General features: G+C 70.8%; 48 protein-coding genes, 1 tRNA gene and 1 pseudogene. 36 read left to right on the forward strand and 14 right to left on the reverse strand.

The features are described from left to right. Positions 1–154: 154 nt before the first annotated feature. From ACFVX6_RS15405 to ACFVX6_RS15485, 17 genes and pseudogenes are all read left to right on the forward strand, one after another. Entirely contained in the window at positions 155–625 is a 471-nt protein-coding gene (locus ACFVX6_RS15405) for a transcriptional regulator (RefSeq protein WP_389691592.1), read from the forward strand. An 80-nt stretch (positions 626–705) separates the two neighbouring features. Next, positions 706–1,002 carry a hypothetical protein gene (locus ACFVX6_RS15410; RefSeq protein ID WP_389691594.1) on the forward strand — a complete coding sequence of 99 codons (297 nt, stop codon included), beginning with the start codon at positions 706–708 and terminating at the stop codon, positions 1,000–1,002. Further along, positions 999–1,598 carry a hypothetical protein gene (locus ACFVX6_RS15415; protein ID WP_389691596.1) on the forward strand — a complete coding sequence of 200 codons (600 nt, stop codon included), beginning with the start codon at positions 999–1,001 and terminating at the stop codon, positions 1,596–1,598. Before ACFVX6_RS15410 ends, ACFVX6_RS15415 begins: the two co-directional genes overlap by 4 nt. Positions 1,599–1,624: 26 nt before the next feature. Then, positions 1,625–2,473 carry a DUF2637 domain-containing protein gene (locus ACFVX6_RS15420; RefSeq protein WP_389691671.1) on the forward strand — a complete coding sequence of 283 codons (849 nt, stop codon included), beginning with the start codon at positions 1,625–1,627 and terminating at the stop codon, positions 2,471–2,473. Continuing rightward, entirely contained in the window at positions 2,470–2,850 is a 381-nt protein-coding gene (locus ACFVX6_RS15425) for an RRQRL motif-containing zinc-binding protein (RefSeq protein WP_389691598.1), read from the forward strand. The genes ACFVX6_RS15420 and ACFVX6_RS15425 overlap by 4 nt, the downstream gene beginning before the upstream one ends. Beyond that, positions 2,847–5,057, forward strand: coding sequence for a cell division protein FtsK (locus ACFVX6_RS15430; protein WP_389691600.1), 2,211 nt, complete (start codon positions 2,847–2,849; stop codon positions 5,055–5,057). The genes ACFVX6_RS15425 and ACFVX6_RS15430 overlap by 4 nt, the downstream gene beginning before the upstream one ends. 139 nt (positions 5,058–5,196) lie before the next feature. Continuing rightward, positions 5,197–5,448, forward strand: coding sequence for a hypothetical protein (locus tag ACFVX6_RS15435; protein ID WP_389691602.1), 252 nt, complete (start codon positions 5,197–5,199; stop codon positions 5,446–5,448). A gap of 19 nt (positions 5,449–5,467) precedes the next feature. Beyond that, complete coding sequence (locus ACFVX6_RS15440) at positions 5,468–5,665, forward strand: hypothetical protein (protein ID WP_389691604.1); 198 nt, start codon at positions 5,468–5,470, stop codon at positions 5,663–5,665. A 30-nt stretch (positions 5,666–5,695) separates the two neighbouring features. After that, positions 5,696–5,884 carry a hypothetical protein gene (locus ACFVX6_RS15445; RefSeq protein WP_271244202.1) on the forward strand — a complete coding sequence of 63 codons (189 nt, stop codon included), beginning with the start codon at positions 5,696–5,698 and terminating at the stop codon, positions 5,882–5,884. A gap of 10 nt (positions 5,885–5,894) precedes the next feature. Further along, a complete protein-coding gene (locus ACFVX6_RS15450) occupies positions 5,895–6,344 on the forward strand; it encodes a hypothetical protein (protein WP_389691606.1) in 450 nt (149 codons plus the stop codon). A gap of 11 nt (positions 6,345–6,355) precedes the next feature. Further along, positions 6,356–6,640, forward strand: coding sequence for a hypothetical protein (locus tag ACFVX6_RS15455; protein ID WP_389691608.1), 285 nt, complete (start codon positions 6,356–6,358; stop codon positions 6,638–6,640). 82 nt (positions 6,641–6,722) lie between these two features. Beyond that, positions 6,723–7,418: pseudogene (locus tag ACFVX6_RS15460) on the forward strand (DNA cytosine methyltransferase); the annotation flags it as partial. A 171-nt stretch (positions 7,419–7,589) separates the two neighbouring features. Then, positions 7,590–7,748 carry a hypothetical protein gene (locus tag ACFVX6_RS15465; RefSeq protein WP_389691675.1) on the forward strand — a complete coding sequence of 53 codons (159 nt, stop codon included), beginning with the start codon at positions 7,590–7,592 and terminating at the stop codon, positions 7,746–7,748. A 179-nt stretch (positions 7,749–7,927) separates the two neighbouring features. Next, positions 7,928–8,779, forward strand: coding sequence for a bifunctional DNA primase/polymerase (locus ACFVX6_RS15470; RefSeq protein WP_389691610.1), 852 nt, complete (start codon positions 7,928–7,930; stop codon positions 8,777–8,779). Positions 8,780–8,781: 2 nt separating this feature from the next. Further along, positions 8,782–10,257: an ATP-binding protein gene (locus ACFVX6_RS15475; RefSeq protein ID WP_389691612.1), complete on the forward strand. Its 1,476-nt coding sequence runs from the start codon at positions 8,782–8,784 to the stop codon at positions 10,255–10,257. Positions 10,258–10,715: 458 nt separating this feature from the next. Further along, positions 10,716–10,952: an excisionase family DNA-binding protein gene (locus ACFVX6_RS15480; protein WP_389691614.1), complete on the forward strand. Its 237-nt coding sequence runs from the start codon at positions 10,716–10,718 to the stop codon at positions 10,950–10,952. Positions 10,953–10,963: 11 nt separating this feature from the next. Next, positions 10,964–12,238 carry a tyrosine-type recombinase/integrase gene (locus tag ACFVX6_RS15485; protein ID WP_389691616.1) on the forward strand — a complete coding sequence of 425 codons (1,275 nt, stop codon included), beginning with the start codon at positions 10,964–10,966 and terminating at the stop codon, positions 12,236–12,238. 82 nt (positions 12,239–12,320) lie between these two features. Here ACFVX6_RS15485 and ACFVX6_RS15490 read toward each other — a convergent pair. Continuing rightward, positions 12,321–12,392 (reverse strand) — tRNA-Cys (locus ACFVX6_RS15490). A 202-nt stretch (positions 12,393–12,594) separates the two neighbouring features. Here ACFVX6_RS15490 and ACFVX6_RS15495 point away from each other — a divergent pair. The 6 genes from ACFVX6_RS15495 to ACFVX6_RS15520 all read left to right on the forward strand — a co-directional run bounded on the left by ACFVX6_RS15495 (position 12,595) and on the right by ACFVX6_RS15520 (position 18,220). After that, positions 12,595–14,049, forward strand: coding sequence for an MFS transporter (locus ACFVX6_RS15495; RefSeq protein WP_389691618.1), 1,455 nt, complete (start codon positions 12,595–12,597; stop codon positions 14,047–14,049). A 79-nt stretch (positions 14,050–14,128) separates the two neighbouring features. Beyond that, positions 14,129–14,314, forward strand: a complete 186-nt coding sequence (locus tag ACFVX6_RS15500) for a hypothetical protein (protein ID WP_389691620.1) — start codon at positions 14,129–14,131, stop codon at positions 14,312–14,314. Beyond that, entirely contained in the window at positions 14,311–14,493 is a 183-nt protein-coding gene (locus ACFVX6_RS15505) for a hypothetical protein (RefSeq protein WP_389691622.1), read from the forward strand. The genes ACFVX6_RS15500 and ACFVX6_RS15505 overlap by 4 nt, the downstream gene beginning before the upstream one ends. Further along, the gene (locus tag ACFVX6_RS15510) at positions 14,490–16,274 is read left to right on the forward strand and encodes a DEAD/DEAH box helicase (protein WP_266877913.1); all 1,785 of its coding nucleotides are present in this window, start codon (positions 14,490–14,492) and stop codon (positions 16,272–16,274) included. The genes ACFVX6_RS15505 and ACFVX6_RS15510 overlap by 4 nt, the downstream gene beginning before the upstream one ends. Before the next feature lie 403 nt (positions 16,275–16,677). Continuing rightward, positions 16,678–17,319: an IclR family transcriptional regulator gene (locus ACFVX6_RS15515; RefSeq protein ID WP_054222485.1), complete on the forward strand. Its 642-nt coding sequence runs from the start codon at positions 16,678–16,680 to the stop codon at positions 17,317–17,319. 103 nt (positions 17,320–17,422) lie between these two features. Further along, complete coding sequence (locus tag ACFVX6_RS15520) at positions 17,423–18,220, forward strand: S16 family serine protease (protein WP_389691624.1); 798 nt, start codon at positions 17,423–17,425, stop codon at positions 18,218–18,220. Here the strand turns inward: ACFVX6_RS15520 and ACFVX6_RS15525 are convergent. The 8 genes from ACFVX6_RS15525 to ACFVX6_RS15560 form a co-directional block, all read right to left on the reverse strand. Further along, on the reverse strand, positions 18,150–19,445 hold the full coding sequence (locus ACFVX6_RS15525; protein WP_389691626.1) for an MFS transporter: 1,296 nt from the start codon (positions 19,443–19,445) through the stop codon (positions 18,150–18,152). The two genes, ACFVX6_RS15520 and ACFVX6_RS15525, sit on opposite strands and share 71 nt — an antisense overlap. After that, positions 19,442–19,696, reverse strand: a complete 255-nt coding sequence (locus ACFVX6_RS15530) for a hypothetical protein (protein WP_389691628.1) — start codon at positions 19,694–19,696, stop codon at positions 19,442–19,444. Before ACFVX6_RS15530 ends, ACFVX6_RS15525 begins: the two co-directional genes overlap by 4 nt. A gap of 47 nt (positions 19,697–19,743) precedes the next feature. Next, positions 19,744–20,340: an ArsR/SmtB family transcription factor gene (locus ACFVX6_RS15535; RefSeq protein WP_389691629.1), complete on the reverse strand. Its 597-nt coding sequence runs from the start codon at positions 20,338–20,340 to the stop codon at positions 19,744–19,746. 84 nt (positions 20,341–20,424) lie between these two features. Beyond that, a complete protein-coding gene (locus ACFVX6_RS15540) occupies positions 20,425–21,417 on the reverse strand; it encodes a glycine betaine ABC transporter substrate-binding protein (RefSeq protein WP_389691631.1) in 993 nt (330 codons plus the stop codon). Further along, positions 21,418–22,284, reverse strand: coding sequence for an ABC transporter permease (locus ACFVX6_RS15545; RefSeq protein WP_389691633.1), 867 nt, complete (start codon positions 22,282–22,284; stop codon positions 21,418–21,420). Further along, on the reverse strand, positions 22,281–23,492 hold the full coding sequence (locus ACFVX6_RS15550) for a betaine/proline/choline family ABC transporter ATP-binding protein (RefSeq protein ID WP_389691673.1): 1,212 nt from the start codon (positions 23,490–23,492) through the stop codon (positions 22,281–22,283). Before ACFVX6_RS15550 ends, ACFVX6_RS15545 begins: the two co-directional genes overlap by 4 nt. A gap of 73 nt (positions 23,493–23,565) precedes the next feature. Then, complete coding sequence (locus ACFVX6_RS15555) at positions 23,566–24,213, reverse strand: ABC transporter permease (protein WP_250741110.1); 648 nt, start codon at positions 24,211–24,213, stop codon at positions 23,566–23,568. 40 nt (positions 24,214–24,253) lie between these two features. Continuing rightward, a complete protein-coding gene (locus ACFVX6_RS15560; protein WP_112448141.1) occupies positions 24,254–24,724 on the reverse strand; it encodes an Lrp/AsnC family transcriptional regulator in 471 nt (156 codons plus the stop codon). 133 nt (positions 24,725–24,857) lie between these two features. Between ACFVX6_RS15560 and hppD the strand changes: the two genes are divergently transcribed. Further along, positions 24,858–26,009, forward strand: a complete 1,152-nt coding sequence (hppD, locus tag ACFVX6_RS15565; RefSeq protein ID WP_389691635.1) for a 4-hydroxyphenylpyruvate dioxygenase — start codon at positions 24,858–24,860, stop codon at positions 26,007–26,009. A 121-nt stretch (positions 26,010–26,130) separates the two neighbouring features. Here hppD and ACFVX6_RS15570 read toward each other — a convergent pair whose 3' ends face one another. Continuing rightward, positions 26,131–27,624: a tetratricopeptide repeat protein gene (locus ACFVX6_RS15570; protein ID WP_389691637.1), complete on the reverse strand. Its 1,494-nt coding sequence runs from the start codon at positions 27,622–27,624 to the stop codon at positions 26,131–26,133. A 96-nt stretch (positions 27,625–27,720) separates the two neighbouring features. Here ACFVX6_RS15570 and ACFVX6_RS15575 point away from each other — a divergent pair, with 96 nt between their 5' ends. Continuing rightward, positions 27,721–29,121 (forward strand): FAD-binding oxidoreductase, encoded by a 1,401-nt coding sequence (locus ACFVX6_RS15575; protein WP_389691639.1) that lies wholly within the window; start codon positions 27,721–27,723, stop codon positions 29,119–29,121. Between the two features lie 40 nt (positions 29,122–29,161). Here ACFVX6_RS15575 and ACFVX6_RS15580 read toward each other — a convergent pair whose 3' ends face one another. Continuing rightward, positions 29,162–29,641 (reverse strand): SsgA family sporulation/cell division regulator, encoded by a 480-nt coding sequence (locus ACFVX6_RS15580; RefSeq protein ID WP_389691641.1) that lies wholly within the window; start codon positions 29,639–29,641, stop codon positions 29,162–29,164. Positions 29,642–29,927: 286 nt separating this feature from the next. On the opposite strand from ACFVX6_RS15580, the gene ACFVX6_RS15585 reads away from it, so the two are divergent. After that, on the forward strand, positions 29,928–31,412 hold the full coding sequence (locus ACFVX6_RS15585) for an RDD family protein (RefSeq protein ID WP_389691643.1): 1,485 nt from the start codon (positions 29,928–29,930) through the stop codon (positions 31,410–31,412). Between the two features lie 135 nt (positions 31,413–31,547). Continuing rightward, complete coding sequence (locus ACFVX6_RS15590; protein WP_389691645.1) at positions 31,548–32,318, forward strand: RDD family protein; 771 nt, start codon at positions 31,548–31,550, stop codon at positions 32,316–32,318. A 95-nt stretch (positions 32,319–32,413) separates the two neighbouring features. On the opposite strand, the gene ACFVX6_RS15595 is transcribed toward ACFVX6_RS15590, so the two are convergent. After that, positions 32,414–32,713 carry a hypothetical protein gene (locus ACFVX6_RS15595; RefSeq protein ID WP_389691647.1) on the reverse strand — a complete coding sequence of 100 codons (300 nt, stop codon included), beginning with the start codon at positions 32,711–32,713 and terminating at the stop codon, positions 32,414–32,416. Positions 32,714–33,208: 495 nt separating this feature from the next. Between ACFVX6_RS15595 and ACFVX6_RS15600 the strand changes: the two genes are divergently transcribed. Further along, complete coding sequence (locus tag ACFVX6_RS15600) at positions 33,209–35,614, forward strand: immune inhibitor A domain-containing protein (RefSeq protein WP_389691649.1); 2,406 nt, start codon at positions 33,209–33,211, stop codon at positions 35,612–35,614. 111 nt (positions 35,615–35,725) lie between these two features. Then, on the forward strand, positions 35,726–36,061 hold the full coding sequence (locus tag ACFVX6_RS15605; RefSeq protein WP_389691651.1) for a hypothetical protein: 336 nt from the start codon (positions 35,726–35,728) through the stop codon (positions 36,059–36,061). A gap of 48 nt (positions 36,062–36,109) precedes the next feature. On the opposite strand, the gene ACFVX6_RS15610 is transcribed toward ACFVX6_RS15605, so the two are convergent. Next, entirely contained in the window at positions 36,110–36,709 is a 600-nt protein-coding gene (locus ACFVX6_RS15610) for an isochorismatase family protein (protein WP_389691653.1), read from the reverse strand. Between the two features lie 196 nt (positions 36,710–36,905). After that, positions 36,906–38,234: a nicotinate phosphoribosyltransferase gene (locus ACFVX6_RS15615; protein WP_389691655.1), complete on the reverse strand. Its 1,329-nt coding sequence runs from the start codon at positions 38,232–38,234 to the stop codon at positions 36,906–36,908. A gap of 81 nt (positions 38,235–38,315) precedes the next feature. On the opposite strand from ACFVX6_RS15615, the gene clpS reads away from it, so the two are divergent. From clpS to ACFVX6_RS15650, 7 genes are all read left to right on the forward strand, one after another. After that, positions 38,316–38,630 carry an ATP-dependent Clp protease adapter ClpS gene (gene clpS / locus ACFVX6_RS15620; RefSeq protein WP_243337276.1) on the forward strand — a complete coding sequence of 105 codons (315 nt, stop codon included), beginning with the start codon at positions 38,316–38,318 and terminating at the stop codon, positions 38,628–38,630. Next, positions 38,630–39,244 (forward strand): DUF2017 domain-containing protein, encoded by a 615-nt coding sequence (locus tag ACFVX6_RS15625; RefSeq protein ID WP_389691657.1) that lies wholly within the window; start codon positions 38,630–38,632, stop codon positions 39,242–39,244. Before clpS ends, ACFVX6_RS15625 begins: the two co-directional genes overlap by 1 nt. Positions 39,245–39,596: 352 nt before the next feature. Next, positions 39,597–41,018 carry an amino acid permease gene (locus ACFVX6_RS15630; RefSeq protein ID WP_389691659.1) on the forward strand — a complete coding sequence of 474 codons (1,422 nt, stop codon included), beginning with the start codon at positions 39,597–39,599 and terminating at the stop codon, positions 41,016–41,018. Between the two features lie 85 nt (positions 41,019–41,103). After that, positions 41,104–41,526: a Mov34/MPN/PAD-1 family protein gene (locus ACFVX6_RS15635; protein ID WP_389691661.1), complete on the forward strand. Its 423-nt coding sequence runs from the start codon at positions 41,104–41,106 to the stop codon at positions 41,524–41,526. Positions 41,527–41,624: 98 nt separating this feature from the next. Beyond that, entirely contained in the window at positions 41,625–41,732 is a 108-nt protein-coding gene (locus ACFVX6_RS15640; protein ID WP_323182362.1) for a putative leader peptide, read from the forward strand. Positions 41,733–41,823: 91 nt separating this feature from the next. Beyond that, a complete protein-coding gene (locus ACFVX6_RS15645; protein WP_250741130.1) occupies positions 41,824–42,111 on the forward strand; it encodes a MoaD/ThiS family protein in 288 nt (95 codons plus the stop codon). Next, on the forward strand, positions 42,111–43,061 hold the full coding sequence (locus tag ACFVX6_RS15650) for a PLP-dependent cysteine synthase family protein (RefSeq protein ID WP_389691664.1): 951 nt from the start codon (positions 42,111–42,113) through the stop codon (positions 43,059–43,061). Before ACFVX6_RS15645 ends, ACFVX6_RS15650 begins: the two co-directional genes overlap by 1 nt. The last annotated feature ends 117 nt before the right edge of the window (positions 43,062–43,178 follow it).

Below are 43,178 nucleotides of genomic sequence, written 5' to 3' on the forward strand. Positions count from 1 at the left end.
TGTCACCGACCCCCCCCCCCCCGAGCGCCACCCCCCCGCCCGCCGCCGGCGCGCCGCCCCCCCCCCCCCAGCCCCGGCCGCGGCCCGGCCGCCGACGGTCGTCTCTCGCCAAGGACCACGACCGCCCCGTCTTCCCTTCGACCAAGGAGTTCTTGTGGATGCTGCAACGTTCGCCGCTGTGTTCGTCGCTCTGTACGTCGCTCACAGCGTGGGCGACCACTGGGTGCAGACCTCCCGGCAGTCGGCCGACAAAGGCAAGTCCGGTTGGACCGGTCGCCTAGCCGACGCCCGCCACGTCGCAACCCTGACCGCCACCAAGCTCGCGTTGCTCCTCCCCGTCGCACTGTTGCTGGGTCTGGACCTCTCGGCCCTCGGCCTGGCGATCGGGCTGGGTGTGGATGCGGCAACGCACTGGTGGGCGGACCGCCGAACCACCCTGGCTCGCCTCGCCAAGGCCCTCGGCCTCGCGGACTTCTACGCGCTGGGCACCGGGGCGCACCCGGTTCACCCGGTCACCGCCGAGGGCAAGCCCGCGGCACACCTCGGCACCGGCGCCTACGCCCTGGATCAGTCCTTCCACCACCTGTGGCTGCTGGTCGCCGCGCTCCTCATCACCACCGTCTGACCCGCTCCACTCCGGGCGGTCGCCTCTCGCCAAAAGACCGCGACCGCCCCACCGTCCCTTCGACTTCAGGAGAGAGCACCATGCGTACCTACATCGGAACCCGTGAAGCCCTCAGCACCGACGAGTTCATCGAACTCGCCCTCGGCACCCCCATCGAGCTGTGGCTCGGCGTGGAGGGCGAGAGTGCCGAGGAGCGTGCGGCCCGCCTGGATGCGGCCCGCGACATCCTCGCCGACTACCCGAACCTCCCGGACGACATCAGCCAGGTCGCCGCCCAGGTGATCGAGGCCCACGCCCCCGAGCTGTTCAACGTCGTCCCGCTCGCACCCCGCCCCGCCAGCCGCCGGCGCACCGGCAAGGGCCGGGTAGCGGCATGAACTCGACCGCACCTCAGCCGGAGCACCTGCTCGACCACAAGGGCGAGCCGCTGGCGACCGTATCCATGCACTCCCTGCCCTACGAGCAGGTGCGCTTGGGCCTGGCCTTCCACGAGGCGGGCCACGCGGCTCTGTCCATGGCCTACGGCATGCAGATCATCGACACTCAGGTCGTCGCATGGCAGTCCGCCGACGGAACTATCTCGGTCACGGGGAACACCCGGCACGTCGCCGTTGACGTTTCGCCCTGGCGGTACGCGGCCCAGTGTGCCGCAGGGGAACTGGCCCACGTCCGCTACCTGAAGCAGACCGGGCTGTGGACACCGGAGCTGGAAGCGGGCTGCGAGGCACGCCACGACCGCGAGCTGGCCATCGACGCCCTGGCCCAGTTCGGCTACCGACTCGGCCGCGGCCACACCCCGCCGGGCGGGAAGTCCTGGTCCCACATCCGGCGCGTGGCCGATCGCACGGTGGCGCTGCTGTGGCCGCACATCACCACCGTCGCCCACGCCATGGACCGGCAGGCGCTGCTGACCGGCGACGAGATCGCGCAACTGACCGGCCTGACCAACCCCGACCTCGGGGGGGCCCAGTGACCGCCCCGGCCACGGCGCCGGCGCGGATGAAGCGGTGGCCGCGAGTCCTCCTCGTGGCAGCCCTGGTCGGCGTGGTCGCCATGGCCTTCCGCGTCTCCTGGAACGCTCAGCACGACGTCGCCAAGGCCGTCGGCGCCGACGGCACGGCCGCCCTGCTCTACCCGTTCGTGGTCGACGGCCTGATGGCCCTGGCCCTGGTCGCCACCCTCGTACTCACCGGCAAGGACAAGACGTTCGCCCTGCGGGTGCTGGCTGGGTACACGATCGCCTCACTGGTCCTCAACTATGTGCACGGACTCGTTCCTGAGCTGCACGGCGGTGGACGGGTGCAGTTGGCCGACTGGGACCCCGCCAACTGGGTCCTCGTGCTGCTGGCGACCTCGCTCCCGGTCGGGTCCATCTTCTTCGGCTCCGACCTCGTTGCGAAAGTCTTGCACCACCGATTGGCCCGGATCGCAGATCAGGATGAATCAGATCAGCCCACCGTAAATCGGTTGGGGTCTGACCTGCACGAGTCGACCCCCGCAGCCCCGAGTGCGGTGACCGAACTCCCCGCCATCGAGGCGGCCGACCCAGTGCCGGTCGAGCTGTCACAGTCGGCCCCGGCCCTGGCCGTCGCCGCCGTGCAGCACGCCCCGCGTCGGGCGACCGGCCGGGTCCCGGAGTCGGCCCGCACACCCCGACCGACCCGCACCCCGGACCAACTCCTCAGCGAGGCCCGGTCGGCTACAGCCGACTGGCCGGACGCCGAGCTGACAGCGGAGGCGATCCGCAAGGCCGTCCGCACCTCGTCGGCCAACGGCCGCACCCTGCGCGACACCCTCAAGGCCGAGCGCGCCGATCAGGCGACTGCCGTCGCGGCGGTGGCCGGATGAGCCTGACGTTCGCCCGCTGCTTCGACCCGACCGGGGCCGCCCACGGGATACCCACATTCCCCTGGCGCCTGGCCCCGGACGGTCTCGCAACCCGCCGCCAGCTCCGAGCCCTCGGGCTCCGTCCCGGCGGCCAGGACATCGCCGGTCAGGTGCTCCGCCCGCGCTTCCGGCGCGGCCCGCTGACCGCGTTCCTCTACCGCGTCGACCGGGCCAAGCCCGTACGGCCGATGACCCCGGCCAAGACCGCCGCGCTGGCCAAGGCCAACACCGCCCGCCGTACCTGCCCCGAATGCCGGCGCGATGCCGGATACGTCATCCCCGCCCAGCTCGGCGTGTGCATCCCCTGCGCCTACCCCGAAGGAGTCGAACCGTCGTGACCGAGACCACCCCGTTCCCGCACGCCGAGGGCCCGGACGAGCACACGGCCAAGGTGATGCCCTTCCCCAAGAAGACCCCCCCCGGACCCGACGCCCCCGGCGTGGGCGAGGTCCTGCCCGGTGAGTGGCAGGCCGAACTCCCCGACACCGACGACTCGCACGACATCGCCGACGGAGCCCCGGTCGACCCGCCCCGCCAGGTGTACCCGCCGTCGGTCGCGGAGTGGATGCAGGCCCACGACAAGACCCGTCAGCCGGTCCTGCCCGACTGGGTCAAACTCCCCGACCAGCGGACCGCCGTCCGCCGCTGGGCCGTCCGCCACTACTCCACCCTCGTCGGCTACCACGCACTCCGACTCCCGGTCGTCTACACGCCGAAGATCCTGGCCTACGCCCCCCGCGGGGCCTGGCGCTGGTCGGCCGCGGCCGGCCGCTGGGTGTTCGACGCCGAGGGCAAGAACCTCCGCCTCGCCGCCGTGCGCGCCGAGGACGCGGGGGAGTACCTGAGCCTGTCCCGGCAGCGCAACGACCGCGTCCGCCTGCGCGGCATCGTCGCCGCGGTCGCCGGGTTCGTCGGCCTGGCCGCCGCCCTGACCGTCTACGTCATGGCCCCGTCGTGGATGCTCATGCTCTCCATCGCCGCACTGACCACCACGCTCGGAGTGGTCGGGGCCCCGGCGGACAAGCCGCTCATCGACCGGGCCAAGGTCACCTTCCGCAAGCGCCGCCTGTCCTCCGACATCATCACCCGCGCCTTCGCCGCCGCCGGCCTTACCGTCAAGGACCAGGGCATCGCCTTCCCCCGCCCGATCGGCCGCGACGGCGACGGATGGCGGGTCGTCGTCGACCTCCCCTACGGCAAGACGTTCGAGGACGCGCTCAAGAAGCACGTGCCGCTCGCCTCGGGCATCGACATCTCACCCACCCAGCTCTTCCTGGACCGCGACGAGACCAGCGCCCGCCGGGTCTCGATGTGGATCGCCGACCGCGACCCGCTCGCCGTCCCCGCCGGCCGCACCCCGCTCCTCGGTGCAACGAGGGTGGACTTCTGGAAGCCGTTCCCATGGGGCGTGGACGAGCGCGGCAACCCGGTCATGGCCAGCATGCTGTGGCTGTCCCTCCTGGTCGGAGCCGTCCCCCGCCAGGGCAAGACGTTCTCCGCCCGCTCCATCGTCCTGGCCGCCGCCTTGGACCCGTACGTGCGGATCATCCTGTTCGACGGGAAGGCCTCCCCGGACTGGCGGTCCTTCTCCAAGGTCGCGCACCGGATCGGGTTCGGCATCGTGCCCCGCAACGGCTTCGACCCCGTAGAACACCTCATCAACGCGCTGATGGAGCTGAAAGCGGACGTCGAGGACCGTTACCACCGCCTCTCCGAACTGCCGCTGCACATCTGCCCTGAGGGCAAGCTCACCCCGGAACTGTCCCGGGACAAGAAGCTGAACATGCCGCTCACCCTCGTGGTGCTGGATGAGGTGCAGGAGTACCTGCAGCACCCCGTCCACGGCAGGACGATCCTTGACCTGCTGGTCTACCTCGCCCGTGTCGCGCCGGCCGTCGGGGTCTCGGTCATGAACTCCACCCAGAAGCCCGACGACCAGGCCTGCCCGTCCGTGCTCCGTGACCAGCACCAGGCCCGGTTCTCGCTGCGGGTCGGCTCCTGGCAGGTGTCCGACGTCGTCCTCGGCGCAGGTTCCTACTCGGAGGGTTTGGACGCCTCCCGCCTCCTGAAGTCCCACAAGGGCGTCGGCCTCCTCAAGGGCATGAGCGACGACTCCGGAATCGTGCGCACCTACCTCGCCGACGGCCGCGACGCCGACAGCATCCTCGTCCGCGCCCGCGCCCTGCGCGAGGAGGAAGGCACCCTGACCGGCGACGCGATCGGCGAGGTCCCCGCGGCTCGCAGCGCGGACGCGATCCTGGACGACATCGCCACCGTCCTTGGCCGTTCCGAGGACAAGGTGTGGTCCGAGGTCATCGTGGACCGCCTCGCCGAACTCGACCCCGGCGCCTACGGGCCGTGGGCCGAGCTGGAGGGCCGCGCGAAGGCCGACCAGCTCGGCACCGTCCTCAAGCCGTTCGGCATCAAGACCGACCAGGTATGGGGCAAGACCGAGACCGGCAAGGGCGCCAACCGGCGCGGCATCGAGCGCCAGCACATCATCGACGCCATCACCAAACGTGACAAGAACCGGGCCGCGAAGTAGCCCCGAAGGCCGCTAGGTCTAGCAACCCACGTCGCTAGACCTAGCAACCTCGCTAGCGACCAAAGCCGCACCTGATCAGGTCGCTAGCGTCTAGCGGCCCACCTGCGAAAACCCCGAAAATCCGCCCAGGAGGGCCTCGATGAGCCTTGCCCTGCTCGCTAGCGCCTGCCTACTCGCCGTCACTCTTGGTTACGGCGTCCGGTGCTGGCTCTCCCCGTTCGGCACCTGCCGCAAGTGCGACGGCGTCGGCCAACTCCTCAAGTTCGACCGCAAGGGACGACCCAAGCGCGGCAAGGTCTGCCGCCGCTGCCACGGCCACGGCATACGCGTCCGCGTCGGCCGCCGCCTCCACAACCGCGCCGCCCGCATCCACCGCGCCGGCACCCGCTAACCCCAAGGGAGGACCCGTCATGGCCCGTGAAAAGTTCGCGCTCACCGACAAGGACCCGCACAGCCTCGGAGAACTCGCCCGCGTCGTCTACCTCGGCGCCAAGGCCGTCCGCCGCCAGCAGCGCGGCAAGTCCACCAAGCGCATCGAGAACGAGATCGACCGCATCCGCGAGGTCGCCCAGGCCCGCGAAGACGCCCGCGCCAACCGCCGCAAGTAGAACCCCTCAACCCCGAGCAAGGAGGCCTCCTTGGCCGTCACCATCACCCTCGTCGCCCTCTTCGGGCTCCTCCTCGCGCTCCTCCTGCGCTCCAAGACCCTCGGCGTCGGCTCCGCCTTCGTCGCCGTGATGTTCGGCTTCTACCTCGCCTCCACCGGCGCCGCCCCCGCCGTCACCGAAGTCATCAACTCCCTCATCAACGCCATACCCGACCTGTAGGAGGCACCCCTTGAACCACCACGACCCGACCCGCTGGGAGACCGCCACCAAGGTTCACCGGCCGGTCCCCATGGCCCCGGCGCCGCTGGTGGTCCAGCAGCCGCACCCGCTGCCGGACGTGCAGACGATCCAGCTTCCGGACGGCCGCATCATCACCGGCTACGCCATCGCCCCCACGAAGGCCCCCGAGCCCGTCGCGGAGCGGCCGGCCGTCAACCCGCTCGCCGTCAACATCGCCCTCGGCGGCATCGGCTTCGCGGCGGCCTGCGGCGGGCTGATGCTCCTGACCACCTTCATCGCCGCCGTCGCCGCGCTGATCCAGCAGCTCGTCATCCTGGCCGCCGTCATCTTCGGCGGATGGATCGCCACCCAGGTCCTCGGCAACAACCACGGCCGCACCGGCGGGACGGTCGTCAACATCCGCCGGGCCGTCTTCAAGCGCAACCACTTCCACGGCTGAAGGAGCCCTCCATGAGCCCCACCCTGAGCGCGACCCAGCACCCCACGCTCTACACGCAGGTGGACGGCGTGCGGTACCGGCCCGAGCCCATGAGCGTGATCGGGGTCCTGTCCCACATCAGCGGCGCACGCGAGAGCGTCCAGAACGTGGACGCCGTGAACGTCTACGCCTTCACCAGCCGTGACGGCATCCCGCTCCACGTCGTCTACATCCACCACACCGCGGGCCGCTGGCACGGCGTGAAGGACGTCATCGACGTCTACGAGATCCCCACGGCCGCGCTCACCGACCTGTAGCTGTGCCCGGGGCGGTCGCCTCTCGCCAAAGACCGCGACCGCCCCGGCTCTCCGTCCCTTCGACAGAAACAGGAGAACCCGCATGAGCCCTCCCTCTGGGCTGCGGCTCGGGTCGCTGTGCACCGGATACGGCGGCTTGGACATGGCAGTACAGCAGGTGTTCGGCGGATCGCTCGCGTGGGTTGCGGACAACGATCCCGGAGCCGCCCGCATCCTTGCTCACCACCACCCGAGGGTGCCCAACCTGGGCGACATCACGGCCACGGACTGGACGGCGGTGCCGCCGGTCGACGTCGTCCTCGGCGGCTACCCATGCCAGCCGTTCAGCACCGCCGGCAAGCGGAAGGGAACCGAAGATGCCCGGCACATCTGGCCCCACATCGCCCACGCCCTTGGCGTTCTACGACCCCGACTCGCGGTCTTTGAGAACGTCGCAGGGCACCTTCGACTGGGATTCGACACCGTCCTCGCCGACCTTGCCCGCCTCGGGTTCGATGCGGAGTGGTGCCTTGTACGCGCATCGGAGGCCGGCGCTCCCCACGCCCGACAACGGCTTTTCATCCTCGCCGCTGCTGCCGACTCCGCGGACCTCGGACACGAACGGAGCTGGGGCACACGGCGACGGGGGGCTGGACCTGCGGACCACGGTGAACCTGCTGCCGACACCCAACGCCTCGTTTCCCGGAACCACGGCGAATTACCGGCCCGACGGAACGCCTTACGGGACCGGGTACGGCATGACGCTCCTCGATGCAGCACGCCTCCTCCTGCCGACACCAACGGCATCGGACGGGGAGCGAACCAGCCCGACCTACGGGCGGGGCAACCCGACGCTGACTGGGATCGTTTCGCACCCGCCATACATCGATGGGAAAGCATCCTCGGACGACGTGCCCCCTGGGCAACTGACGATCGCCATCGACTAAGCCCCGCCTTCGTCGAATGGCTCATGGGGCTGCCCACCGGCCACGTCACCGACGTACCGGGGCTGTCCCGCACCGCCCAGCTCAAGGCACTCGGCAACGGGGTGGTCCCGCAACAGGCCGCCCAAGCCCTCCACGCCCTACTCCGGCAGACCGGGGCGACAGAGCACGCCACCGCCGCCTAGATATGCCCGAGGCGGTCGCCTCTCGCCAAAGACCGCGACCGCCCCGGCTCTCCGTCCCTTCGACAGAAACAGGAGAACCCCAGCATGACCCACCCCATCGACATTCCGCGAGAGACCACCGTCCGGCCCCCTCACCTGCCGGCGCCGTGCGCCGGGTACGGCGGCGTCAGGAGCGCGACATGAGCGTGCCGACGAACGCACGAGGACACCTGCGTACGGCGCTCTGGCTCGCGGAGATCGGCCTGCCCGTGCTGCCGCTGCGGAAGGGGAAGGAGCCGTTCGGGAACTGCCCGGCCTGCACCCGCTCGGCGTGCGGGGACCGACCCCACATGAAGGCTGCCGGGCCCTGCCGGTGCCCGGCTCCCTGCCACGCCTGGGGCGCCGCCACCACCTACCCGGACATCCTCACCGGCCCGGCCTGGGCCCGCGCCTGGCGTCAGGCCGAGGCCGTCGCCTACCACCCCGGCGGTGCCGATCTGACCGTCGTGGACCTAGACGACACTCAAGCCGTCGCCTGGGCGCGCCAGACCCTTCCCGCCACCACGGTCGTGCCGACGACGCGGGGCGAGCACTGGATCTACCGGGGCGCCATGCAGTCGAAGAACGGGGTCCGCCCCGGGGTCGACGTGAAGTCCACGATGTCCTACGTCCGCTGGCGCGGCCCCGGCGCCGGAGCGATGGCCGCGCTGGCGGACGTCGTGCGTGCGCTCGTGGTCAAGGACCCCTCCGCAAGGCAGGCCCGCCACGTCATCGTGGCCGTGCCGGCCGGGGGCGGGCAGTGCCCGCACCGCTCGCCCGTCTACCTGGAACGGGGCATCGCCATGGCAGAGCAACGCATCACCGCGGCGACCGAAGCCATCCACACGACCGTGTACCGGACGTTCCTCGCCGTGCTGTCCGCCCACGGCCGGTGCGGATGCCTGACCGAAGCCCACACCGGACGGCTGTTCACCGCCGCGCAAGGCAAGGGCGAATCCGTCCGGCACTGCGAGGACGCCTGGACCAACGCCCGCACCGCATTGGGGATGTGACCGTGCCCGAGGACGAGAAGAACCCGGCACGGCAGATCATCACCGACTACGCGCAGGACCACTTCCGGTACTTCCGCACCACCGAAGGCACCGTGTACGCGCAGAGAAACGGCCACCCCGTCGCACGGCCGATCCGCTCCCAGGGCACGACCGGCAGCCACCGCCAGGAACTCATGGTCGGCCTCTACAACGACGGGATCGGCTCCTTCAACGGCACCGCACTCAAGGAGGCATTGGATTTGATCGAAGCACTGGCCCTCAGCCAGGACGTCCAGGCCACCCACATCCGGGTCGCCCCGGGATTCGACGGCGCGACCTGGCTTGACCTGGGCCGAGACGACGGCCAGTCCGTCCGCATCCACCCCACCGGCTGGGACATCCGCGTCCCCGACCCGCGCGAGGTGTGCTGGCGCCGCACCCAACTCACCGGCGAACTGCCCCTTCCCGAGCGGGACACCGACGGGAAGGGGATCGATGCTCTGCTGCGGCTGTGCAACTTCGCCGGGGCGGAGAGCGAGTGCCTGGCCGTCGCCTGGGTGATCGGCTGCCTGGAGCCGTCCGTGCCCGTCCCCGCGCCGTTCCTCACCGGCCCCCAGGGCGCGGGGAAGTCCACCGCGGCTCGCATGCTGATGCGGATCGTGGAGGGCATGACCAGCGACCTGCGCCGGGCCCCGAAGGACGAGGAGAACCTGATCACGGCCGTGGCCGCAGGATGGATCACGGCCCTGGACAACCTCTCGCACCTGCCGCCGGACCTGTCCGACCTGATGTGCTGCATCGTGACCGGGGCCGAGAGCATCAAGCGGGCGCTGTTCAGCGACGGCGACGTCTACCGCTCCCGCTACCGCCGGCCCCTGCTGCTGACCGGCATCGACGTGGGCGTTATCCGTCCCGACCTCGCCGAACGCCTCTTGCCCCTGCGCTTGGTGCGGCCCCGCGTTCGGCGGACCGAGGCGGAGCTGTGGGCGGAGTACGCGCAGGTACTGCCGGTCATCCTCGGCTCCCTCCTGGACCTCACCGTCAAAGTCCGGGCCGCCGACGCCGACATCCCCACCGACCTGCGCATGGCCGACTTCGCCCACCTGTGCGCGCAGCTCGACGCCGCGAGCGGCTTCGGGTCCCTCAACGCCTACCGGGCGGGCCTGGACGAACTCAACGACGACGTGATCGAGGGTGACCTCATGGCGCAGGCCGTTCTCAAGCAAGCCGCCGGCGCCGAGCCGGGCGAGGAGGTCCGGATGACGTCGGCGGAGTGGCTGCACGCCGTCACCCAGCTCTACGCGGGCGAGGACTTCCGGCCCCTGCCCAAGGGGTGGCCCACCACCGGCAAGGTCTTCTCCGACCGCCTCAAGCGCCTCCAGCCCACCCTCGCCGCACGCGGTGTGCTGGTCGACTGGGGGCGCACCAAAGCGGCCCGCTACATCGCGATGACCCGACCCGCCCCCGAGCCTCCGGGCCACCAGCAAGAGGCGTTCTGACCCGCGCCCTGTGGGCCGCACCCGTACAAGCAAGAGGAGCACGCCTCGCCGGGTGGGGTGCTCCTCTTGCCTGTCCGGCGGCTTGCCGCCGCCGCAAGGGTCGCGCCGCGAAGCGGCCCCTCCTTCGTCTTGAGCAGAGCGCACCACAACAGAAACCACCCCCCTCTTTTTCCTAAGAGAAGAGATCCTGCGTCACCCGCGTCACCAGAAGCCCCTAAACGACCTGTGATCTGCGAATACGCGGGTGACGCAGACGGCCAACGGCTGCGTCATCCTGCGTCACCTGCGTCACCTCCTCCGACACCCAAAGACGCACGGTGACGCAGCCGGTGACACACGAGCCCTCACTGCGTCACCACAAAACCGCAGGTCAGAGCGGTAAATGACGCAGATGACGCGGTGACGCAGAAATCCCGGGCTCGGACACCACGCCACGACCCCTGCCAAGGAGCGTGCTCATGCACGAGGTTCATGTCGCCCCGACTCACTCCGCAGACCTATCGCTCGTTCTTCTGACCGTCGAAGAGGCAGCCCGCCGACTCTCCATCGGCCGGACCACGTGCTTTCACCTCATCGGCTCCGGACAGCTGGAGTCCGTGCCCATCGGTCGGCTTCGCCGCGTGCCGGCGGAAGCCGTGACCGACTTCCTCGCACGGCTCCGTGAAGCGCACCGCCCTACCTCCACCGCTGCCTGAAGGGGCTGCCCATGACAGAGAACAAGCGGACCCGCCAGCCCAACGGCCGCAGCTCCATCTATTTCGGGAAGGACGGAAAGTGGCACGGCCGTGTCACCGTCGGTGTGCGCGACGACGGTGCACCTGACCGGCGCCACGTCGAGCGTAAGACCCGTGCCGAGGTCACGGCCGCCGTACGGGAACTGGAGAAGGACCGGGAGGCCAAGACCGTGCGCAAGCCGGGCAAGGCCATGACCGTCAAGGCCTGGCTAACGCACTGGATCGAGAACGTCGCGCCCCTCGTCGTCAACGACAACACGATGGTTGGGTACGGCGTTGCCGTGCGGAAGCACCTCATCCCTGGACTCGGAGCGCACCGTCTCGACAGGCTCAAGCCCGAGCACATCGAGACCTTCTACACGAAGATGCAGGCCAGCGGCAGCAAGCCCGCGACCGCTCACCAGGTACACCGCACCTTCCGCACCGCGCTCAACGAGGCAGTGCGCCGCGGCCACCTCGGGAAGAACCCGGTCCAGTTGGCCAAGGCGCCGAAGACCGGCGACTACGAGGCGGAGCCCTACACAGTCAAAGAGGTGCAGCGGCTGCTGGAGGCCTCTGGCCGGCAGCGGAATTCGGCGCGCTGGGCCGTCGCGCTCGCCCTCGGGCTGCGTCAGGGGGAGGTGCTGGCCCTGAAGTGGGAGGACGTGGACCTTGAGGGTGGGTTTCTCGTGGTCCGCCGGAGTCGCCACCGCCCGCAGTATGCGCACGGGTGCAGCGACCCCTGCGGACGGAAGGCCGGGTACTGCCCGGAGAGGCGGCGCAGCAACCCGGAGACCTCCGTCACCAAGTCGCGTGCCGGCCGTCGCGCGGTCGGTCTCCCGGAGCAGCTCGTCGACCTGTTGCGCGCCCACCGCAAGGTCCAGGAGGAGGAGCGGCAGGCCGTGGGGAAGCGCTGGGTAGAAGGGGACTGGGTGTTCCCCGACGAGCACGGGCGCAGCCCTTCGCACCGTAGGGACTGGGCCGAGTGGAAGGCGCTGCTCGTCGAAGCGAAGGTTCGTGACGGGCGCCTGCACGACGCCAGGCACACGGCCGCCACGGTGCTGCTTATCCTCGGCGTCCCCGAGCGGGCCGTCATGGGCCTCATGGGCTGGTCGACCACGGCCATGGCCGCGCGGTACCAGCACATGGTCGACGCGGTACGGACCGACGTCGCGCGGCAGGTCGACGGGCTGATCTGGAAGGCCGCGGCGGATGGGCCGGACGAGGGCGACGACGGTGCGGCCGACGTGCTCGTACCGGCGAAGTGAGACGGGAACTGAGACGAACAGCCGAATGGGCGGCACCCCGTGTGGGGTGCCGCCCATTCGTTATGGCTGGTCGGGCCATCAGAAGCCGTGACCGGAATCGAACCGGCGTAACTCGCTTTGCAGGCGAGTCCCTCAACCACTCGGGCACACGGCTGGGTGGTGGTGATGGGTATGACCGTACGAGGGCGGGAGCGGGCGGGGAAGGGAATCGCGGGGCGTGCAATGTGACTGCCATGCCGCGTTCACAGAGGGGAGGGTGGAGGGCCCGCGGGACCTTTGGCCTAGGGCTGGAGGCGGGGGCGGGATCCGCCGTAATGACAGGGTCGAAAGGTCGGTACGAGCCTTACTCTGGGGCGATGAGCGTCCTCCCGAAGCGAACCACCGCACCCGCCCCGATACCCGACCACCCAGAGGGCGGGATCCTCGGTCCCGCGTACCGGACGCTCAGCATCGGGATCATCTCCGTCATCTTCCTGATCGCCTTCGAGGCGACCGCCGTCGGGACCGCCATGCCCGTGGCCGCCCGGGAGCTGGACGGGATCGCGCTCTACGCCTTCGCCTTCTCCGCCTACTTCACGACCAGCCTCTTCGGCATGGTGCTCTCCGGGCAGTGGGCCGACCGGCAGGGGCCGCTGCGGCCGCTGACCGTGGGCATCTGTTCCTTCGCCGCCGGGCTGGTGTGTTCCGGGACCGCCGGGGCGATGTGGATGTTCGTGCTCGGTCGGGCCGTGCAGGGGTTCGGGGGCGGGCTGGTCATCGTTGCGCTCTACGTGGTCGTCAGCCGGGCCTACGAGGAGCGGCTGCGGCCCGCGATCATGGCGGCCTTCGCCGCGAGCTGGGTCGTGCCCTCGATCGTCGGGCCGTTGGCGGCGGGGACGGTGACCGAGCACCTCGGGTGGCGCTGGGTCTTCCTCGGGATACCCGCGCTGGTCTTCGTACCGCTCGCGGTGGCGCTGCCGGCGATACGGCGGAGCGCCTCCGGGCCGGTGGACCCCGGGGCTCCGCCCGTGGCGTTCGACCGGCGGCGGATCCGGCTGGCGCTGGGGATCTCGGTCGGTGCGGGGCTGCTGCAGTACGCCGCGCAGGATGTGAGGTGGCTGTCGTTGCTGCCGGGGCTCGCGGGGGCGGCCCTGCTGGTGCCCGCGGTGCTGGGGCTGCTGCCGCGCGGGACCTACCTGGCGCGGCGCGGGCTGCCGTCGGTGGTGCTGCTGCGGGGCGTGGCGGCGGGGTCGTTCATCGCGGCGGAGAGCTTCGTACCGCTGATGCTGGTCACCCAGCGGGGGCTGAGCCCGACGATGGCCGGCTTCTCGCTCGCCCTGGGCGGGGTGACGTGGGCGGCCGGCTCGTGGGTGCAGTCGCAGGGGCGGGTGGCGCCGTACCGGGAACGGCTGATGGTGCTGGGCATGATCATGGTCGCCGCGGCGATCGCCGGGGTGCCGGCGGTGCTCGTGGAGTGGGTGCCGGTGTGGATCCTGGCGCTGGTGTGGGCGATGGGATGTCTGGGGATGGGGCTCGTCATCGGCTCCACGAGCGTGCTGCTGCTGAAGCTGTCGGCGCCGGAGGAGGCGGGGGCGAACTCCGCCTCGCTGCAGATCTCCGACGCGCTGGCGAACGTGGTGCTGCTTGCTGCCGGGGGCGCGGCGTTCGCTGCGCTGGGCGGGGGAGCGGTGGGTGCGGTGCACTCCGTGGCGGAGGGGGCCGGGGCTTCGCACCCCGGTGCGTTCGTGGTGGTGTTCCTGCCGATGGCCTGCGTGGCGCTGGTGGGGGCGTGGGTCGCCACCCGGCTGGATGTGGAGCCCCGACGCGGCTGAGCCCCCTTCGCCGGGCGCGGCACCGTCGCCGGGGGTCTGCCCCCGGGCCCCGGCGCCTCAAGCGCCGGCGGGGCTGGATTTGGCTGGTGTCGGCCCTGCGCGTGCGGGCCCTCAAGCGCCGGCGGGCCGCCGCCACCCCCTCAACGGCGTCGATCTCGGTGATGCCGATCAGGATGCCGCGTACGGCCTGGTCATCGATGTGGCGGCGGGCAACGAGGAGGGCATCGGGCGGATCGGGGAGCGGCTGCGCGCCCTCGCCCGGTGAATGTGACGCTCGCCGCACGCGCCGAGGTCACGGGCCTGTCCCTCCGCGAGGGGCGGGCCCGGGCCGGTAAGGTGGCCCGGTTGTCCTACGTACGACTGCCCGTACCGCTGGCCGTACCGATGCCCGGAATGCACGCCCGGAACGGATACGCCGCCGAGAGCCCGAACCGGAGACCGTGACTACTACCGCCTCCCACCACCTCTCACCCGCCTTCCCCGGCCGCGCGCCGTGGGGTACCGCCAGCGCCCTGCGAGCTTGGCAGCAGGGTGCGCTGGACCGGTACCTGGAGACCCAGCCGCGCGACTTCCTCGCCGTCGCCACCCCCGGCGCCGGAAAGACCACCTTCGCGCTGACGCTCGCGTCCTGGCTGCTGCACCACCACGTGGTGCAGCAGGTGACCGTCGTCGCGCCCACCGAGCACCTGAAGAAGCAGTGGGCGGAAGCCGCCGCCCGGATAGGGATCCGGCTGGATCCGGACTACTCCGCGGGGCCGCTCAGCAAGGACTACCACGGGGTCGCCGTCACCTACGCGGGTGTGGGCGTGCGCCCGATGCTGCACCGCAACCGGTGCGAGCAGCGCAAGACCCTGGTGATTCTGGACGAGATCCACCATGCCGGTGACTCGAAGTCCTGGGGCGAGGCCTGCCTGGAGGCGTTCGACCCGGCGACCCGACGGCTCGCCCTCACCGGTACGCCTTTCCGGTCCGATACGAATCCCATTCCTTTCGTGGCTTACGAGGAAGGGAACGACGGAATTCGGCGGTCCTCCGCCGATTACACCTACGGCTACGGGAACGCCTTGGGCGACGGGGTCGTGCGGCCCGTCATCTTCCTCTCCTACAGCGGCAACATGCGCTGGCGCACCAAGGCGGGCGACGAGATCGCCGCGCGCCTCGGCGAGCCGATGACCAAGGACGCCATCTCGCAGGCCTGGCGTACGGCCCTCGACGCGCGCGGCGACTGGATGCCGAACGTGCTGCGCGCCGCCGACCAGCGGCTGACCGAGGTCAGGAAGGGCATCCCGGACGCGGGTGGGCTGGTCATCGCCGCCGATCAGGACTCCGCGCGCGCCTACGCCAAGCTGATTCGGGAGATCACGGGGAGCAAGGCCACCGTCGTGCTGTCCGACGACACCGGCGCCTCGAAGCGGATCGACGAGTTCGCCGCGAGCAACGACCGCTGGATGGTCGCCGTCCGCATGGTGTCCGAGGGCGTCGACGTGCCCCGGCTCGCGGTCGGCGTGTACGCCACCACCATCTCGACCCCGCTGTTCTTCGCGCAGGCCGTCGGCCGCTTCGTGCGCTCGCGCCGGCGCGGCGAGACGGCCTCGGTGTTCCTGCCGACCATTCCCTACCTGCTGGGCTTCGCCAACGAGATGGAAGTCGAGCGCGACCACGTCCTCGACAAGCCGAAGAAGCAGGGCGAGGAAGACCCGTACGCCGACTCCGAGAAGGAGATGGAGGAGGCGAACAAGCAGGAGGACGAGGACACCGGCGACGAGGAGCAGATGTCCTTCGAGGCACTGGAGTCCGACGCCGTCTTCGACCGGGTGCTGTACGACGGCGCCGAGTTCGGCATGCAAGCGCATCCGGGGAGCGAGGAGGAGCAGGACTACCTCGGCATCCCCGGGCTGCTGGAGCCCGACCAGGTGCAGATGCTGCTCCAGAAGCGGCAGTCGCGGCAGATCGCGCACAGCAAGCGCAAGCCCGACTCGGAGGCGGACCTGCTGGAGCTGCCGGCCGACCGGCGCCCGGTGGTCTCCCACAAGGAGCTGCTGGAGCTGCGGAAGTCGCTGAACACGATGGTCGGTGCGTACGTCCACCAGAGCGGCAAACCGCACGGGGTGCTCCACACCGAACTGCGCCGCGTGTGCGGCGGACCGCCGAGCGCGGAAGCCACGGCGGGACAGCTGCGCGAGCGGATCAAGAAGGTCCAGGAGTGGGCCACCCGGATGCGGTGATTTCCTACGGAATCCGGCACGGGGGGCGGGGGAGTTTTGTACGGTCCCCGCCCGCCCGGGCCGTCGTAGCGGTGGCGCCGCACCCGTGGTGGGAGGCCCTGCGGGGCCGCACGGGGCAGCCCGGAAACGGGGGTCGAGGCCGGGGGCCGAAGGTCACGAATTGGCGGCGATGCGCGTTTTCAACCGGCATAAAAGGGCAGTAGGCGCCCGGATTCTGGACGAGCCCTTCCGCTGAGCGAACCCGCTCGCTAGTGTCCCGGCATCGAACGCCCCGTGGCAGCGCCGCCGCGGGAGCGCAGCCGGTGCCATGGCCGCTACCGGCGGCCTCTCCGTGCGTCGCCGAGGGACCGGCGGCGCTATCCCCAGAGAGTCACCGCCGCCCACCGAAAGAGGGAGAGGCGTCGTGACCGCGGAAACCTCCCAGACTCTCGACCGAGGACTCCGAGTTCTCAAACTGCTCGCCGACACCGACCACGGTCTGACCGTCACCGAGCTCTCCAACCGCCTCGGTGTGAACCGCACCGTGGTCTACCGCCTCCTGGCCACCCTCGAACAGCACGCCCTGGTCCGCCGCGACCTCGGCGGCCGCGCCCGCGTCGGGCTCGGGGTGCTGCGCCTGGGCCGCCAGGTGCACCCGCTCGTGCGCGAGGCGGCGCTGCCCGCGCTGCGCTCCCTCGCCGAGGACATAGGCGCCACCGCGCACCTGACCCTCGTGGACGGAACCGAAGCGCTCGCCGTGGCGGTCGTCGAGCCGACCTGGACCGACTACCACGTGGCCTACCGGCCCGGCTTCCGCCATCCGCTGGACCGCGGGGCAGCCGGCCGGGCCATCCTGGCCGCCCGTCAGGGCACGCTCATCGAGCCCGGGTACACGCTCACCCACGGGGAGCTCGAAGCGGGTGCCAGCGGCGCTGCCGCACCCCTCGTGGGCATCACCGGGCTGGAGGGCAGCGTGGGCGTCGTCATGCTGGCCGACGCCGTGCCCGAGCGGGTCGGCCCGCGCGTCGTGGACGCCGCCCGCGAGGTGGCCGACGCCCTGCGCTGAGCCGCGCAGCCGCACGCGCAGCACATCCGGACACCGAGCCGCGCCCCCGACCGCCGGGGGCGCGGCTCGACCCGTTCGGGGGCACCCGCGCTAGATTGGCCCGGTGCTCTCTCGCCTCACACGCCTGCCGCGTCCCGCCGCCCTCGCCGTCTGCGCCGTGCCCGTGCTCGCGCTGTTCGCCGTCGCGGCCTTCGCCCCGCTGCCCTTCGTGATCGCGCAGCCGGGCCTCACGGCCGACGTGCTCGGCGCCCGCGACGGCAAGCAGGTCATCGCCATCACCGGGGCGCCCACCCGCGAGACCAAGGGCCAGCTGCGGATGACCACCATCCAGGCCACCGGCCCCTCCACCTCCGTCACCCTCCCCGAGCTGGTCGGCGACTGGTTCGACACCTCCCGGGCGGTCATGCCCAGGGAGTCGGTGTACCCGTCGGGCGGAAGCGACAAGGAGATCGAGGAGCACAACCTGGAGGAGATGACCAAGTCGCAGTCGACGGCCTCCGAGGCCGCTCTCGGCTACCTCCACAAGGACCCGAAGGACGTGAAGGTCGAGCTGAACCTCGCCGACGTCGGCGGTCCGAGCGCCGGGCTGCTCTTCTCCCTCGGCATCGTCGACAAACTCGACGGGAACGGCAGCGGCGGCGATCTCACCGGCGGCAGCACCATCGCCGGTACGGGCACCATCACCGCGGCCGGCGAGGTCGGTGCGGTCGGCGGGGTGGCCCTGAAGACTCAGGCCGCGCGGCGCGACGGGGCGAGCGTGTTCCTCGTACCGGCGGCGGAGTGCTCGGACGCCAGGTCCGAACTCCCCGAGGGGCTCCGGCTGGTCCCCGTCACTTCGCTGACGGATGCGGTGAACGCGCTGCGGGCTCTGCAGAAGGGCGAATCGGTTCCGTCCTGCTGAGCCGGGGCGCCGCCTCCATGCCGCGCCAGGACGGGAACACCAGCGGGGAGAGCGTGACGAGGAAGTACACCCCGCCGAACACCAGCAGCGCCCGCGTCACCCCGAAGCCGTCGACCAGCAGCCCCGCGGCCAGCCCGCCCAGCGGCATCGTCAGCTCGCAGCCGGCCTGGGTCACGCCCATGACCCGGCTGCGCAGCTCGTCGGGCACCTTCTCCAGCATCACCGTGGTCAGGATCGGGTTGAGCACGCCCGCGCCCAGCCCGGACAGCGCCATCGTCACCGCGAGCGGCAGCGGGGTGTCGGTGAAGGCGGCGACCACGTAGCGCGGTGCCCCGCACAGCAGGAACGCCGCGGCGAACACGGCCCTACGGGGGAACCGCTCGCCCCAGGCTCCGTAGAGCAGGGCCCCCAGCAGCGCGAACCCGCCGAAGAGGGCGATCAGCAGGCCCAGCGCGGCGGCTCCGCCGAGGGCTTCGCGGCCGTGCACGGGCAGCAGGACCGAGGACCAGCCCTGGTCGATGCCGTTGGTCATCATCACCATCACCGTGATGCCCAGCAGCAGGCGGGTGCGGGCCAGGAACCGCCAGCCCTCCGCCAGTTCGGCCCGGTAGCCGGCCAGTGACACCTTCTCGGCGGCCCGCTGCGGCTCGGCGGCCGGTATCCCGCGCAGGAACGCGGTGACCAGCAGTGCGGAGGCGCCGAAGGTGGCCGCGTCGAGGAGCAGGACCGACTCGGCGCCGATCGTGGCGATGAGCACGCCGGCCAGTGCCGCCCCGATCATGCGGGCTCCGCGCGAGACGGCGTCGTAGAGGCTGGCGGCGCGGGCGACGGTGGTGCCGGCGTGTTCGGCGAGATGGGGGAGCAGGACGTAGCGGGCGGCCAGCCCGGGGGTGTGCACGAGCCCGCCGACGGCCATCAGCGCGCACAGCATCCAGAACTCCAGCAGCCCGGTGTAGTGCAGCAGCGGGATCGCGGCCACGGACAGTCCGCAGATCAGGTCGGAGGCGGCAGAGACCCGGCGGCGGCCGAGCCGGTCGATGACCGGGCCCCCGACGAGGGCGGCCACCGCCACGGGCAGGGTGGCGCAGAAGGCGACGATCCCGGCCCGGCCGGCGCTGCCCGTGGTCTGGAGCACGAACCAGGGGACCCCGATGAGGGTCAGTGAACTCCCGGCTATCGAGATGGTGTTGGCGATCAGGACGGCGATGAAGGGGCGACGGCTCACGCGATGCCGCCGTGCGGGCGGGAGATCCGGGTGTTGCGGGTGATGCGTGCGTGCAGGTGCGCGGGCTGGATCATGCGGATGCCGAGCGCGATCAGGGTCTCGCCGAGCTGGTTGCGCAGGGCGGGGGCGCGCAGGTGGGGAACGTGGGAGGCGTCCGGTCCGGCCTCTCGCGCGCGGCGCCAGGCGGCGGCCTGGGCGGTGAGGGTGGCGTGGGTCGCGGCATGGATTTGGGCATGGCTGAAGGCGTGCACGGCAGGGCTCCTTCTGCGAAAGGGGTGCTGAGAGTGCTGTGTGGGCGCTACTTGCTGTGGACCGGGAAGGCGTGCGTGTGGAAGCGCACCATCTCCGTGCCCTCCGAGGGCGGCAGGTCGCGGTAGCTGTTGATCAGGTCGTGGACCTTGAGGACCAGCTCGTGGGTCTGTTCGGCGGTCAGCTTCAGCGTGAAGTCGCTGAGCTCCGAACTCCGCCGCCATTCCATGGGCCAGGTGTGCGAGGCGCCCAGCCAGGTCGACAGCTCCTGCTCGTGGATCTTCACGATCTCGGCGAGGAAGACCTCCGCGGCACCGCGTGTGGCCGGGTCGGTGTCGTAGATCAGTGCCTCGTCGAACTGGGTGCCGTCCTGGGAGGCCCGCCACCAGCGCTCCCGGCCCTTGCCGTGCTCGGGGGCGTCCTCGACGAACCCGTGCGCGGCGAGTTGGCGCAGGTGGTAGCTGGTGGCCCCGCTCGATTCCCCGAGCCGCTCCGCGAGTTGCGAGGCGGTGGCCGGCCCGTACCGGCCCAGGGCGCCCAGCAGGCGGATGCGCAGCGGGTGGGCCAGGCCGCGCAGGGAGTGCGGGTCGAGCTTGCGGACCTTCGGCTCGGCGGGCTTCTGGGAATCGGCGCTCTTCTCGGGCATGCCTCAACAGTAGAGTTGCAAAGAACCCTATGCAAGGGTTTCTTTGCAACTACTTCTTTGCATCCCCGCTCCGGAGGTCACCGGTCACCCCTCCTTGATGAACCCCTCCGCGATCAGCCACTCCTTCGCCACGTCGTGCGGGTCCCGCCCCTCCACGTCCACCAGCGCGTTGAGCCGCTGCGCCGTCTCCGTCGTCAGCCGCTTCGACAGGGGGTCCAGGAGGCTTGCGATCGCCGGGTACTTCTCCAGCGTCTTCGCGTGCAGCTCCGGCGCCGCGTTGTAGTTGGGGAAGAAGTGCCGGTCGTCGGCGAGGGTGTCCAGGTCCATGGCCTTGATCCGGCCGTCCGTGGTGAAGGCCTCGCCCAGCAGGCAGGAATCGGACTTGGAGACCTGCGTGTAGATGATCCCGGCGTCCATCTTCATGACGTTGCCCGCCGGGATCTTCATCCCGTACGCCTTCTCCATCCCCGGCAGCCCGTCCTCCCGCGAGGCGAACTCGTTCTCCACGCAGACCGTCACCGCCTTGGGGTCGCGCTGCGACAGCGCCGCCACGTCCGACAGGGTCTTCAACCCGTACTTGGCGTTGTTCTTCTTGCTGATGGCCAGCGTGTAGGTGTTGTTGAGCGTGGACGGCGGCAGCCAGGCCACGCCGTTCTTCACGTCCGCGTCCCGTACCGCCTCCCACTGCGCGTACGGGTCCGTGATCGGCTTGTCGTTGCCGAGGTAGGTGATCCACGCCGTGCCCGTGTACTCGTACATGGCGTCCGCGTCGCCCTGGATGATCGCCTCGCGGGCGCTGATCGACCCGGGCAGGTTGGTGCGGTCCAGCACCTCGGCGCCGGCCGCCTTGAAGATCAGGCCGATCATCTGGCCGAGCACGATGTTCTCGCTGAAGTTCTTCGAGGTGACCGTGAGCGAGGCGCCCTTGAGGGGCTGCCCCCGGCCGACCGAGCCCGGTAGGACGTCGTCCACCATCGGGGACCCGCTCTTGAGCCCGCAGCCCGCGAGCCCCAGCAGGGGCAGCAGGGCCGCGCAGGCCGCCGCGGCCGTCCGTACGGAGAGGGAGAGCCTGGCCATCTACGCCTCCAGCCCGCGCGGGGTCAGGACCGTCTCGGCCAGTGAGGCCAGCCAGTCCACGAACAGCGCCAGCGCCACCGTCAGCACCGAGCCCAGCACCAGCACCGGCATGCGCTGGGTCTGGATCCCGGAGGTGATCAGGTCGCCGAGGCCCCCGCCGCCGCCGAAGGTGGCCAGGGTCGCGGTGCCGACGTTGAGGACGAGGGCCGTCCGTACGCCCGCAAGGATCAGCGGGACGGCCAGCGGCAGTTCCACCTTCATCAGGGTTCCCATGGAGGACATCCCGATCCCGCGCGAGGCCTCCACCAGCTGCGGGTCGATCCCGCGCAGCCCCGCGACGGTGTTGGACAGCACGGGCAGGACGGCGTAGGCGACCATGCCGATGATCGCCGTCGAGGGGCCGATGCCGAGCCAGATGACCAGCAGGGCCAGCAGTCCGATGGCCGGGGTGGCCTGGCCGATGTTGGCGACGGCGGTGACCAGCGGGGCCGCCCGGCGCAGGCCGCGGCGGGTGAGGGCGATGCCGAGCGGGATGGCGATGATCAGCACCCAGAAGGTGGAGATCGCGGTGAGCTGGACGTGCTGCCACAGCCGGAGCTCCACGTTGCCGTCGGCGAGGGAGTTCTCGGCGATGGTGTCGAGGGTGGCGTTGGTGATCCACAGGTACGTGGCCAGCAGCACCAGCGCCAGCACGATGGGCAGGGTCACCAGCCGGGCCCAAGTGAGCCGGCGCCCGGGGCGGGGCGGCGCGGTGGAGGTCATGACCTCCTCGGCGGGATCGGGCTCCTCCGGGTCGCGGAAGACGTGACCCTTGAGCTCGTGCTCGCCGGGCGGGCGTTCGGGAGAGACCGGGTTCCTCGGGCTCATGAGCCCTCCGTACCGTCCCGGAGCCCCTCCAGGTCCCGCTCGACGCGGTGGTGGCGCAGCTCCTCCAGGTCGTGCGCGTGCTCGGCCGCCGTCAGCCGGTCGGCCTCCAACATCTCGTGCACGGAGTTCATCAGGGTCTCCATGTCCACGACGCCGATGTACTCGCCGCGCCGCCCGGTGACGGCCACCCGGCCGCCGCTGTCGGTGAGTACGGCCTCCAGGGCGTCGTGCAGGGTCGCGTCCCGGGTCACCGTGTCGTGCACGAGCTGGCCGGCCCGGGCGAGGGAGCCCTTGGCGCGCATCAGGTCGCCGCGGCGCAGCCATTTGTACGGGCGGCCCCGCCGGTCCAGCATCAGCAGCTCGTTGCCCTGGCCGGCGCGCAGGGTGTTGAAGATCTGCTGGAGCGGGTCGTCGACGGACACGGTCGGGAACTCGGCGATCTCCACGTCCCGCACGCGGGTGAGGTTGAGCCGCTTGAGGGCCGCCCCGGCGCCGACGAAGCCGGAGACGAAGTCGTCGGCGGGGTTGGTGAGGATGGCCTCGGGGGTGTCGAACTGCGCGATGTGCGAGCGCTCGCGCAGGACGGCGATCCGGTCGCCCAGCTTGATGGCCTCGTCGAAGTCGTGGGTGACGAAGACGATCGTCTTGTGCAGCTCGTGCTGGAGCCGGATCAGCTCGTCCTGGAGGTGGTCGCGGGTGATGGGGTCGACGGCGCCGAAGGGCTCGTCCATCAGCAGGACGGGCGGGTCGGCGGCGAGCGCCCGGGCCACGCCCACGCGCTGCTGCTGGCCGCCGGAGAGCTGGCGCGGGTAGCGGCCGTGGAACTCGCGCGGGTCCAGGCCGACCAGGTCGAGCATCTCCTCGACCCGGTCCTTCACGCGGGACTTGGACCAGCCGGTCATCTTCGGGACCAGGGCGATGTTCTCGGCGACCGTCATGTGCGGGAAGAGCCCGGAGGACTGGATCGCGTACCCGATCTTGCGCCGCAGTTTGACCGGGTCCATGTCGGTGACGTCCTCGTCGCCGATGCGGATCCGGCCGGAGGTGGGCTCGATCAGCCGGTTGATCATCTTGAGGGTGGTGGACTTCCCGCAGCCGGACGGGCCGACGAAGACCACCAGCTCGCCCGCCTCGATCTCCATGGAGACGTCGTCGACGGAGGGGTTGGGGTTGCCGGGGTAGCGCTTGGTGAGGTTCTCCAGCTGGATGGTGGCGCCGGAGGTGGCGGACGGCTGCGGGCTCGCCGCCGGCTGCGGGCTCGTCGTCGGCGCGGACGTCGGCTCAGACACGGATTCCCCTCGGGATGGTGAGACGGCCGAGCAGGACGTACGCGGCGTCGAAGAGCAGCGCGAGGATGACGACGCCCAGCGTCCCCGCCAGGACCTGGTTGATGGCGTTGGCGCTGCCGAGCGAGGCGATCCCGCGGAAGATCTCGTTGCCCAGGCCCGGCCCGGAGGCGTAGGCGGCGATGGCCGCGATGCCCATCAGCATCTGCGTGGAGACCCGGATGCCGGTCAGGATCGGCGGCCAGGCGAGCGGCAGCTCCACCTTCAGCAGTTGGGCGCTGCGCGACATCCCGATGCCCTTGGCGGCATCGACCAGGGCCGGATCCACCCCGCGCAGTCCCACGATGGAGTTGCGGACGATGGGCAGCAGCCCGTACAGCGTCAGGGCGATCACGGTCGGCGCGACGCCGAGGCCGACGATCGGGATCAGCAGGCCGATCATGGCGAGGGACGGGATGGTCAGCACCGTGGAGGTGGAGGTGACCGCGAGGTTCCCGGCCCAGCCGCTGCGGTAGGTCAGGACGCCGATGGCGACGCCGAGGGCGGTCGCGATCACCATGCACTGGAAGACGGCGCTGGCGTGCTGGAAGGCGTCGGTGAGGAGCTGCTGGTGGCGGTTGGACAGGTAGGCCCAGAAACTCACGCCACGTCACCTCGTCCGTCGTTGCCGCAGGTCGGTCGGATCAGTCGTCCTCGGCCGCCTGTTCGACCAGGGGGATGATCCGCAAGGGTACGGGATTTTCCATGACAATCGCCGTCGAAGCCCTCACGATGCCATCAAACGCGACAACACGGTCGATCACCCGCTGGAGATCCGCGTTGGAGCGGGCCACCAGCCGGCACAGCATGTCCCCGTGGCCGGTCGTCGTGTGCAGCTCCAGCACCTCCGGTACCCCGTCCAAGTGGGCCCGTACGTCCGCCCCTTGACCCTGTTTGATCTCCAGCGTGGCGAAGGCCGTCACCGGGTACCCCAGGGCCGCCGGATCCACCTGCGGACCGAACCCCCGGATGACTCCGTTCGACTGAAGCCGGTCCAGCCGGGCCTGCGCGGTACCGCGCGCCACGCCGAGCCGGCGCGAGACCTCCAGGACCCCGATCCGGGGCTCGCGGGCGAGCAGGACGATGAGCCGGCCGTCGAGTTCGTCGATTCCCATGGCTGCCTCCGGGGCGGTCGGTCGGTGGTCATAGTGCACAGATATCCCAGCCATGGTGGGCTGATACTGGTCAGTCTGTACAGCATAAATGGAAACTATTGCGCAGCTTGTGGAACGGCGGGACTCTGCGGTCATGACTGAGACCCAGCCGCTCGACACCGCACCGCGCACCGCCGCCAAGGCCGATCCCTTCCCCGTCAAGGGCATGGACGCGGTCGTCTTCGCCGTAGGCAACGCCAAGCAGGCCGCGCACTACTACTCGACCGCCTTCGGCATGAAGCTCGTCGCCTACTCCGGACCGGAGAACGGCACGCGCGAGACGGCCAGCTACGTCCTGACCAACGGCGCCGCGCGGTTCGTCCTCACCTCGGTCATCAAGGCCTCCACCGACCGCGGCCGCTTCCTCGCCGAGCACGTCGCCGACCACGGCGACGGCGTCGTCGACCTGGCGATCGAGGTCCCGGACGTCAAGGCGGCCTACGCCTACGCCGTCGAGCACGGCGCGCGCGGCCTGGACGAGCCGTACGAGCTCACCGACGAGCACGGCACGGTGCGGCTGGCGGCGATCGCCACCTACGGCCAGACCCGGCACACCCTGGTCGAGCGCGGCGACTACACCGGCGCCTACCTGCCCGGCTTCGTCTCCGTCGACCCGATGGTCGAGCCCCCGGCCAAGCGCACCTTCCAGGCCATCGACCACTGCGTGGGCAACGTCGAGCTCGGCCGGATGAACGAGTGGGTGGCCTTCTACAACAAGGTCATGGGCTTCACGAACATGAAGGAGTTCGTGGGCGACGACATCGCGACCGAGTACTCGGCGCTGATGTCGAAGGTCGTCGCGGACGGCACCCTGAAGGTGAAGTTCCCGATCAACGAGCCGGCGATCGCGAAGAAGAAGTCGCAGATCGACGAGTACCTGGAGTTCTACGGCGGCGCGGGCGTCCAGCACATCGCGCTGGCCACGAACGACATCGTCGCCACGGTGCGCGCGATGCGGGCCGCCGGTGTGACCTTCCTCGACACCCCGGACTCGTACTACGACACGCTCGGCGAGTGGGCCGGAGAGACCCGGGTACCGGTCGAGACCCTGCGCGAGCTGAAGATCCTCGTCGACCGCGACGAGGACGGCTACCTGCTGCAGATCTTCACCAAGCCGGTCCAGGACCGCCCGACGGTCTTCTTCGAGATGATCGAGCGCCACGGCTCGATGGGCTTCGGCAAGGGCAACTTCAAGGCCCTGTTCGAGGCGATCGAGCGCGAGCAGGAGAAGCGGGGCAACCTCTAGGGGGTTGCGTCGGCCGGGGTTGCGGGGCTCCTCCCGGGGCTCCGTCCCGGACCCCGCGCCTCAGACGCCGGCGGGGCTGGATGTGGCCGGCGTTTGAGGTGGAGCGCCCCTAGGGCTAGGGCTACGGCTTCGGCTTCGGTTTGGTGGCGGGCTTGGCCGCCTTCGGGAGTTCCGGGGCCACCCACGGGGTGGTGGGCTGCATGTTCTCCGGGCCGCCCGCCGGCGGCTTGCCGATCGTCGCCAGGGCCTCCTTCGCCAGCGGCGCCCGTACCGGCGAGAACCGCGGGTTCGTCCGCAGGGCCTCCTCCAGGTGCCGCCGCGCCCCGGCCACGTCGCCCAGGCCCCGCTCGATCACCGCCCGGTGGTACGAGAACTCCGCGAGCCGCAGCCCCTGCTCCGTGGCCTTCTTCGCGTACTCCAGCGCCCCCGCGTCGTCGCCCGTCTTGTGCAGCGCCCATCCCAGCGCGTCCGCCACCGGCAGGCTCTTGTGCCGGGCCCACTCCGCCGTGAGGCGCCGTACGGCCGCCGCCGGGTCGCCGTGGTCCGCCTCGAACCGGCCCAGGAGCAGTTCCTCGTTCACCCCGCTCCGGGCGGCCTGCGCCGGGAGCCCGCCGTACACCGCCTTCGCCTCGTCGCCCCGGCCCAGCGACTCCAGCAGCTCGCCCAGCTCCAGCGACAGCGCCGGCACCGCGGCCCGGCCCAGCGCCAGCCGGTAGTCCCGTACGGCCTCCCCGCCCCGGCCCAGCGCCGCCAGCACCCGCGCCCGCCCGCCCAGCGCCTGCGCCTGGCCCGGATCGGTGCGCAGCGCGGCCTCGTACTGCTTCAGGGCCTCCGCGTCGTCGCCGCGCTCCCATGCCAGCTCCCCGAGCCGGAACAGCACGTACGCCTTCTCCGCCGGGGCCTTCGCCGCGCCCCCCGCGTGCTCCATGGACATGGCCGCGTCCTCGCGCCAGCCCCGGTCCCGGTACACCTGCGAGGCCTTCATGAAGGCCGCCAGCCCCGGCCGCATGTCGACCAGGCTCTCCATCGCCTTCTCCGCCGCCTTGTAGTCCCCGAGCCCGCCGTACGCGTCCACGAGCACCGGGTACGCCGTCCACCGCTTCGGCGCCTGCGCCCGTACCAGCTCGCCCCACTTCTTCCCGGTCCCGAAGTCCCGCCGGGCGTTGGCCAGCGTGCCCATGCCCGTCATCGCGTCGAAGTTGCCCTTCTCGACCGGGCGCAGCTCCAGCGAGCGCTTCAGCGCGCCCTCCGCCTTCGGATACCAGGCGGGATCGGCCGTCCGCCGCGCCTGCTCCAGGTACGCGGAGCCCAGCACCGCCCACGAGGCCTCGTCCTCCGGGTGCTCCCCGACCCACTTCTCCCGGTCGGCGACCAGCGCCGACAGGTCCACCGCCGCCACCGGCGCACCCATGCCGACCGCCGCGCGGGCCCGCTCGCTGGGCCCCGGCGGACGCGCGTCGTCGCCCGTGCGGGCCGGCCGGATCAGCAGGGCCCCGGCGATCAGGACCACCAGGGCCGCCGCCGCCACGAGCGTCTTGCGGCCGGTGAAGGTCACGGGCGGGGCAGCCTGCTGCTGCCTCTCCTGGGAGACGGATGCGTCGCGCATAGGGTCCATGAGGTCACTGTGCGTCAATATGAAGAGCTCGCCGAGGTGTCCGAAGAGCGTCGCGGGCGTGTTCACACCGATGGCCCCGGGTGTCACGCTGGCCCCATGGTTGACACAGTTGACGAAGTTGATGGCGGGTCACGCGAGCTCCACGCGCTGCTCCTGGAAGGCCTCCCGCCCGAGGCGGTGCTGACCGACCCCCAGGTGACCGCCTCCTACGCCACCGACATGGCCAGCTTCTGCGCCGCCGGCACTCCGGCCGCCGTGGTCCTGCCCCGGACCGTCGAACAGGTTCAGCACGTCCTGCGCACCGCCCACGCCCTGCGCGTCCCCGTGGTCCCCCAGGGCGCCCGTACCGGCCTGTCGGGCGCCGCCAACGCCTCCGACGGCTGCATCGTGCTGTCCCTCGTGAAGATGGACCGGATCCTGGAGATCGACACCGTCGACCGGATCGCCGTCGTCGAACCGGGCGTCGTCAACGCCGTCCTCTCGCGCGCCGTCGCCGAGCGCGGCCTGCACTACCCGCCGGACCCCTCCAGCTGGGAACAGTGCACCATCGGCGGGAACATCGGCACCGCCGCCGGCGGTCTGTGCTGCGTCAAGTACGGGGTCACCGCCGAGTACGTCCTCGGCCTCGACGTGGTCCTCGCCGACGGCAGGCTCCTGCAGACCGGCCGGCGCACCGCCAAGGGCGTCGCGGGGTACGACCTCACCCGCCTGTTCGTCGGCTCCGAAGGCAGCCTCGGCGTCGTCGTCCGCGCCGTCCTCGCACTGCGCCCGGCCCCACCCCGCCAGCTCGCGCTCGCCGCCGAGTTCCCCTCCGCCGCGGCCGCCTGCGCGGCCGTCTGCGCCGTCATGGAGGCAGGCCTTACGCCCTCGCTGCTGGAGCTGATGGACCGTACGACCGTCCGCGCCGTCAACGCGCTGGGCAAGATGGGCCTGCCCGACACCACCGAGGCCCTGCTGCTCGCCGCCTTCGACACCCCGCACGCGCCCGAGGACCTCGCCGCCGTGGGAGCGCTGTGCACCGCCGCCGGGGCGAGCGCCGTCGTACCGGCCGAGGACGCGGCGGAGTCCGAACTGCTCCTCCAGGCCCGCCGGATGGCGTTGCCCGCCCTGGAGGCCCTGCGGCCGGCGACGATGATCGACGACGTGTGCGTACCGCGGACCCGGCTCGCCGAGATGCTGGAGGGGACCGCCGCCATCGCCCGTACGCACGACCTGCTCATCGGGGTCTGCGCGCACGCCGGCGACGGGAACACCCACCCCATCGTCTGCTTCGACCCCGCCGACGAGGACGAGACCCGGCGGGCCCGCGCGTCCTTCGAGGAGATCATGGCGCTGGGGCTCGAACTGGGCGGGACCATCACGGGAGAGCACGGGGTCGGCGTCCTGAAGAAGGAGTGGCTCGCCCGCGAACTCGGCCCCGTGGGCGTGGAGATGCAGCGCGCCGTCAAGCACGCCTTCGACCCGGAGGGACTGCTCAACCCGGGCAAGCTCTTCTGAAACAGGGGCAGTTCCCGTACCGGGCTCTGCGCTCGGGCCCTCACAGGTCCCCGTCCGCCGACTCGTCCGACGGCCACGGGTCGCGCATCCACAGCTCGTCGGCCGGCGTCGGGGCGAGCAGCTCGGCCAGCGCCGCGTCCAGGCCGAGCCGGTCGGCCTCGGTGCCGGGCGGCACGATCCGCAGGGTCCGCTCCAGCCAGGCCGACACCGACACGGCGGGAGCCTCCAGCAGGGCGTCGCCGTCGGGGGAGCTGAGCGCCATGCACAGGACGGTCTGCTGACCGACCTTCGTGGGCCAGATCCGCACGTCGCCGTGGCCGCACGGGCGGAACACCCCCTCGACCAGCAGCTCGCGGGCGAAGGTCCAGTTCACCGGGGTGCTGGAGCCGGTGTGGAAGGTGATGTGCACGGCGTACGGGTCGTCCGTCAGGTACAGCAGGCGGGCGGGGACGGGGACGCTGCGCTCGGGGGACAGGACCAGCTTCAGTTCCAGCTCGCGCTCGACGGCGGGGTGGTGCATGGCGGCCTCACTTCGGTACGGGGTACGTGTTCGGGTGGTGCGCGGGGCCTTCCAGCGGCCCACACCCGGAGAGAGCGCCGAAGTGCCCGGGTATGACGCGACTTCCCGAAGCACATCGAGGATTGGCCGAAATCAATCGGCTGACCGAAATCTTGCGTACAGGGCTGCGTTCGCCAGTGTTCGCCCGATCGCTTGGATTCTCCCGTTACCGGACCTGTCGGAGGGCGGTTCTTGGCTATGGTCCACCCCTGCAAGAAGCCTCAAGCCACGATCGGAGTTGGGGACATTGACGGCCTCCCCTGGTGACGGCGAGCACGCGGCCCGCGAGGGCTACTACCCCGATCCGTCCATCCCCGGGTACGTCAGGTTCTGGAACGGCCTGAACTGGGTTCCCGGTACGAGCCGCCCCGCGGCCCCTGCCGACGAGACGGGTCCCGTGTTCCTCGACCAGACGGGTGTGAGCGAGGCGCTGCGCGAGCCGGAACGCCGACCGCAGCCCCGCCCCGCGCCGGCCCCTGCCCCTGCCCCCACGCCGGCACCGGCTCCCGCGTCCTGGCCGGAGCCCGTCGGCTCCGTGGCGGCGCCGGCCCCGCGGTCCGAGGTGGAGTCCTGGTCGGAGTCCGCATCGCGGTCGGATTTCGAGCCCTGGCCGGAGGCCGGGCCGGAGTCGGGGCTCGAGTCCGGGTCCGGGCACGGCTCCGAGCCCGCGGAATGGCAGGCCGATCCGCTCCACCAGTCCGGGTTCGGCGGGCCGCGCGACCGCCGGGTGTCCTGGGGCCACGAGGAGGAGGCCGCCGCCCGCCCTGCCGGAATCTCCCTGGCCCGCCCGCCGGTCCCGGCCCCCACTCCGCACCAGGCGCCGGCGCAGGCCCAGGCCCAGGCACCGGCACCGGCTCACCGCTCGGCCCAGGCCCAGGCGTCGCCCCACCGCTCGGCCCAGGCCCCGGCTCGGCACTCGGCCCCGGCCGCCGTGTCGGCCGCCCTGCCCGCGCAGGTGTCCGGCTCCGCCGCCCCGGGCGGCCTCGGCATCCTGTCGGCGCCCTCCCCGGTCGCGGCCCATGCCCCCGCTGCGGCCCCCGCCCCCGTGTGGCCCGCCGCCCCGGGTTCGGCCGGCTCGGACCCGGAGCCGGTGGAGCGCGTGCGGCGCGCGGAGCGCCCGGCCCCGGCCGTCCCGGCGGAGCCCGCCCGGCGCGTGGCCCCCGTAGAGCCGGCCGACCGTGCGGAGCGGGCCGAGGCCGCCGTGCCCCCGGCTCCGCGTCCCGAGAGGACCGGACGCGCGGTGTTCGAGCGGATGGCGGAGCGGGCCGTGCGCCCCGCCGGGCTCGTGCGCCGCGCGACGGCCCGGCTGCTGGACTCCCTCGTCTACGCCGCCGTCGCGACCGGCGTGGCGCTGCCCCTCGTGCCCGCGGCGACCGCGCACCTCCAGGCCAAGGTGGACGCCGCCCGGGCGGGCGGCCGGACCACCACCGTGTGGCTGCTCGACGGGACCATCGCGGGCTCGCTGGGCCTCGTCCTGGGCGCCGTCCTCCTCTTCGGCGTCTTCTACGAAGCCCTGCCCACGGCCCGTTGGGGTCGCACCCCGGGCAAGAAGCTGCTCGGCGTCCGGGTCCTGGCCACCGCCACGCTGCGCCCGCCCCGCTTCGGCGCGGCGCTGCGTCGCTGGCTCGTGTACGCCCTCCTGGGCCTCCCGGGGGCCCTGTGGGCCCTCGCGGACCGCCCGCGCCGCCGGACCCTCCACGACCGCGCCGCACGCACGTACGTGGCCCGCTAGGGCCTGTCGTCAAACTCCCTTCTGCGGGCGACGGCGGGAGTTTGACGACAGGCCCTAGGGCCCCTGCCGCTGCCCCGTCCCCCGAATGGACGCGTTCCCGTTGCGGGCCGCTCCGGGCCGGGTTCGACTCGGGCCATGAGCACCGACCAGCCGCCGCCGGGCCAGCCGCCCGAGGACGACCCGTTCCTCAAGAAGCCCCAGGAACCGACGCCTCCGCCGTCGGGTGGTTCGCCGTACGGCTCACCGCCCGCAGGTGCCGGCGGAGGCTTCCCGCCGCCCCCGCCCGGAGGTGGAGGGGGCTATCCTCCGCCGCCCCCGCCCGGGGGAGGCGGCTACCCGCCCCCGCCGCCCCCGTACGGAGGCGCGGGCGGTGGCGACCCGTACGGCGGTGGTGGCGGCTACGGCATGCCCGACCCGCTCGCCGGGATGCCGCCGCTCGCCGACTTCGGCAAGCGGCTCGCCGCCCGCGTCATCGACCTGCTGATCATCGCCGTCCCGCTGTTCGTCATCCAGCTCCTCGCCGGTGACCGCAACCGCTACACGGTCGAGACGAACAAGGGCGAGGACGTCACCGAGGTCATCACCAAGTCCTACAGCGGCAGCGGTCTGATCATGACGCTGATCTCGATCGTCGCCTACGTGGGCTACGACTGGTGGTTCGTCAAGAAGAACGGCCAGACCCTCGGCAAGAAGTGGATGGGCCTGCGCGTCGCGATGCTCAACGACGGCAGCGTCCCGCAGTCCAACGCCGCGCTCTCCCGCGCCGCCGTGCTCTGGCTGCCGACGCTGATCTGCTGCTTCTGCCTGTGGCCGATCGCGCTCGTCATCTCGATGCTCGTCGACAAGCCCTACAAGCAGGGTCTGCACGACAAGGTGGCCAAGACCGTGGTGGTCCAAGCCGCATAGAAGGCCACCGAGCTGCGCAGTCCGGTGCGCGGGCGGTCTCCCCACGGGGGAGGCCGCCCGCGCCGCGGTGTGCACGGGGTCAGTGGTGAACCGCGTCAGTGGTGCACGGGGTGTTCGACCGGGGCCGGCGCGGGGGCCGGTGCGCCCGCCGCCAGGTCCTGCGGCACGGTGTTGGGGACCGGTGAGGCGGTCCTCGTACGGGTCGCCGCGTGCCGCCCGCGCCGGCGGGGCAGCGGGACGGTGACTGCGACGAGGAGCCCGAGGGCGAGGGCGGCGGCGGAGATGACCGCCACGCCGAGTCCCGTACTCGTCTGCGAGAGCAGCAGCATGGCGATCGTCGACACGATGACGGTGGCGGACCCGTAGGCGAGCTGTGCGGCAGTCGGACGCGGCATGGCGATATCCGTCCTCGAAGCGGGAGGGGGAGTCGGCTCGACCAGGTCTGGCGTCGAGTGACTCTACGACGGTGGATGCCCGAGCGGAACTGTCGGTAAGCGCGACCTCACCCGCGGGAGGGGAAGCAGCGGAGCACAGGGGGCGCACGGGGGTCACTGCCGGGGCCCGGGGGGCGGGGAGGGGCGGGTGCGGCCGATGAGGTTCGATGGCGGTCGGATGCGGGGCGGACGCGGGTCGGATGCCGGGCGGATGTGGGTCGGGTGCGGATCGGTCGAGGGGCCGGAAGTCCTGTTCGTCCGCTATGGCCGTGGAACGTCCGAATAGCGGAACTCGGTGACCGCATAGTGCAGTTGTAAGGAACAAGTCAAGGTCTGTCTTTTCTTGCGACTCTCCGGTCAAATGTCGTCACTTGAGACGCGCGCCGCACGGAACCCCCCACTCCTACGGAGAAGTTCCGCACCACCTTCGCGGCCGCGGGAGGGGAACGACATCAAGTGACCAGCAACTCGGCCAGAAGACGAGCGCTGCGCGCCGCCGCAATCGGCGTGACCCTGGCAGCGACGGCGGCCACCGGCGCCGCCTTCACGATGGCCACGGCAGACCCGGGTGCGAAGGTGTCTGCCGCGGACCGCCAGGACCCGACCGCTCCCTCCAAGGAGCAGGTCAAGCACAACCTCGTGGGCCCGTTCAGCGTGCAGCAGGAGCAGGCCCGCAAGGCCGCCCTGGAGCAGGTGCTGAGCGGCAAGAAGGACGTCGAGCAGCGTGGCGCCTCCAAGGTGGTCAAGCTCGACGACAAGAAGTACGTCGAGCTCGGCCGCGAGAAGACCGACAAGATCTTCACGATCCTCGTCGACTTCGGCGACCAGGTGGACAACACCACCACGTTCGACCCGGACGGTCCCGGCCCCAAGCCGGCCGTGCCCAAGTACGGCGGCAACCCGGGCCCGCTGCACAACCAGATCGCTCAGCCCGACCGTGCGGTCAACAACAGCACGGCCTGGCGCAAGGACTTCAACCGCGCGTACTTCCAGGACCTGTACTTCGGTACCGGCGCCGGCAAGAACTCGCTGAAGACCTACTACGAGAAGACCTCCTCGGGCCGTTACTCGGTCGAGGGCGAGGTGGCCGACTGGGTCAAGGTCCCGTACAACGAGGCCCGTTACGGCTCGAACTACTGCGGCCAGACCAACTGCGCCAACGTCTGGGACACGGTCAAGGACGGCGTGACCGCCTGGGCCGAGGGCCAGAAGAAGGCCGGCAAGACCGACGCCCAGATCAAGGCGCAGATGGCCCAGTACGACCTCTGGGACCGCTACGACTTCGACGGCGACGGCAACTTCAACGAGCCCGACGGCTACATCGACCACTTCCAGATCGTCCACGCGGGCGAGGACGAGTCGGCCGGCGGCGGCGTGCAGGGCACCAACGCCCTGTGGGCGCACCGCTGGTACGCCTACGGCACCGAGGCCGGCAAGAACGGCCCGGCCAACAACAAGGCCGGCGGCACCCAGATCGGCAACACGGGCATCTGGGTCGGCGACTACACGATGCAGCCCGAGAACGGCGGCCTCGGCGTCTTCGCGCACGAGTACGGCCACGACCTGGGCCTGCCGGACCTCTACGACACCTCCGGTGGCGGCGAGAACTCGGTCGGCTTCTGGTCCCTGATGTCGGCCGGCTCCTGGCTCGGCAACGGCAAGGACTCCATAGGCGACCTCCCGGGCGACATGACCGCCTGGGACAAGTTCCAGCTGGGCTGGCTGAACTACGACAAGGCCAAGGCCGCGACGAAGTCCACCCACAAGCTGGGCGTCTCGGAGTACAACACGAAGGACAAGCAGGCGCTCCTCGTCGACCTTCCGAAGAAGAAGGTCACCACCGACATCGTCGCTCCCGCCGAGGGTGCTTCGCAGTGGTGGAGCAACATGGGTGACGACCTCAAGAACACCCTCACCCGCTCGGTCGACCTGACCGGCAAGTCCTCCGCGGCCCTGTCCCTCAAGGGCTGGTGGGACATCGAGGCGGAGTACGACTTCCTGTACACCGAGGTCTCCACCGACGGTGGCGCCACCTGGACCGCGCTCGCCGGCACCGCCGACGGCGTGGCCATCCCGGTCGACGCTTCCAACAGCCCGTCGCTCACCGGCGTCTCGGGTGCCTGGAAGAACCTGAACTACTCGCTGAACGCCTACGCGGGCAAGAAGGTCGACCTCCGCTTCCGCTACCAGACGGACGGCGGCGCGGGCGGCAAGGGCTTCACGGGCGACGCGCTCAGCATCACGGCGGACGGCGCCACGCTGTTCACCGACGGTGCCGAGAACGGCGACAACGGCTGGACCGGCAAGGGCTTCTCCCGCGTCGGCGCCGGCTTCACCAAGGAGTACGCCCAGTACTACCTGGCCGAGAACCGCCGCTACGTCTCGTACGACAAGACCCTCAAGGTCGGTCCGTACAACTTCGGCTTCGCCAACACGAAGCCGAACTGGGTCGAGCACTACGCCTACCAGGACGGTCTCCTGATCTGGCAGTGGGACACCTCCCAGAAGGACAACAACACCAGCCAGCACCCCGGCGCCGGTCTGATCCTTCCGATCGACGCCAACGCCAAGCCGATGAAGTGGTCGGACGGCACCCTGCTGCGCAACAAGATCCAGCCGTACGACGCCGCCTTCAGCGCGTACAAGACGGACGCGATCACCCTGCACAAGAACGGCCAGGAGCTCTTCCTGAAGCCCAAGCCCGCGCAGCTCGTCTTCGACGACCACAAGGGCAAGTACTTCTACGACGAGAACCCGACCGGCTCGGTGAAGACAACTGACACCAACACCAAGATCAAGATCGTGAAGGAGACCTACGACGGTCTCGTCATGACGGTCGAGGTCGGCCCGTCCGTTAAGTAATTCGGTAAAACCGCAGGTCAAAGCATGATCGGCCGTCGCCCCCTAGCGGGCGGCGGCCGTTCGCGTTTAGATGCGTGAGCTGAGTTTCTTATTGACGGGGGAGATGAAGACATGCCCGGTGGAGGTTTCGTCCGATTGCCAGGCGGCAGCGTGGTCGTCGCGCTCACGCTGCCCAGACCGTTCGCGAAGGCTGCAGTCGAGGGCGGTATCGCAGGCTGCACCGAAGGCGGAAACGTCCGTGTGCTGGTGCACGCGGTGAACCGGGCCCGCGCCCTGACCAGGCTGCGGAACCTCGGACTGCGGGCCGTCTACCTGCGCGGCAACGCAGAGCCGCCCAGCCTGGACGAGATCACCGCCGTCCTGCACCACCCCGACGGCCTGCTGTGGCGCTCCGCGCCCGACCGGGCGGCGGAGCTGTGGCACCCGATCAGGGCCCTGCTGGGGTGACCGGGCGGGGCTGAGCCCGCCCCGGAGGCGCCCCTGCCGGTGCCCGGCTCAGCCGGCCACCGCAGGGGTCCCGCTCAGCTCCACTCCGGCTTCCCGGAGCTCGGCCAGCGCGCGGGTCGTGGTGTGCGGGGCCACTCCGGCCGTCAGGTCGAGCAGCACGTGGGTACGGAACCCCGCGCGGGCCGCGTCCAGGGCGGTGGCCTTGACGCAGTGGTCGGTGGCGATCCCGACCACGTCGACCTCGGTGACCTGCCGGTCGCGCAGCCACTGCGTGAGCCCGAGGCCGTTCTCGTCCGCACCCTCGAAGCCGCTGTACGCGGCCTCGTACGCCCCCTTGTCGAAGACGGCGGCGACGGCCCCCGAGGCGACCGCGGGCGCGAAGTTCGGGTGGAAGCCCACGCCCTCGGTCCCGGCGACGCAGTGCACCGGCCAGGAGGTCTCGTAGTCCGGCTGGGCCGGGGGGTGCGCGAAGTGGGACCCGGGGTCGACGTGGTGGTCGCGGGTGGCGACGACGTGCCGGTAGCCGGCGGTGGCCTGACCGATGAGCTCGGTGATGGCGGCGGCGACGTCGGCTCCGCCGGTGACCGCGAGGCTGCCGCCCTCGCAGAAGTCGTTCTGTACGTCGACGACGATCAGTGCGCGGTGCATGTCCGGTGCCCTTCGGTTGGGTGTTCCTGTGCGGCGGAGTGGTCCTGGTGCGGCGGAGGGGGCCCTGCGGGGCCTTTCCCCCACCCCGCCCCTTCCCGAAACTGGGGCTGCGCCCCAGACCCTCACGGGCGCTCCGCGTCGGCGTCCGGCATCAGCCGGATCCAGCCCCGCCGGGCTTGCGGCCCCGCCCCCGGAGCTACGCGTACTCGGTCGGGATCACGGCCTCGCCGCGCGAGAGCTGCGTGGCGGAGAGCGGCAGGCCCGTCAGGGCCTCGCGGTGGCGGTCGCGGGCCGTCTCCAGGGACTCCCGGGCCACGACCTCGCCGCCCTTGACCAGCTCCACCAGGAGCTGCTTGTCCGCCAGCGCCGCCGGCACCGGCCCGGTCCCGAGGACCTCCGCCTCCGCGACCCCTTCGGCATCGAGCCGCCGGGCCGCCCACTTGCGCCCCCCGACGGAGGTCTTGCCGCCCGAGGACTTCTTCGCCACCGACACCAGGGGGGCCTTCGGGTCGGCCGAGGCCGCCCGCGCCACCAGCTTGTAGACCATCGAGCACGTCGGGTGCCCGCTGCCCGTCACCAGCTGGGTGCCGACCCCGTACGCGTCCACCGGAGCGGCCGCCAGCGAGGCGATCGCGTACTCGTCCAGGTCCGAGGTCACCACGATCTTCGTCGCGGTCGCCCCCAGCTCGTCGAGCTGCTGCCGCACCCGGTGCGCGACCAGCAGCAGGTCCCCGGAGTCGATCCGGACGGCGCCCAGGTCCGTCCCGGCGACCTCCACGGCCGTCCGGACCGCCTCCGCCACGTCGTAGGTGTCCACCAGCAGCGTGGTGCCGCTGCCCAGCGAGGCGACCTGGGCGGTGAAGGCGTCCCGCTCGCTGTCGTGCAGCAGGGTGAAGGCGTGGGCGCTCGTACCGACCGTCGGGATCCCGTACCGGAATCCGGCCGCCAGGTCCGAGGTCGAGGTGAAACCGCCGACGTACGCGGCGCGGGCCGAGGCGACGGCCGCCAGCTCGTGCGTGCGCCGGGCGCCCATCTCGATCAGCGGCCGGCCGCCGGCGGCCGAGGACATCCGGGAGGCGGCGGCGGCGATCGCGGAGTCGTGGTTGAGGATCGACAGGATCACGGTCTCCAACAGCACGCACTCGGCGAAGCTGCCCTCGACGCGCAGGACCGGTGAGCCGGGGAAGTAGACCTCGCCCTCCGGGTAGCCCCAGATGTCGCCGGAGAAGCGGTACGAGGCGAGCCAGTCGAGGGTGCGGGCGTCGATGACGTTCCGCTCGCGCAGGAACTCCAGTACGGCGCCGTCGAAGCGGAAGTTCTCCACCGCGTCGAGCACCCGGCCGGTCCCCGCGATCACCCCGTAGCGGCGCCCCTCGGGGAGCCGCCGGGTGAACACCTCGAAGACCGAGCGGCGGTCGGCCGTGCCGTTGGCCAGCGCGGCCTGCAACATCGTGAGCTCGTAATGGTCCGTGAAGAGCGCTGTCGACGGCACGTCCACCGGCAGGCCCAGGTCCGCAGGGTTCATGCGACGGATGCTAGCGCACATCTCGTCAAAGTGACGAGATGTAGGGGCCCGTTTGTGCGACGGGCCCCTGTCAGTGGCAGCATGGGACAAGTGAGTGTTGCTCCCATTGAGATCGAACGCACCGAATCGGCCGAAGAGACCTTCGCGGTCCCCGAACCCGACGTCCCGTGGGTGACCCTGGTGCACAACGACCCGGTCAACCTCATGAGCTACGTGACGTACGTGTTCCAGGCGTACTTCGGCTACTCCAAGGACAAGGCGAACAAGCTGATGATGGACGTCCACCACAAGGGTCGGGCGGTCGTCTCCAGCGGCAGCCGTGAGGAGATGGAACGGGACGTGCAGGCCATGCACGGCTACGGCCTCTGGGCGACCATGTCCCAGGACCGCAACTGATGGGCGGCGTGTTCGAGCCCCTGAAGGCCGGCGGGGCCGCCATCGCGCTGGACGAGATCGAGATTTCGATCCTGCGCTCCCTGGCCGTGCAGTTGCTGGAGCTCATCGGCCCCGGCGAGCCGGAGCCCGAGCCGGACGCCGACCCGCTGGCCGCGCTCTTCGCCGCCTCCGACGGCCCGACCGAGCCGCCCTCCGACCCGGCCCTGGCGCGGCTCTTCCCCGACGCCTACGGCGGCCCGGAGACGGGACCCGGTGCCGACACGGAGGAGCTGCGGGCCCACTCGGCCGAATTCCGCCGCTTCACCGAGAACGACCTGCGCTCCCGCAAGCGGGAGGACGCGCTGGCCGTCGTACGCAGCCTGGACACCCTCAGCCCGGCCGGCGACGGGGCGGCCGTCCTGGAGGTCGACGGGGAGCTGCGGCTGCGCTGGCTGGGCGCCCTGAACGACCTGCGGCTCACCATCGCGGCCCGCCTCGACATCACGGAGGACGACGAGAGCGCGGTGCTGTTCCGGCTGCCGGACGACGATCCGCGCAAGCCGATGGTGATGGCGTACCTCTGGCTCGGCGGTCTCCAGGAGACCCTCGTCGAGACGCTGAGCGACTCCCTCTGAGGGTGTTCCGCGGGTGTTCCGCGGAACCCTCTGAAGATCCTCAAGCAGGCCGGCCGTTCGCTCAGCGGACGCTCAAATCCGGATAACGATCAGGTCACCACGATGTGGTGACCTGATCTGTTTCAGGGCCTTTGCCCCGATTTTTTTGCGGCCTGCGTCACATTTTCCGCCCTCCTGCACCCGTAAGCACGTGATAAATCTTCACGACCGCCGACGGGGCGCCACCCATGCCCCGCGGCCTGCTTGAACCGGCTGACCGCCGGGTGCAACTCCATCCGTATCCGGGGGGATCGAGGACCCGATCCGCTGCCAGCCATGGCGCGGGTCGGCGTGGAGAAAGGCGCACCAAGACATGACCTCCGTACAGGTCGACGAGCAGCAGCACGACACAACCGAGGGCGACGGCTACCACCGCGCACTCGGCGCCCGCCAGATCCAGATGATCGCGATCGGCGGCGCCATCGGCACCGGCCTCTTCCTGGGCGCCGGCAAGGCCATCTCCAAGGCCGGCCCCAGCCTGATCCTGGCTTACGCCATCGCGGGCCTGGTCATCTTCTTCATCATGCGGGCCCTGGGCGAACTGCTCATGTACCGCCCGGTGTCCGGCTCCTTCTCGGACTACGCCCGGGAGTTCCTCGGCCCCTTCTGGGGGTACGTGACCGGCTGGACCTACTGGCTCTTCTGGGTGGTCACCGGCATCACCGAAGTCACCGCCGCGGCGCAGTACATGTCGTACTGGACCCATGACAGCTTCCCGCAATGGGCGTACGCGCTGATCTTCACGGTCATCCTCTACGGCGCCAACCTGATCTCCGTGAAGCTCTTCGGCGAGCTGGAGTTCTGGTTCTCGATGGTCAAGGTCACCGCCATCGTCGGCATGATCCTGATCTGCGCCGGCATCCTCACCATCGGCTTCTCCGACGCCGCGGACACCGCCACCGTCTCCAACCTGTGGAACGACGGCGGCTTCTTCCCCAAGGGCATCGGCGGCACGCTGATGACCCTGCAGATCGTGATGTTCGCCTTCCTCGCCGTCGAGCTGGTCGGCGTCACCGCCGGCGAGTCCAAGGACCCCGAGAAGACCCTGCCCAAGGCCATCAACACCGTGCCGTGGCGCATCGCCGTCTTCTACGTCGGCGCGCTGATCATGATCCTGTCGGTCGTCCCGTGGCACGAGTTCCAGCCCGGCGTCAGCCCCTTCGTCGCCGCCTTCGAGAAGATGGGCCTCGGCGTCGGCGCCGCGATCGTCAACTTCGTCGTCCTGACCGCGGCCCTGTCCTCCTGCAACTCGGGCATGTACTCCACCGGCCGCATGCTGCGCGACCTCGCCCTCAACGGCCAGGGCCCGAAGTTCTTCACCAAGCTCACCAAGAGCGGCACCCCGCTGATCGGCACCACCTTCTCGGCGGCGCTGATGCTGGTCGGCGTCTGGATCAACTACGTCGCCCCCGGCAAGGCCTTCGACTACGTCGTCTCCTTCGCCACCATCTCCGGCATGTGGGCCTGGATCATGATCCTGGTCTGCCAGATCCGCTACCGCGCCGCCTCCGACCGCGGCGACCTGCCCGCGTCGCCGTTCCGCGCCCCCGGCGCCCCGTTCACGAGCTACTTCGCCCTGGCCTTCATCGGCATGGTCATCGTGATGATGGGCGTCGACAAGGACGCCCGGGTCTCGCTCTACTGCGCCCCGCTGTGGGGTCTGCTGCTGGGCGTCTCCTACCTGGTGATGAAGTCCCGCGACCCGCGCGGCGCCGCCTTCACCAAGGCTTCCTAAGGCGCCGTAAGGACCCTGTCCACCATTCGGGCCCTCCCGTACCACTCCTCGGTACGGGAGGGCCCGTCTGCTTATCCTGTCGCTCATGCTGACCATCACCCAGGACCTGTACGACCGGATCGTCGCGCACGCCCGGCAGGACCACCCCGACGAGGCCTGCGGCGTGGTGGCCGGCCCGGCGGGCACGGACCGCCCGGAGCGTTTCGTGCCGATGCTGAACGCGGCCCGGTCGCCCACGTTCTACGAGTTCGACTCGAAGGACCTGCTGAAGCTCTACCGCGAACTGGACGACCGGGACGAAGAGCCCGTCATCGTCTACCACTCGCACACCGCGACCGAGGCCTACCCCTCGCGCACGGACGTGACGTACGCGAACGAGCCCGGTGCGCACTACGTGCTGGTCTCCACGGCGGACAAGGACGGCCTCGGGGAGTTCCAGTTCCGGTCGTACAAGATCATCGAAGGCGTGATCACGGAGGAAGAAGTGCAGGTCGTCGCGGCCTACTGAGGCACGGCGCGGGACCAGTTCTCAGCATGTGAGCGATATCGGTCCACGATGTGAAATCACACTCCAAACCAGGGACCGGGAATCGTTAACATGACCGCATGGTTTCCCACGACGTGAGCATCGAGACGCCCGGCAGGCTGCTGCTTGTGGCGCGGCTGCACGTCGACCTGTGCCGCCTCGCCAGCGCCATCTGTACTGCCGCCTGAGCCGCGAAGGCCCCCTCGCGGGCCGCGCGGCTCGCGCCTGCTCCGCTTCGCTTCGCCCGCCTTCCCTTCACCATCCTGACTGGAGCCTGCCATGGCCATCGAGGTCCGCATCCCCACCATCCTCCGCACCTACACCGACGGCGAGAAGGCCGTCACCGGTGAGGGCGCCACCCTGGCCGACCTCTTCTCCGACCTGGAGACCCGCCACAAGGGCATCCAGGAGCGCATCATCGACGAGGCCAAGGGCGGCGAGCTGCGCCGCTTCGTCAACGTCTACCTCAACGACGAAGACGTCCGCTTCCTCGACGGCATCTCCACCGCCCTCAAGGACGGCGACAACGTCACCATCCTCCCGGCCGTAGCCGGCGGATCGAAGTAATGCGCTACGACTCCCCGCTGGCCGCGGTCGGCAACACGCCGCTGGTACGCCTGCCCCGGCTCTCGCCCTCGGACGACGTCCGCATCTGGGCGAAGCTCGAGGACCGCAACCCGACCGGCTCGATCAAGGACCGCCCCGCGCTCCACATGGTCGAGCAGGCCGAGAAGGACGGCCGGCTGTACCCCGGCTGCACGATCCTGGAGCCCACCTCGGGCAACACGGGCATCTCCCTCGCCATGGCCGCGAAGCTCAAGGGCTACAACATCGTGTGCGTCATGCCGGAGAACACCTCCCAGGAGCGGCGCGACCTGCTGGCCATGTGGGGAGCCGAGATCATCCCGTCGCCGGCGGCGGGCGGTTCGAACACGGCCGTCCGCGTCGCGAAGGAACTGGCGGAGCAGAACCCCTCCTGGGTGATGCTCTACCAGTACGGAAACCCCGACAACGCGGGCGCCCACTACGCCACGACCGGCCCGGAGATCCTTGCGGACCTCCCCTCGATCACCCACTTCGTGGCGGGCCTGGGCACCACGGGAACCCTCATGGGCGTGGGCCGCTACCTGCGCGAACACGTCCCGGGCGTCAAGATCGTCGCGGCGGAACCGCGCTACGACGACCTCGTCTACGGGCTGCGCAACCTCGACGAGGGCTTCGTCCCCGAGCTGTACGACCCGTCGGTCCTGACGACCCGCTTCTCGGTGGGCTCGGCGGACGCGGTCACCCGCACCCGGGAGCTCCTCCAGCAGGAGGGCATCTTCGCGGGCGTCTCCACGGGCGCGGCCCTGCACGCGGCGATCGGCGTCGGCCGCAAGGCGGTGGCGGCGGGCGAGTCGGCCGACATCGTCTTCGTCGTGGCCGACGGCGGCTGGAAGTACCTGTCGACGGGGGTCTACACGGCGGCCACGACGGAAGAAGCCATCGAAGTCCTCCAGGGCCAACTCTGGGCATAGCCCGACCACGCCCTGGGAGGGGCTGGACCGCCCCAGCGGCGGTGCAGCCCCAACCCCAATAAGGGGGCCGCCCAATAAGGACGGCGGGCGGGGGGGACACGCCCGCGCCCCAGAAAG

Source organism: Streptomyces sp. NPDC058289, from assembly GCF_042880975.1.
Classification (GTDB): Bacteria; Actinomycetota; Actinomycetes; order Streptomycetales; family Streptomycetaceae; genus Streptomyces; species Streptomyces stoeckheimensis.

Bases quoted from the DNA above. Each gene is read 5' to 3' on its own strand.
- ACFVX6_RS15415 (WP_389691596.1), top strand. From the start codon at position 999: ATGAACTCGACCGCACCTCAGCCGGAGCACCTGCTCGACCACAAGGGC.
- ACFVX6_RS15410 (WP_389691594.1), top strand. From the start codon at position 706: ATGCGTACCTACATCGGAACCCGTGAAGCCCTCAGCACCGACGAGTTC.
- ACFVX6_RS15570 (WP_389691637.1), bottom strand. From the start codon at position 27,624: ATGGACCCTATGCGCGACGCATCCGTCTCCCAGGAGAGGCAGCAGCAG.
- ACFVX6_RS15645 (WP_250741130.1), top strand. From the start codon at position 41,824: ATGGCCATCGAGGTCCGCATCCCCACCATCCTCCGCACCTACACCGAC.
- clpS (WP_243337276.1), top strand. From the start codon at position 38,316: ATGGGACAAGTGAGTGTTGCTCCCATTGAGATCGAACGCACCGAATCG.
- ACFVX6_RS15640 (WP_323182362.1), top strand. From the start codon at position 41,625: ATGGTTTCCCACGACGTGAGCATCGAGACGCCCGGCAGGCTGCTGCTT.
- ACFVX6_RS15590 (WP_389691645.1), top strand. From the start codon at position 31,548: ATGAGCACCGACCAGCCGCCGCCGGGCCAGCCGCCCGAGGACGACCCG.
- ACFVX6_RS15435 (WP_389691602.1), top strand. From the start codon at position 5,197: ATGAGCCTTGCCCTGCTCGCTAGCGCCTGCCTACTCGCCGTCACTCTT.
- ACFVX6_RS15595 (WP_389691647.1), bottom strand. From the start codon at position 32,713: ATGCCGCGTCCGACTGCCGCACAGCTCGCCTACGGGTCCGCCACCGTC.
- ACFVX6_RS15610 (WP_389691653.1), bottom strand. From the start codon at position 36,709: ATGCACCGCGCACTGATCGTCGTCGACGTACAGAACGACTTCTGCGAG.
- ACFVX6_RS15425 (WP_389691598.1), top strand. From the start codon at position 2,470: ATGAGCCTGACGTTCGCCCGCTGCTTCGACCCGACCGGGGCCGCCCAC.
- ACFVX6_RS15535 (WP_389691629.1), bottom strand. From the start codon at position 20,340: ATGCCCGAGAAGAGCGCCGATTCCCAGAAGCCCGCCGAGCCGAAGGTC.
- ACFVX6_RS15485 (WP_389691616.1), top strand. From the start codon at position 10,964: ATGACAGAGAACAAGCGGACCCGCCAGCCCAACGGCCGCAGCTCCATC.
- ACFVX6_RS15560 (WP_112448141.1), bottom strand. From the start codon at position 24,724: ATGGGAATCGACGAACTCGACGGCCGGCTCATCGTCCTGCTCGCCCGC.
- ACFVX6_RS15465 (WP_389691675.1), top strand. From the start codon at position 7,590: ATGGGGCTGCCCACCGGCCACGTCACCGACGTACCGGGGCTGTCCCGC.
- ACFVX6_RS15635 (WP_389691661.1), top strand. From the start codon at position 41,104: ATGCTGACCATCACCCAGGACCTGTACGACCGGATCGTCGCGCACGCC.
- ACFVX6_RS15455 (WP_389691608.1), top strand. From the start codon at position 6,356: ATGAGCCCCACCCTGAGCGCGACCCAGCACCCCACGCTCTACACGCAG.
- ACFVX6_RS15540 (WP_389691631.1), bottom strand. From the start codon at position 21,417: ATGGCCAGGCTCTCCCTCTCCGTACGGACGGCCGCGGCGGCCTGCGCG.
- hppD (WP_389691635.1), top strand. From the start codon at position 24,858: ATGACTGAGACCCAGCCGCTCGACACCGCACCGCGCACCGCCGCCAAG.
- ACFVX6_RS15440 (WP_389691604.1), top strand. From the start codon at position 5,468: ATGGCCCGTGAAAAGTTCGCGCTCACCGACAAGGACCCGCACAGCCTC.
- ACFVX6_RS15580 (WP_389691641.1), bottom strand. From the start codon at position 29,641: ATGCACCACCCCGCCGTCGAGCGCGAGCTGGAACTGAAGCTGGTCCTG.
- ACFVX6_RS15605 (WP_389691651.1), top strand. From the start codon at position 35,726: ATGCCCGGTGGAGGTTTCGTCCGATTGCCAGGCGGCAGCGTGGTCGTC.
- ACFVX6_RS15630 (WP_389691659.1), top strand. From the start codon at position 39,597: ATGACCTCCGTACAGGTCGACGAGCAGCAGCACGACACAACCGAGGGC.
- ACFVX6_RS15495 (WP_389691618.1), top strand. From the start codon at position 12,595: ATGAGCGTCCTCCCGAAGCGAACCACCGCACCCGCCCCGATACCCGAC.
- ACFVX6_RS15575 (WP_389691639.1), top strand. From the start codon at position 27,721: ATGGTTGACACAGTTGACGAAGTTGATGGCGGGTCACGCGAGCTCCAC.
- ACFVX6_RS15615 (WP_389691655.1), bottom strand. From the start codon at position 38,234: ATGAACCCTGCGGACCTGGGCCTGCCGGTGGACGTGCCGTCGACAGCG.
- ACFVX6_RS15545 (WP_389691633.1), bottom strand. From the start codon at position 22,284: ATGAGCCCGAGGAACCCGGTCTCTCCCGAACGCCCGCCCGGCGAGCAC.
- ACFVX6_RS15470 (WP_389691610.1), top strand. From the start codon at position 7,928: ATGAGCGTGCCGACGAACGCACGAGGACACCTGCGTACGGCGCTCTGG.
- ACFVX6_RS15480 (WP_389691614.1), top strand. From the start codon at position 10,716: ATGCACGAGGTTCATGTCGCCCCGACTCACTCCGCAGACCTATCGCTC.
- ACFVX6_RS15625 (WP_389691657.1), top strand. From the start codon at position 38,630: ATGGGCGGCGTGTTCGAGCCCCTGAAGGCCGGCGGGGCCGCCATCGCG.
- ACFVX6_RS15420 (WP_389691671.1), top strand. From the start codon at position 1,625: ATGAAGCGGTGGCCGCGAGTCCTCCTCGTGGCAGCCCTGGTCGGCGTG.
- ACFVX6_RS15650 (WP_389691664.1), top strand. From the start codon at position 42,111: ATGCGCTACGACTCCCCGCTGGCCGCGGTCGGCAACACGCCGCTGGTA.